Below are 57,671 nucleotides of genomic sequence, written 5' to 3' on the forward strand. Positions count from 1 at the left end.
GCTGCCTTTATGGCGGTTTTGCAGACGGACGAGGAAGAAAAAGGCGACAAGTAGGCTTTTCGTCATACCGGTTACTTACTAAAGTATATTGAATTCCTACCATTTTCCTACCTAATCCCAAGCGGTTGATAATCACCAAATAAAAGAAGTCCTGTCAAACCGACAATCTTAAAATTGCCGTAACTTGACAAGACTTCTTTTGCTTTTATTTTTAGTGATTACTAAAAGGTTAGCTTGGGATCCTGAGTCACTAATTGATCATAAATCTTTTTTAGTTTTTGAATTTCAGCAGCGTCATCTAAAATATCATCAAATAATTGTTCAATTACAGCTGTCATAGCGTCATCATCATTAAGTAACTGATTTTTTCGGTCATGGGTTTCCTGTGCTTCATATAATTCTTGGAGTAAGTTGGTTAGTCGATGACGAAAATATGACAAGTGTGGATCATGATTGGTTCCTTTTAGTAAATGGGCGAGCCGATAATCATAGTACTTTTCTAATTTTTCAGCCGTACCCAGTGAGAGATGGTCAATTGAACGGGTGTGATTCCGTAATCTTAAGATGATGGACGAGCTGACACCCGTTAACTGCTCAATTTTATAAGCACTGGCATCACTATTTATAACTGCCTTTACTTTTTCTGATAAGTTCATATTCTGACCCCCAGGATTAATTGGGATTTTACTTTCCCCCACTAAGCAGCTCCCTAATTAATGTTTACTAATTAAATGTTTTCCATTTTTTAATCTTTCTTTAATCTCAGTATATATAGCCGGAAACAACCTGTCAAAGGATATGATCAACCTTTTAACGACTGGTAAATAATATTAACTTTATTAGGAAATTAAAAAGAACTTAAAGAAATACTTGAAAAGTATGCTATAAACAATTAAACTATATAAACTAAAAGTGTGATGCTGGTTAGCCAATTCGAAGCTCCGTGATCATTTTGGTGTCAATAACTTGCCGACCATCCTGATTGGTATGTGTTTGGACCCGGTTTAACTGATGATGGCTGATAATAAATTGATCAAAGCTTGATTTTGACGGAACTTCCAAAATCGAGCGATCGTGTGATTGTTCGAAACTTAATTGATTTAAAACCAAGTTATCGGGAATGGCGGCGAAAATATTTTCAATTGCCCGTAAAGCGGCCTCACCGGTTTTCAGGAGTTCCGGTTTCAAAAACTCCCGGTTGAATAACTGAGAACCTTCAAAAAGTGTGTCACTAGTAGGTTCTTCCAAGATAGCCCGATATCGAATTTCAATTGTTTCCGGTCTGATTTTATTAATAAAACGTACTCTAAAAAAAGCCATAGTTGATAACCCCCTTACTTTTCATAATAGGTAAAAGGCGTATCTAAATCAAGTTTGAATTTCGCGATAAATTTATAGTTGCGTTTTTATGGATATTCTATTAGTATATATATTAATTCGTTTTCTTTTCGATTCGTTGTAATAACTTATGAATTCTGCAATGGTTGTGAAACAACCTCAAAATTATCACAACGGAATTTAAAATGATCATTAATTAATAAAACAATCGGCCATTAACCGGTCAGATTTATCATTTAGGAGGTGTTAGTTATTCTTAGTCGAACAAAGCAATATTTGCGAAAAAATGGTTATTTCTATAAAAAAGAATATATGCGTCCCTTATTAACACCGGATAATATCTATATTTTTCGATTTGGCCGCGACCGACTGGATAATCGGTTGATTATTCGTTATAGTCATAGATGGACTGGTAGACAGCGGATAAATGAGATCGATTTGCGTCTTCATAAGCAAAAGCATCCCCGAATATTTTATAGTGAGTCGGAATTGCTTCATTACTTGGAAGGCCATCTATTAAAGCACGAGGCAAAGGTAAGGGCTCGTGAAATCGCAAAAAAGTCGAATGATGAAGTAACGGATGGAGCATCCAAGTGAGGGATGCTTTTTTCGTATCATGAATTGGCTTAAAAAAATAAAGCGACAGGAGAGTTATTATGCAATGGACTGAAGTTTCAGTAATTACTTCAAGTGAAGCGGTGGAGGCTGTTTCAAATATTTTAATGGATTATGGCGCGTCGGGAGTCTCGATTGAGGACGCCAAAGATTTTCAGCACTTAAAACCGGGGAAATATGGCCAATACGGCGAAATTATTGATCCAAAGGACGTACCACATTTATCTAAGGGTGCCATCGTTTCCGCTTATTATCCCGATAGCAGGCATATTGCGCAGCGAACTGCAGAAATTTCAGCTAAAGTTCAGAAACTGGCTGACTTTGGGCTGCAATCAGCCCCCGCTGAAGTGAAGTTAACCCCGGTCGCTGATGAAAATTGGAAAACAGCCTGGGAAAAGTATTACCATCCGTTTTCTGTGACCAGGTATTTGACGGTGGTTCCGAGCTGGGATGATTATCAACCCAAGTCTGCACTGGAACAGATTATTCGGCTTGACCCGGGCATGGCGTTTGGCACCGGTACCCATCCAACGACGCAACTCTCCCTACAGGCTTTGGAAATGGTGTTGCGGGGTGGTGAATCGCTAATGGACGTTGGGACCGGTTCTGGCGTTTTGAGCATTGCTGCGAAGTTAATGGGCGCAGATGATGTGTTTGCCTATGACGTTGATGACATCGCGGTTGCTTCCGCAAAGAAAAATATTAATTTAAATCCACGGGCAGCCGACATTCAGATTTCCGCCAATAATCTGTTAACCGGGATTCACAAGCAGGTTGATTTGGTGGTTGCTAATATTTTAGCGGAAATTATTGTGCACTGGTGCCTCAGGCATTTGCAAATCTAAAACCGGGCGGGCATTTTCTGATGTCCGGAATTATTAAAGATAAGTACGCCTTGGTGACGGACGCGCTAAAAGCACACGGTTTAAGATTAACCAATCACTGAAAATGGCTGACTGGTACGCCATTATTGCCAAAAAACCAAGTGAAGAGGACTAATCATGCAGCACTATTTTTTAAATGAACCATTAACGAGCGGGCAGGAAATTCGGCTGCCCAAATCAATTAGCCGACATTTAAGCAGGGTGCTTCGGGCTAAACCCGGTGATCGGTTTCAAGCCGTTTCTTCAAGTCAGCAGGTTTATCTTGCTCAAATTAAGGCGGTTGATGACCGACAGGTGACGGCAGTTTTGCAGCGACCGCTTGATATTGATGTGGAATTGCCTGTCAAAGTAACCATTGTGAGTGGCCTGTCAAAGCAAAACAAACCGGAATTAATTGTCCAAAAAGCAACTGAATTGGGAGTTGATCAAGTAATCTTCCTCCCGATGGCCCGCTCAATTGTTAAGTGGGATCAAAAGAGTGTCAAAAAAATCAGTCGGCTTAATGAAGTTGCTTTGAGTGCCGCGGAGCAGTCGCATCGAAACCGGGTCCCCAATGTTCAGTACATGAATCGGCTTTCGGAGCTGACGAAGCAAAGTTTCGATGTTAAACTTGTGGCGTATGAGGAATCTGCCAAGGAAGGGGAGGCCACTGAACTGGTTAAATCATTGGCTAAATTGACCACTGGCGAATCAATCGTAGCGGTATTTGGCCCAGAAGGCGGTATTTCGCCCGAAGAGATTGCAATGTTGACCACTCAGGATTATCTCCCGGTAGGCTTGGGCCGAGAATATTACGGACCGAAACTGCGCCAATGTACTTTTTGACAGCTGTTTCAGTTATGACCGAACTTTTCAAAGGCTGATTTTGATTGGAAACAATGATAAACTATTATTATTAGACATCACGATTTTAAATGGCCTTGATCATTTGGGATTTGTCGATAATTCACAGTGTCGCTTAAAGCGTATTTTTATAACAGAGAAGAGTTGATAAAATGGCTACTAAAATTTGGACTGCCGATGATGTAATAAAACAGGTTTCCGAGTATATGAATGACGACCATGTCAAAATGGTTGAAAAAGCTTATCAGTTTGCCAAAATTGCTCATAAAGATCAAATGCGTCAATCTGGTGAGCCTTATATTACTCATCCGATCCAGGTGGCCGGAATCTTAGCTGATTTGCATATGGACCCGGAAACCGTTTCTTCAGGGTTTCTGCATGATGTTGTCGAAGACACGGGTGCCGAATTAAGCGATGTTCAGGAATTGTTTGGCAGCGACGTCGCGCTGATTGTTGACGGGGTTACCAAGCTTTCCAAAATTAAGTATAAGTCGAGTGAAGAACGATTAGCAGAAAATCACCGTAAATTATTATTGGCAATGTGTAAAGATATCCGGGTAATGATCGTGAAGCTTGCGGATCGGCTGCATAATATGCGAACGTTAAAATCATTGCGGCCGGACAAGCAGCGGCGAATTTCAAAGGAAACTCTGGAAATTTATGCACCGATCGCGGATCGTCTGGGTATTGGAACCATTAAGTGGGAACTTGAAGATATTTCGTTACGCTACCTGAATCCCCAACAGTATTACCGGATTGTACACTTAATGAATTCAAGGCGTGATCAACGGGTTGATTATATCCAAAAAGCGATTAACGAGGTTAAAGCTGCAATTGCTGACTTGGATATTAAAAGTGAAATTTATGGTCGACCCAAGCATATTTATTCCGTCTACAAAAAAATGGTGGATAAGCATAAGCAATTCAGTCAGATTTACGACCTGTTGGCAATTCGTGTGATTGTCCAATCAATCAAGGACTGTTACGCAGTTTTAGGCGCGATTCATACGGAATGGAAGCCGATGCCTGGGCGATTTAAAGATTACATCGCTATGCCAAAAGCCAACATGTATCAATCGCTGCACACCACGGTTATTGGCCCGGAAGGCAAACCGCTTGAAGTTCAGATTCGAACTGAGGAAATGCACCGGGTTGCCGAATTTGGTATTGCGGCTCACTGGGCGTATAAAGAAGGCATTACCGGCGGTGTTAAGGGATCGCAAGATAATAATAAGTTAAACTGGTTCAAACAAATTATCGAGCTTCAAGAGGATACTGACGATGCTGCTGATTTTATGGACAGTGTTAAAGGTGAACTGTTCGGCGATCACGTTTATGTATTTACGCCCAAGGGGGATGTTTTTGAATTGCCAAAGGGTGCCGGACCGTTGGATATGGCCTATATAATTCATACCGAAGTTGGCAATCATACGACCGGTGCTAAGGTTAACGGCAAGATTGTGCCATTGGATCATCAAGTAAAAACTGGTGATATTGTTGATATTATTACGTCAACCAGTTCCTCGGGGCCGAGTCGTGACTGGATTAAAATGGTCCATACCAGACGGGCCCGAAATAAGATCAAGCAGTATTTTCGATTGGAAGATCGGGAGGAAAATATTGTTAATGGGCGAAATATCATTACGCATAAACTGCGTGAAGAGGGCTTTGATCCCCACAAGATATTAACACCCGAAAAATTAAATCAAGCTGCTGCCAACATGCATTATCATCGGGCTGACGATCTGCTGGCTGCTATCGGGTTTGGTGACGTTCAACCAACCGGTGTTGTGAACCGATTAACAGAAGATGTCCGAGCCCGGTTAAAGCGGGAACGCCAAGACCAGGCGGAAAAAGAAGTCCTTGAAGAACATCAAACTATTTCAGAAAGTACCGAGCAACCCGGCAGCACAAGAAAGCACGAAAATCTTCAAACGGAATTGTCATTGAAGGCGTCGACAATTTACTGGTTCGATTAAGTCATTGCTGTACGCCGGTTCCCGGTGACAAAATTGTTGGCTACATTACAAAGGGCCGCGGGGTTTCCGTTCATCGGGTAGATTGTCCCAATATTGCCAAAGCCGAAAAGGATGGCCAGCGGCTGATCCAAGTTTCCTGGGCCAATGATCCAGAAGAACGGACCATTTATTCAGCTAACTTAACTGTTCAGGGTTATAATCGGACCGGCCTGTTGACTAACATTTTAAATGCTGTGAATAATGTGACTAAAAACGTTTCTTCGGTTAACGGTCAGGTTGATCACAACAAAATGGTAACAATTTCGCTTTCAATCGGTGTTCGCAGTCTGGAACAACTAAATCGATTGATTTCAACACTTAAAAATATTCCGGATGTTTATCTGGTAAAACGAAAATTTAGATAAGGAGTTTGAACGAATAGTGAGAGTTGTTTTACAGCGGGTCAAACGCGCGTCGGTAGCCATCAATGGGAAGGTTCACGGCCAAATTAGCAGAGGATTTATGCTGTTGGTTGGGGTCAGTGATAAAGATGGCGACGATCAAATCAATTATTTGACGCACAAAATCAGTAAGCTGCGGGTCTTTGAAGACGCTGATGATAAGTTAAATCTGGATATCCATGCAGTTGATGGCGCAATTTTGTCAATTTCACAGTTTACGCTCTATGCCGATACTAAAAAAGGTAATCGGCCAAGCTTTACCCAAGCGGGAGAGCCGACCCATGCCAAGCAGGTTTACGAAGCATTTAATGAGCGCTTGCGGCAAACCGGCCTTGACGTTCAAACCGGGGTCTTCGGCGCTGATATGCTGGTTGATCTTCAAAACGATGGCCCGGTAACCATTATTTTTGATACTGACCACCGTTAAGATCGATTCGAAACATGAATTTATAGAAAATAAAGACTGAGGCTGATGAGTTTTGCTTCGGTCTTTTTTAAGGGGCGAATAAAAGATGATTAACCAACTTTTTTGGGACTTTGACGGCACGCTGTTCGATACCTATCCCATGATGATTGCGGCTTTTAAACGGGCTTTGTTGAAGATGGCTATTGATGAAGTTGCCATTGATGAACATGATATTTACGTCACAATGCGCCAACACGACGTTGGCACGGCCATTCAGAAAGCGGCGGCCTTTTATGGTATTGATGAACAGACGCTGCGCCGATTAAATAAAAAATACCAGGTTGAAATGGTTGAAGCGGCCAAGCCGTTTGATGGCGTTGCTGAGGTACTGGCCTTTGTTAAAAAGATGTCCGGCAGTCATTATTTATTAACTCATCGGGATAACCAAGCCAAACGGCTCTTGCAAAAATTTGATCTGCTAAAGTATTTCTCCGATTTTGTGACTTCGGACCAAGAATTCCCCAGAAAGCCGAATCCGGCCTCCATTAACTGGCTGATTGAAAAAATCATGTTGATCGTTCGTCAGCCATTATGATCGGCGACCGGAAGTTGGATGTTCAAGCTGGCAACCATGCCAATGTTGCTTCCTGTTTATTTGATCCGGACGGGTTGATCGTTGAAACCGGCAATCCGGATATCAAGATAACTGAAGTTAAAGAATTAATTCCCTGGTTGTCGAAACGATAATCGGCGATTGGAAAAGACCGGAAAGCGAGGCGTTAAGCCCCGCTTTCCGGTCTTTTCATTAATACTGTGTTAAAATTTGGTCAACCATCGGCCCGTACGTTTCACCAAACAGATTTAAATGAGCGAGCAGGTAATTGAGCTGGTACCATGGAAGGCGTTGATCCAATCCCGGCTTTAACGGATAAACAGCATTGTAGCCGTCATAGAAATCCTTATAGAATCCGCCAAAGACAGTTGTCATAGCAATGTCGAGTTCCCGGTCGCCATAAAAAACATCCGGGTCGATTAGCATTGGTTTTCCGGAAGCTTCAAACATGAAGTTGCCGGCCCAAAGATCGCCATGCAGTAAGCTTGGTTGAACGCTGTGATCGGCGTAATATTGGTTAAATTGTTCACAAAGCGCTTGAAAATGTTTTTCACGCCAATCATTCCAGCGACCATTTTGAGCCGCTAATTTGACGAGCGGTTTGAGCCGCTGATTAATATAAAACACGCGCCAATCAGTTTGCCAAGTGTTTATTTTGGGGAGTTTACCGGCTGTGAAGTCGTGATCCAAGCCAAATTTAGGTGTATGCTGCTGATGAACATTGGCCACCATTTTGCCCAGCTCATATTGGCTGCCCTGACCCACGTCGACCCAGTTTTGAATCAGGTACCCATCACCATTGATTTCACCGCTGGCGATGACTTGGGGGGTGTTAGCGGCTTGGCCGAGCAAATGCAGCCCCTCAACTTCATGGTCGAAAAAGACTTTCCCCCGATTGGTTGGACCTTCATGAAGTAATGATTGTTCGTCGTTCTTAATGAATAGGAATCGTTGATATCGCCACCTGAGACCGGCTGAATTTCCTCAACTTTTTCAATTGGAAGTTGTGCTAACCATTTTTGATCAACTGCCATTTATGACTCCTCCTAAATTAATGTGTTTTAAAGTAGGCTTGTAGGCCGGCAACCACGTCGTCGGCAACCTTATTTTGATAAGCAGAACTTTGAATCATCCTAAAGTCCCTGTCAGTATTAATATAACCCCCTTCGATCAAAATTGCAGGGATGGCATTGTCTCTAATAACCAAATAATTGCCAAAGTTCGTGCCCCGATTGGTTAATGGCAAGTCCGTCATTTTTTGATTAACTGCTTGAGCGAGTTTTTTTGAATCTCCGGCGTGATAATAGTAACAGGTAAAGCCGGATGCCGTGTTGGCGACGTCTGATGAGTCAAAATGAAAACTGATGAAGGCGTTCGCCGAATTGGTTGTTGCGACTTGAGGCCGCTTATAAAGCGGGACGGTTGTATCTGAGTGCCGCGTCATGATGACTTTAGCGCCCCTGGCACGCAATTTTTTGGCAACCAGGTTGGCAAAAATCAACGTGTAGGTTTTCTCTTCCCGGCCGTTGGCAGACAGTGCCCCGGAGTCGCTGCCACCGTGTCCGGGATCCAAAACGACAGTTGCCTCGGAAAGTTGGGTGACATCCTTAATATGACCATTGGTGACCAGCCACGAAGCTACCCAGCCAATCGTTCGGTGCTTATAAATAACTTTAATCCAGTTTCCCTGCCGGCTGATTACCTGTAGCTGTTCGCCGTGTTTGGCTTTGGCTTTAACAGAATAAGTAACGGCAGGGCCACTTCTGATATTTAATTGATTGACTTTTACTGTGACCGAGTTGGCGTATAAAGCAATAAACAATAGGGCAAAGGTGACAATAATTGTTAAAGTTGCGATGATCCAACCGGTATTTTCAGAAATTTTTTTCATTCGCAGATTCTTCCTAATTTTTCAAGTACTTTTATTATAAATTAACGGCTGACTGAGGCTAATGATAAATGGTTAAGCCTTAATTAAATTTTCCAACGACTTGGTTAAGTTCGTCTTATTTTAAAATTGACTGACGGGGTGTGAATTTTGACTTGACTTTTTGGGCTTCCTCCACTAGTGTTATAAGCAGTTAAATAATTAACCGATTAAAAAGATTAGTAATTGAATTGGTTTAAACCAGAGAACGTTTGCATGCTGAAAGAACGTAATCGATTCATTGAAGTGACACTTTTTGTAAAAACGGTAATAGCTGCTAATGCTATTCGCGCGAGCGTTATCCGAGAGTTATTTAAAAGGTGGTACCGTGCAATGCACCCTTGTCTTCGGACAGGGGTCTTTTTTTTCGGAATTTAATTGGGAGGAAACATTAATGAGATATCAACGACCTAAAGGAACGGCTGATATTTTACCTGAAGAAGCCAAGAAGTGGACTTACGTTGAAGAAACAGCCCGAATGCTCTTTAATGATTATCGTTACCAGGAAATCAGAACGCCGATGTTTGAGAACTTTGACGTTTTTTCCAGAACTTCAGGTGATACGTCTGATGTTGTCACAAAGGAAATGTATGATTTCAAGGATAAAGGGGACCGACACATCAGCCTGCGCCCGGAAGGCACTGCCGGCGTTGTCAGGGCCTTTGTTGAAAACAAGCTTTATGGTCCGGAACATCAACGACCGGTTAAAGTTTTCTATATGGGTTCAATGTTTCGATATGAACGGCCTCAATCCGGTCGTCAGCGGGAATTTCATCAAATCGGTGTTGAAGCCTTTGGCAGTGATGAGCCCGAATTGGATGTTGAAGTAATCGCAATGGGTATGGATTTACTGCGGCATTTCGGTTTGAAAGATATTCGACTGGAAATCAACAGCTTGGGTGATGCCGCTTCCAGAGATGCCTATCGCCAGGCATTGATTGATTACCTGGATCCGCACTTCGACGAGTTGAGTAAGGATTCCCAAGTTCGGCTCCACAAGAATCCATTACGGGTTTTGGACAGCAAGGACAAGAAAGATAAAGAGATTGTTAAAGGCGCCCCTTCAATTTTGGATTATTTAAACGATGATTCAAAAAAGCACTTTGAACGGGTAAAAGCGCTGCTGGATACACTGCAGATTCCATACGTGATTGATCCGGATATGGTTCGTGGCTTGGATTATTATACCCACACGATTTTTGAAATTATGGTGGACTCCAAAGCGCTTGGAGAGGGCTATACAACCATTTGCGCGGGTGGCCGCTATAATGGGCTGGTTGAACAGCTGGGCGGCCCTGAGATGCCTGGAATCGGCTTTGGCCTTGGAATGGAACGGCTGATGCTCCTGATGGAAGCGCAGGGCGTTAAATTCCCTGTCTTAGATCAATTGGATGCGTACGTTGTCGGTATTGGTGAACAAACCAGTGTTGAAACGTTAAAAATTGTCCAGGCTTTGCGGGCCAATGGTTTTGCGGCCGATCGGGACTATTTGGATCGAAAACCCAAGGCGCAGTTTAAAACGGCCAACAAGCTGAATGCCCAGTATACAATTACAATTGGTGAAAGCGAGTTGAAATCCCAGACGGCCAACGTGAAATCAATGGCTTCCGGTAAGGAAATCAACGTTCCGATTGATAAAATTGTGCATGATTTTGACAGCATTATTACTTCAAATTTTAATGACTAAGGAGAGTTAGAGAATGAAGAGAACAACATATGCCGGCTTGGTTGATGATAAACTGATCGGCAAAGAAGTCGTTTTAAAAGGATGGGTCCAAAAGCGCCGTGACCTCGGTGGCTTGATTTTTATTGAGTTGCGCGATCGGGAAGGCATTGTGCAATTGGTCTTTAGTGAAGAGTTTGGTAAGGATGCATTGGCGGTTGCTGACAAATTACGTGGTGAATACGTTGTGGAAGCCAAGGGAACAGTCGTTGCCCGAGCACCCAAAGAAATTAATCCCAAGATGAAAACCGGTAAGATCGAAGTCGATATTACCGAGGCTAAGATTTTGGCAGTTTCCAAGACGCCGCCGTTTTACATTGAAGATGGGATTAATGTTTCCGAAGATTTAAAGCTGAAATACCGTTACCTCGATCTTCGCCGGCCTGAAATGCAATATAATATTCTGCTGCGAAATCGGATTATTCAATCAATTCATAGTTTCTTTGACAAGGAAGGCTTTATTGATATTGAAACGCCGACATTAACAAAATCAACACCGGAGGGTGCTCGGGATTACTTGGTACCGTCCCGGGTTTATCCAGGGTCATTTTATGCGTTACCGCAATCACCGCAACAATTTAAACAGATGTTGATGGGGGCCGGCTTTGATAAGTATTATCAAATTGCCCGCTGCTATCGGGATGAGGATTTGCGTGGTGACCGTCAGCCTGAATTTACCCAGATTGATATGGAAATGTCGTTTGCCGATCAGGAAGAGATTATGGACGTTACCGAAGCTTTATTGCCAAGGTAATGAAGGACGCTTTGGGTAAGGATGTTAAGTTACCATTTAAGCGAATGGATTGGGATGAATCAATGGCCCGCTTTGGAACTGATCAGCCGGATGTTCGTTTCGGTATGGAACTAAAAGATTTGTCTGACATTATGAAGGACGTTGATTTTAAAGTCTTTGCCGGTGCGGTTAAGAATGGTGGTCAGGTTAAAGCGATTGCCGTACCAGGTGGGGCTGACAAGTACTCCCGAAAAGACCTTGACCAATTTGCCGGCTATGTTGAACGATTTGGCGCAAAAGGCTTGGCATGGCTGAAAGTCACTGAAGACGGGTTTAACGGTCCAATTGCCAAGTTCTTTAAAGATGCCGATCTGCGGCAAAAGATCTTGGAAAAAGCCGAAGCCAAGCCTGGCGACTTACTATTATTTGCTGCTGACAACAGTCGGGTAGTAGCAGATACGCTGGCTTATCTGCGAGTTGAAATTGCCAAACAACAAAATATGATTGACGAATCCAAATTTGCCTTTTTGTGGATTGTTAATTGGCCATTGTTCCATTGGGATGTTGATTTGAAGCGTTACGTAGCTGCCCATCACCCATTCACAATGCCAAATGAAGAAGATGTTCATTATCTGATGAATGATGATGAAGATCCGCACAAAGCTTACGCGCAAAGTTATGATATTATTTTAAATGGTCTTGAATTGGGCGGTGGTTCGATTCGTATTCATACGCGAGAACTGCAGGAAAGAATGTTCAAAGCACTTGGATTTACCAAGGAACGGGCTGAAGCCCAATTTGGGTACTTCCTGACAGCGTTGGATTATGGTTTTCCGCCTCATGGTGGCCTGGCAATTGGCCTGGACCGATTTGTTCGGTTATTGGCTGATCGGGAGAATATTCGTGACGTAATTGCCTTCCCTAAGAATTCCAAGGCAGTTGAACCATTAACCAGTGCACCATCACCGGTAGCTAATAAGCAGCTGGATGACCTGGGGATTTTTGTTGCTGAACAGGATCAGAAGAAATAGTTAAAGGATAGTTTATAATAAAGCAAGACTGAAGATAGCTGTTGATTCCTGTCTTTAGTCTTGCTTTTTTGATGACGTGTTAAATAACCGTTTTGTCAGATTGTGATTAGCGTTACAATTAATCTGAATGATTTTTACGATGAAAAATGAAAGGATTTTATATATGGATGACGTTTCAAAATTAATGCGTCGGCATACTTACGTAACTAAAACATCCACCTCGTTTATTTATGGGATTTTGGTTTCAATCGCGGTTAATTTCTTCTGGACACCGGGACACATTTATTCCTCAGGGATAACCGGCTTGGCTCAATTATTAAACACGATCAGTTCAAGGACCTTCCCGATGACGATTTCTACCGGGTTGGGATTGTTTTTGTTGAACGTCCCGTTATTTTTATTGGCTTGGCGGGGAATTGGCCGAGAATTTACAATTTTTACGATTATTACTGTTTTTCTTTCCAGTTTCATGATTCAATTACTCAAGCCGATTCCGTTGACGCATGATCCAATTATCTGTGCGATTTTTGGTGGTGCCGTAAATGGCTTTGGGACTGGAACGGCACTCAAAAACGGCATTTCCACCGGTGGCTTGGATATTTTAGGGCTGGTTATCCGGGAGCGGACCGGCCGGTCAATCGGCTCAGTTAATATCGCCTTCAACGCCTGATCGTCATTGCGGCCGGTTTTGCTTATGGGTGGCCATATGCGCTGTATTCCGTCATTGGATTGATTGTTAACGCAAAGGTCATGGATATGACCTATACCAAACAGCAGCGAATGCAGGTAATGATTATTACCAATCGGCCCAACACGGTTATTGACAGCGTTCAAAATCACCTAAGACGGGGAATTACGATTGTTCACAATGCTGAAGGCGCTTATCAGCATGATGCTAAAACAATTCTGTTTACCGTTATTTCACGATATGAAATGAGTGAGTTGGAAGAGGCTCTGCTGGAATCGGATCCCAATGCTTTCGCCAGCATTTCGGATTCGGTTAAGATTCTTGGCCGCTTCTACGAACCAAAACCATAATCGTTTTCTAAATCTAAAGATTCTTTAAGAAGGCATTTCTGGAAAAAGTTTATGTTATAATACTCCAGTGTGTTTATTAAAAACTGAAATACGGTGAAGAATTTGAAAGTAGTTTATCTATGGCTGATTCGTTTTCTTTCGATATTGAATATCTGGAAACCCAAAAACAAGATTATCTATCTCATGAGTTTTGATAATAATCTGGATTTTATTAAACAGTTGGCACAGAAGATGCCGGCCCGGTTTCACTTTATTGTTTTATATCGACCAGAAACTGAAGCGGCCGCGACGGAATTAGCTGCATTTGGCATTGAGACCCATCAATTTACGGATGGGATGAAGTTTGTTTTTGATTTTGTCCCGCTGATTATGGGGGCTCGGCTTCTCTTTTGTGATAATTATTACGCCTTTTTGGGTGGTTTAATTCATGCCAAAGCGACGCGAATTGTCCAAATTTGGCACGCCAACGGGGCAATTAAGAAATTCGGCTGGGAAGACCCGACAACTGCGCAACGAAGTAAATCTGACAAGAAACGATTTCAGGATGTTTATGATCATTTTGATGATTATGTTGTTGCGTCAAAGGCAATGGGCAGGGTTTTTCAAAACAGTTACCATGAGTCGGCTGAAAAGATTCAATTGCTGGGTTATCCCCGCTCTGATCAGTATCTGGATAAAACATGGCAGGCAAATGCCCGGGAACGGATTTACCGGGTAGCGCCCGAACTAAAAAGCCATCGGGTTATTTTATACGCGCCAACCTATCGACCGGATAAAAGCTTTAAACTACCGGCGGGGCTGGGAAACGCATTATCTGCCGATCCCAATGCCGTTGTGGTGGTTAAATTGCACCCTGTTTTAAGAGATCGGGAAACGGCAATGCGCAAGATTGGAAATCCACGAATTAAGTTTTACCATGAATTGGCTACCAGTGAATTATTAACGGTGGCCGATACGTTGGTAACCGATTATTCTTCGGTGGCTTTCGATTTTAGTTTATTGCCGAATGCAAAATCCCTAATTTTTTTCATGTTCGACTTAAAACAGTATCAATTAAATCCGGGTGTCCAGGATGATTTTCTCGATTGGCTTCCCAGTAAACCGGTTACCAGTGTTGATCAGCTCAAAGCTGAAATTTTGGCTCATCAGCCAACTAATTTCCGGCAGTTCAATCAGCATTGGAATACTTATAATGATGGGCAGGCAACCCAGCGGTGTCTGCGGCACTATTTAGACTTGTTAAAACGACGTTAATTAGTTATTCAATAAACTTGAATCATTTTATTAGTGGTTCATTGTAAGGAGTGCGGCAACTTGAAAGAGGTTTTTACATTAATCAAGGAACAATTCCAAAATATCGGAATTGTTTTTCGAATCTCACAATATGAGGATAAAGCCGAGTACCAAAGCCATTATTTGGGCTTGGTTTGGGAGTACCTGTACCCGTTAATTCAAATCGGGATTTATTGGCTGGTTTTTGGGATTGGCTTAAAGCATGGTAATTCCACGCACGGAGTCGATTATCTGCCATGGATGGTAATTGGGATTACACCGTGGTTCTTTATGAATCGGGCTACTTTGGATGCTTCCAAAAGTATCTACCAACGGGTTGGAATGGTGTCCAAAATGAAGTTCCCCGTTAGTATTTTACCGACGATTAAGCTGGTTAGTAATTTAAGCTCTTTTTGGACGATGTTGGTATTTTCAATCGTTGTCAGCTTTATCTATGGCGTTCGGCCATCGATTTATTGGGTTCAATGGCTTTATTACTTTATCTGCATGATCGCCTGGATGCTGGCATTTGGGATTTTTAATTCGACGATTTCGCTGTTGGTCCGGGATTGGCGCATTATGCTTCAATCATTAATGCGGATGTTGTTTTATATGTCCGGCGTACTCTTTAATTTTGAAACAAATTCGTTTCCGGCACCGTTTGTTCACATCCTGCAGTTAAACCCGTTTTTCTACGTTGTTTCCGGTTTTCGGAATTCAATGTTGGGCACAATGTGGTTTTGGCAGGAGCCAACCCTAAACGTTGTCTTTTGGGGAATTGTTCTATTTTTCTTCCTGGTTGGTTCGCATTTGCATTATAAATTCCGTTCCAGGTTTGTTGATTTAATTTAGGTTGGAAGGTGAGCTATTTGAAACGGCATCTTATTACGGTTATCAAATTAATAGCTCGCTGCATACTCATCGTGATGAACGATGGGTTTATTTGTATGCGGGTAAAGAAACCACTCATTTTATTTGAAAGCTTCAATGGCAAAGACATCAGTGACAATCCATTTGCTATCTACAAACAATTGATTAAGCAAGCACCCGAGATAAAACGGCACTGTTACTTCAGTGTTAAACCGGCTGCTTATTCACGGCTGGCAGCGGCGTTCCCTGAGATTCAGCTAATCAAGCGGTTTACCCCTACCTGGGTTTGGTACAGTGCCCGGGCTTCCTTTTGGGTTATGAATTCCAGAATGCCAAAATGGTGGCGAAAAAATAAGGGAACCGTTTATATCCAAACTTGGCACGGTACCCCGTTAAAAAAGCTGGGCGTGGATATTGCTCACGTTGAAATTCCAGGTAGTTCAACCAGCCAATATCATCAACAATTTATCGATGAGGCTGATCGCTGGGATTATTTAATTGCGCCAAATCAATATTCAAAAGACATTTTTAAATCAGCCTTTGAATTTCATCATCGGTTCTTAGACATTGGTTACCCTCGAAATGATATTTTATACCAGCAAAACGATGTGCCCAATATTCAGGCATTGAAAAAAAGAATTTTGGGCAGGCTGCCCCGAAAAGTTATCATGTACGCGCCAACCTGGCGAGACGATGACTACCGCAGCCAGGGAAGCTACAAATTTGAGTTGCCGTTTGAACTGAAACGTTTTTTCAACAAATTGGATCAAAATACGATTTTAATTATTCGGCCCCACTATTTGGTGAAAGATCATATCGATATTACCGGTTTCGAAGATCGGGTTAAAATTTGTGCGGACGAAGATATCAATCAGCTGTACCTGATTACGGATTTACTGATTACCGACTATTCTTCGGTCATGTTTGATTTTGCTAATTTGAAACGACCGATGCTGTTTTTCCCATATGATTTGGCGCATTATCGAGATGAGCTTCGCGGCTTTTATTTCGATTATCAGCCGGGGAATTTACCAGGGCCGCTGGTAACGGATCCCGAATCATTTTATAATCAGCTTGGGATTTTTAATGAAACCGGTAACTTTAACCATTTTCAGAAAAATTTAACTGATTTTAACAATAAATTTTGTGCTTGGGAAAAGGGGACGGCTTCTCAAGAAGTCAGTGACCTTATTTTAAAGGGAGGAAAAGGATAATTGACTAAACAGCCATTTTTAATTGGATCACATGTAAGCATGAACGGTAAGGCTATGTTTTTGGGGTCTGCCGAGGAAGCTGCCGGCTTTGGTGAAAATGTGTTCATGGTTTATACCGGGGCACCTCAAAATACAGTTCGAAAGCCGATTGAAAAATTAAATGCTGAAGCGGGAAAAGCATATATGGCCGCACATGGCTTAAAAGAAGTTGTCGTTCATGCGCCATATATTATTAACTTGGGCAACACATTGAAACCCCAAAATTTTGGCTTTGGCGTGCAGTTTCTTCGAGCTGAGATTGAGCGGGCGGAAGCAATCGGTGCCAAACAAATCGTTTTGCACCCCGGAGCCCACGTTGGCGCAGGCCCGGAAAAAGCCATTGCCCAGATTGCCAAGGGACTTAATGAGGTTATCCAACCAGATCAAAAAGCTCAGATTGCTTTGGAAACCATGGCTGGTAAGGGCACCGAAGTGGGGGTTACCTTTGAACAATTGGCTGAAATTATCGATAAAGTGTCCCATAACGAGAAACTATCGGTAACTTTCGATACTTGTCATACAAACGACGCCGGCTATGATGTTAAAAATGACTTCGACGGTGTTTTAAACGAATTTGACCACATTATTGGTATCGATCGGCTAAAAGTCGTTCATTTAAACGATTCTAAAAACCCGTTGGGCAGCCATAAGGACCGCCATCAAATTATTGGTTTGGGAACAATTGGCTTTGAGGCATTAAATTACATTGCTCATCATGAACAGCTGGCTTCGGTTCCCAAAATTATGGAAACGCCGATTTTAAAAGATCCTGAGAATAAACGAATCAAGTATAATCCACATGGTTATGAAGTTCGGATGCTGACCGAGCAACAATTTAATCCACATATCATCGAAGATATAAAGGCAGCCAAACCATTCAAATAAATCAGGCTTAAAGTTGGACGAAGGGCGGTTAATTGTTAGCGCATAAGCAAATTGCCTTTTGGCGCACGTTTTTACTTGGGAATAATCGTGATTAAAAAAAGGAAGTTGGGACAACAGTTAAAAATCCGTACTATCGAGTTTCTATTTCAAAGTGAAAATCCCGTAAAATCAGTAGTTTTGTAAACTGATTTTAGGGATTCGTTTAAAAAATAATGTTTTTTTGGACTTATGTTCCAGCCGCTTTTGGGGATTATTAGTTTTTTGAATCGCCAGACTGTTGGTGTGATGTGTTAATGATTGACGCAAAAGTCGTTAATCTTCAAAGGTTGTCGTATCCAAATTTAAACTTTCCAAAATAATGGTAGCAGTCTCCTCAATGGATTTATTGGCAACGTTAATTGTTAAACAGCCGATTTTTCGATATAGTTTTTTGGCATAATCTAATTCAACCCGGATATTTTTGGTGTCGGAGTATGGGGTGTCAGCATTTAACCCATACGACAGCATGCGCTGTTTTCGGATTTTGCTTAATTTTTCCGGTGTATTTAACAGGCCGAAAATACGATCTTTTTTGACTTGGTTTAACTCTTCGGGGATGTGTAAATCGGGACCGATGGGTAAGTTGGCGACGCGTTGATTTTGGTTGGCCAAGTAAAGGGACAATGGTGTTTTCGAAGTTCTGGAAACACCAAGCAACACAATGTCGGCCCCTAACAGTCCCTTTGGATTTTTACCGTCATCGTTTTCAACAGCAAACTCAATGGCTGAAATGCGTTCAAAATAATTTTCGTTTAGGTCATGAATCAGCCCGGGAACGTGGGCTGGCGATTCCCCGGTTGCCCTGATAAAAGTTTCATTGGCGTTTGAATGCAGTCAAAATCATAGATGCCGTTTTCTTTGCAGAAGGTGACCACCATTTGGCTTAAGTCGGTGCTGACCAGCGTATGGAAAATCATGCTTGTTTGGTTAGTGCCAGGTTTAAAATGCCTTTTAAAATAGATGACGTTTGAATAAAGGGAAATCGTCTGATTTCAGCTTTGATATTCGGAAATTGTGAGGCGGTCGTTTGCGCCAGTGTCTGGGCAGTCGCACCGCTTGAATCAGAGATGATAAAGATATTTTGTGTTTTCATTATGATATTTCTCCCATCAGCTTTTTCATTTTTTAAAGGATCATCAATTAAATTTTAACATGATGACTTGTTTTTAACTTAAATCATTGACGATATTTCGATTAATATGTATAATTTAATGCGAACCGTTTTAGTACAACATAAATGTGTGCTTTTAAACAGTTACATTTAAGCTCGGAGGGAGGGAATTTCATATGGCAAAGACAGTCGTTCGTAAAAACGAGTCTCTTGATGATGCTCTTCGACGCTTTAAACGTACAGTTTCAAAAAGCGGTACACTGCAAGAATATCGTAAACGGGAATTTTATGAAAAACCAAGTGTAAAACGTAAATTAAAGTCCGAAGCAGCACGTAAGCGGAACAATAAAAAGAAACGTCGTTATTAATAATGACAGCCTTTTGAAGATCGGAGCTAATGTTTCATTAGTCTCTGGTCTTTTTTATGTTAAAATTTAGACATACATTGAAAAGAGGTTTAACAGATGAGTGTTTATGATCAGTTGAATTCAGATTTAAAGGATGCCATGAAGGCACGGGATAAAGTGAGACTAGGTGTGATTCGGGGACTGAAATCCCAAATCATGAATGCTGAAGTTGATAATGGTAATCAAAAGTTGACCGATGACCAGATTAATTCGGTTGTGATGAAGGAAATCAAACAGCAAAAAGAATCGCTGGCGGAGTTTCAAAAAGCCAATCGGGATGATTTGGCGAAGGATCAGGCTGCCAAGTTAAAGATTGCCGAAGAATACGCGCCTAAGCAGTTATCAGAAGCCGAGGTTGAAAAAGTTGTGACGGATACGATTGATCAGCTTCACGCTGAATCAATGGCCGATTTTGGCAAAGTAATGGGTGCCATTATGCCAAAGGTCAAGGGTCAAGCTGACGGCAGTATCATTAATAAATTGGTTAAAAAACAGCTCCAAAGCTAATTCAAGCTAAAAAGGTTAAATTAACTTCAAGAAATGGAACGACTGCCTTCAATCACTTTAGTAAAGCCTTATTTTGTGATAGTATCTGATTAATATAAATATTAAAAAGGAGCTAATTAATTGGCTGAAACTCAACAGATTACAAAAGAATTTATCGTATCTGATCCTAATCAGCTGTTACTAATCGTTGGAACTCAGAACGAATTTATTACGATTCTCGAAGAGGGGATGGGTGTTTCCATCAATGTTTTCGGCAATTCATTGCGGGTTAGCGGTGATGAAGAGACTGTCGGGACAACATTGACGATTTTGGATAACATCCTGACATTAGTCCAAAAGGGAATCAATATTAACAGCAGTGATTTTATCAGTGCGATTAACATGTCCCAAAACGGGACCTTGGAATATTTTCAAGATCTTTATAATCAGGTCTTGATTAAGGATGCCAAAGGAAAAGCAGTCCGGGTTAAAACTTTTGGTCAACGGCAATATATTCAGGCGATTCGCCGCCATGACGTTGTTTTTGGTGTGGGACCGGCTGGAACTGGGAAAACCTATTTAGCCGTTGTGATGGCAATTGCTGCGCTTAAAAAGGGAACGGTTGATAAGATTGTACTCACTAGGCCGGCAGTCGAAGCTGGGGAAAGCCTGGGCTTTTTACCGGGAGACTTAAAGGAAAAGGTTGATCCCTACCTACGACCGATTTATGATGCACTGCACGCGATTTTAGGCGCGGAGCACACTGAGCGGCTAATGGACCGCGGTGTCATTGAAATTGCGCCTTTGGCGTATATGAGAGGGCGGACACTTGATAATTCGTTTGTGATCCTTGATGAAGCCCAAAATACAACGAATATGCAGATGAAAATGTTTCTGACCAGGCTGGGATTTGGGTCGAAAATGATTGTTAACGGCGATATTTCGCAAATCGATCTCCCAAAACACGCGACCAGCGGCCTGGTAAAAGCACAGGAGATTCTACGGGGAATCGACCAAATTGAATTTGTTACGTTTAGCGCGAAGGATGTTGTTCGTCACCCTGTAGTTGCTAAGATTATTACGGCCTACGAAAAAAACGGTCAATAATTAATGAAATTAATGAATGAGGATTGTGGCTTATGGATTTAGAAATTTACGATAAAACAGCCAAAGGAATCTCTGAAAAGGACGAAAAATTAATTCGGGATATTTTGAATTTTGCCGGCTCATATATTCATTTGGCCGAAAATACAGAGATGTCGGTAACGCTTGTTAATAATGACGAAATTCATAAAATCAATCGTGAGTACCGGGGCGTTGACCGGGCGACGGACGTTATCAGTTTTGCGATTGAAGATCAAAGCGACGATGATGACTTTCCAATTGTTATGGACGAGGCGTTGCAGGAAGAAATTCCTGAAAATATCGGTGACATTTTTGTTTCAGTTGATAAAGTTGCCGAACAAGCCGATTATTTGGGCCATTCGTTTCAAAGAGAACTTGGTTTTCTGGTTGTCCATGGCTTTCTTCACCTTAACGGGTATGACCATATGAAAAAAACGGATGCCGACGTGATGTTCCCATTACAAAAAGAAATCTTGAATGCCTATGGTCTTAAAAGATAAGCGGCAGATAGATAAAAACAGGCATTTCTTTCAATCGGTTGGTCATGCGCTTGAAGGAATCAAGAAACTGATTTTGGAAGAACGAAACTTTCGCTTTGATCTGATTATTACGCTGATCGTCCTTTGTGTTGGCTTATTGATGCGAATTGCAATTTATGACTGGCTGTGGCTGTTTGCGGCATTCTTTTCCGTTATTGGTTCAGAGGTTCTTAATTCAATTGTTGAAAATGTGGTTGACCTGATAGTTGGCCATCATTTTGACTTGATGGCAAAACGGGCTAAGGATATTGCCGCCGGCGGTGTTCTTTTATCTGCTATTTTCGCAGTTATTATTGGCGCTTTGATATTTATTCCAAAATTCATTGAATTAATCAATAAGTGAGGTAGAACATGGATAATCCAAATTATCGTTCCGGCTTTGTGGCCATTGTCGGTCGTCCCAATGTTGGTAAATCAACTTTTTTAAATCGGGTAGTGGGACAGAAAATTGCATTATGAGTGATAAAGCTCAGACAACCCGTAATAAAATTCAGGGGGTCTATACGACGGATGATGCGCAAATCATTTTTATTGACACCCCTGGAATCCATAAACCCAAGAATAAACTCGGGGATTTTATGATGGATTCCGCGCTGTCGGCTTTAAAAGAAGTTGACGCGGTCTTGTTAATGGTCAATGCTTCAGAACGTCGGGGAGCCGGTGACAATTTTATTATTGATCGCCTAAAGGACGTTCACAAACCGATTTATTTACTGATTAATAAAATCGACACAATTACGCCCGATGATGTTATGGCCATTATTGAGCAGTATAAAAACGCCTTGCCGTTTAAAGAAGTTTTTCCAATTTCAGCTTTGCAAGGTAATAATGTTCCGGAATTATTGACCTCGTTAATTAAAGAATTACCAAATGGGCCACAATATTATCCTAAGGATCAGATGACCGATCATCCGGAGCGATTTGTGGTTTCGGAATTGATCCGCGAAAAGGTTCTGCAGATGACGCGTCAGGAGATTCCTCATTCAACGGCGGTTTACGTTGAAAGCATTAAGAATCAGGATGATGTTTTACACATTCAGGCAACCATTATTGTTGAACGGGATGGTCAAAAGGCTATTGTAATTGGCAAGGGTGGTTCAATGCTTAAAAAAATTGGCACTTTGGCCCGTAAGGACATTGAAAATATGATGGGCAACAAAGTCTTCCTGGAACTGTGGGTCAAGGTTGAAGCCCATTGGCGGGACAAGGCAAATTTATTGAACTCGTATGGCTATAAAAAGAAGAACTATTAGTAATTTACGACAAATTGAATTGGTCTTTATTGCCAACGATCCTTTTGAAAGAGGTGAATGCCTTTGGCCAAAGCAAAGCCGGCAGAATTTCACGGTGTCTTGCTGTATTCAAAGGCCTATCGTGAACGTGATTTATTAATCAAATTCCTAACCAGGGAATTTGGTAAGAAGATGTTTTTGGTTCACGGGGCAAAGCGACCTAAATTCCGGTTGCGGGCTGCTATTTTGCCCTTTACTTACGGCACATATTTTGGTGATCTGAAGGCTGATGGCCTGAGTTATCTCAATAATTATAAAAATATTGATCATTTTCAGGGAATCACTGCCGATATAACCAAGAACGCCTATGCCACCTATACAATGTCGTTAATCGATTTGGCTTTCCAAGACAGTCTACCGATTCCCAAATGGTATGACCAATTGATGATTGGCTTAAAGCTGATTGATACGGGCTTTGATGAAGAGATTATTACCAACATCTTTGAAATTCAATTATTGGCAGCTTTTGGCGTTGCCCCCAACTGGGTGGATTGTTCGATTTGTCATCGGCGGGATTTGCCGTTTGATTATTCGGAAGCTTATGGCGGTTTAATTTGTCAAAACCATTTTGATCGGGATCCCTATCGACTGCATCTTGATCAAAAGACAATTTATTTTCTACGGCTTTTTTCGGTGGTTGATTTAACCAAGTTGAAAACAATTAAGGTAAGCGACCAAACAAAAAAATCGCTTCGAAAAGTCATTGATCAACTATACAGCAATTCAGTTGGCGTGATTCCAAAGAGCAAACGATTTATTGACCAGCTGGGTAAATTTAAAATTTAGCAGGATCCGGCGTTGACATTCCAGAATATGTCAACTAAGATTATTTTGAGTTAAATATTTTCGGTAATGAGAAAAGAAGTTAATGAATTAATTCGATCAACGAGATTGGGATAGTGTGAGCCAATTCGAATTTTGTCATTAAATGGCGCTTTTTGAACCGAAGCAATTAAGTGCTGGTGTTAAAGCCAGAAGTAGGGTGGAACCGCGAAATTATCGTCCCTATGTTTAAGTGGCCGGGTGAACGTGTCACTAAGCATAGGGCTTTTTTGTGTGAAAATTTAGGAGGAATTCAGATGACTGAAAAATTATCAGTTCAAGAAATAATTCTGCGACTGCAGCAGTATTGGGCTGCTCAAGGCTGCATGCTGATGCAGGCTTATGATACCGAGAAAGGAGCCGGGACGATGAGCCCTATACCTTTTTACGGGCAATTGGTCCGGAGCCTTGGAACGCCGCTTACGTTGAACCATCAAGACGGCCGGCAGATGGTCGGTATGGCGAAAACCCCAATCGACTTTATCAACATCATCAATTTCAAGTAATTATGAAACCGTCTCCCGAAAATATTCAGGAGTTATACCTCAATAGTTTAAAAGAACTTGGAATTAACCCGTTGGAGCATGATATCCGGTTTGTTGAAGACAATTGGGAAAACCCATCAATGGGTTGTGCCGGTGTTGGCTGGGAAGTTTGGCTTGACGGCATGGAAATTACCCAGTTTACTTATTTTCAAATTGTTGGTGGCCTCGAAATGAACCCGGTAGCCTCGGAAATCACTTATGGACTGGAACGACTTTCATCTTACATTCAAAATGTGAACTCGGTTTTTGATTTGGAATGGTCCGATGACGTCCTTTACGGTGATATTTTTAAAGAACCTGAATATGAACATTCCAAATATAGTTTTGAGCAAAGTGATCAGGAAATGCTGCTGACCTTATTTAACGATTATGAACGGGAAGCCAAGCGGCTGTTAAAACAAAATCTGGTTCATCCGGCATATGATTATATTTTGAAATGCAGTCATACATTTAATTTATTGGACGCCCGTGGGGCCGTTTCAGTTACTGAACGAGCCGGTTACCTCTCCAGGATTCGCAACTTGGCTCGCAGCGTAGCCAAAGAATTTGTAGCTGCCCGCAAACGACTGGGATTCCCATTGATAAAGGACGAAAAGAAGCGGCAGGCACTGCTTAAAGACGAGGGGGAGGAAAAATAATGGCAAATAATTTCTTATTGGAAATTGGGCTTGAAGAAATCCCGGCCCATGTTGTGACACCCAGCATTCAGCAGCTAAAAAAACGGGCTGGCGATTATTTAAAAGAACAGCGGATTACATTTGACCAGATCAAAACGTTTAGTACGCCAAGGCGATTGGCTTTGTATATTACCGGGCTGGCAGACAAACAGCCGGATGTTGATAAGTCGGTAAAGGGTCCTGCCAAAAAAATTGCACAAGATGCGGATGGTAATTGGACGAAAGCCGCAATTGGTTTTTCCCGCGGTCAGGGTGCAACAACCGATGACATTACTTTTAAGCAGGTTAAGGGTGTTGATTACGTCTTTGTTGAGAAGCACATTGCCGGTAAACCGGTTGATGAAATTTTAACCGGAATGAAGGCTGTTATCACAGCAATGACTTTCCCTACTATGATGAAGTGGCTGATTACTCATTTGAATATGTTCGGCCGATTAAGTGGTTGGTAGCATTATTAAACGATCAGGTCATTCCGTTTCAAATTCTGGATGTCTCGACCGATCGGATCACTTCCGGTCACCGCTTTTTGGGAAAAGATATTGAATTAGCCAATGCGGACGAATATGAGGAACAATTGACCCGGCAGTTTGTGATTGCCGACGCCCAGAAACGAAAGGAATTAATCGTCAAACAGATTCATCAGATTGCGGCCGATAATGACTGGACGGTAAATCTGGATCCGGATTTGCTGGAAGAGGTAAACAATTTGGTTGAATGGCCAACGGCTTTTGCCGGGAAATTTGATGAAAAATATCTTAAAATTCCCGATGAGGTCTTGATTACATCAATGAAAGATCATCAGCGCTTCTTCTACGTTACCAGCAATGATGGGACATTACTGCCGCACTTCATTTCCGTTCGAAATGGTAACGACTATGATATTCAAAACGTGATTGCCGGAAATGAAAAGGTGCTGACAGCCCGGCTTGAAGACGCAATGTTCTTCTATGAAGAGGATCAAAAGAAGACAATTGCCGACTATGTTGCCCGATTGAAAAAGGTTAGTTTCCATGACAAAATTTCGACTATGTATGAGAAAATGCAACGGGTTCAGGTTATCTCCCATTATCTCGGCCAATTATTCGATTTGTCTGAGCAGGAGCTTAAGGACGAACAGCGGGCAGCTGAGATTTATAAGTTTGATTTGGTAACCGGGATGGTTGGCGAATTTGCGGAACTTCAGGGCGTCATGGGTGAAAAATATGCGCTGCTGAATGGGGAGTCACCGGCAGTTGCTCGGGCAATTTCCGAACATTATCAACCAATTTCTGCGAATGGTGAGCTGCCAAAAACAAATGTCGGTGCGTTATTAGCCGTTTCAGACAAGCTGGACAGCATTTTGACTTTCTTTGCTGCCGGTATGGTCCCCAGCGGTTCTAATGATCCATATGCTTTACGGCGTCAGGCAACTGGAATTGTCCGAATTGTGGCGGATAAAAAATGGCAGTTTGATTTAATCGATGCACTGACTCAAATTATTAAGCTGCAAACCGAAAATAAGGTAGCACCAAAGCTTGATCAACAGAGTCAAATTCCAGCGGTTGGTGACTTTATCAAGGATCGCATTAAACAGTATCTTGATGATTTGGGAATTCGTTATGATATTTCCGATGCGGTAACTTCAGGTTCTCAAACCGATATTTTATTTAGTATTGCAAGTGGTCAGGTTTTGCAAAACCATAAAGACGATGACGACTTTAAAGAGATTATCGAATCCTTAACTCGGGTTCTCAGGATTTCTCAAAAGGGGCAGTTTGCTGCTGATGACTTAAAAGTGGATCCGACATTATTTGAAAATGAAACTGAAAAACATTTAAATCAAAAAGTAGCTGCCGTTTCAGTCGGCTATGATCAAGCATCGGCTGAAGAAGCTTTTAAACGGTTATCCGAACTAAAAGATCCCATCAATGCATATTTTGATGCGACGATGGTAATGGCAAAAGATGAAAAATTAAGGGCCAACCACCTGCGCCAATTAACGCTCATTTCACACTTGATTTTACATTTGGGTGACTTGGACAAATTAGTTGTGAAAGGCTAATTCGGCTGATTTTAAATAAATGTATTTATTTGTACAACTTTTGTAACTGTGATATTATATGTTATGTATCGCCAACAGATAAAAGTCGCACTTTTGGTGCGACTTTTTGCGGGTATTAAACGCCGGTTTGAAAGATGGGAGGCGGATAGTTGTTGAAAATCCCAGAGGATATTGTTGAGCAGGTTCGTTCACAAACCGACATTGTCGATGTTGTTTCTCAATATGTTCAACTGAAACAGTCAGGCAAGAACCTCTTTGGTCTTTGTCCGTTTCATGAGGAGCGGACCCCGTCTTTTTCAGTTAATGAAGAAAAGCAGATCTTTTACTGCTTTAGCTGTGGCCGGGGCGGTAATGTTTTTAAATTTATAATGGAAATTGAAAATCTTTCATTTCCGGAAGCGGTTAAAAAAGTTGCTGAAATGGAACACTTGGATATTGATGCCAAGTATTTTGCGGATACAACGCCGGTAACTCGGGAAACTTCCGAGCAGAAACAATTGATTGAGCTGCACGAACAGACAGTTAAGTTGTATCATCACATCCTGGTAAATACCAAGATGGGCCGGACAGCGCTTGATTATCTGCATAAGCGTGGCGTTAACGATGAGACAATTAACGTTTATCAACTTGGATACGCGCCACAAACCAGATTATTGAAACCCTTTTTCGATGAACGAAAAGTTGATTATCAAGTTTTAAGAAAGTCCGGTCTTTTTTCCGAAAACCAGGAAGGCCAGCTTCGGGATCGGTTTGTTGATCGGGTGATGTACCCGATTCGAAATGCCAGTGGTCAAACGGTTGCTTTTTCAGGGCGGCTATTAACCAAAAATCCTGATCTGCCCAAGTATTTAAACAGCCCGGAAACCGAATTGTTTAATAAACGGAAAATCTTGTTTAATTTGGATTTGGCTCGGCCAAATATCCGTCGCCACCAGCCGGCTCTTCTATTTGAAGGTTTCATGGATGTTATTTCTGCATATCAAGGCGGTATTAAATCCGGAATTGCTTCAATGGGAACCAGCTTAACGGAGCAACAAATATACGACATTCAACGGATTACACGTGAAGTTGTTGTCTGCTATGATGGTGATACGCCGGGACAAAAGGCGATTAAGCGGGCAATTGACGCGTTTAAACAAACCAATCATCAATTAGACTTAAAAGTGGTTTCGATTCCGGACGGCATGGACCCGGACGAATTCATTCGTCATCGGGGAGCCGACAAATTCAAGGCGCTGCTGCAGCATGCCGAATCACCGATTGAATTTGACTTGAATTATTTGAAGCAACAGGCTAATCTTGAGTCGGAGGAAGGGCAGGCAGCTTATATTTCAGAAGCGTTAAAGTTGATTAGTACGGTTCGATCGGACATTTCAAAAGACCTGTATCTGAATCGACTCGCTGACGAATTTGCAATCGATAAGCAGGTTCTAAAGCAGCAGTTGCAGCCACTAATCCGAAAGAAGGTTACCAAGCACAATCAACCGGCACAGCGGCCTGAAACGCTGCAGCCGGCCGCTCAGGCTACTCAAAAGCGTGATAAAGTGGTGGTTGCTCAGATGCAGCTGCTTAACCGGATGCTGCATAATCATGATGTGTGGCTTAAAGTAACGGGAATTTCGGGCTTTTCATTTGTCGATGAACAGTTTCAGATGTTATATTTATTGGCTGAAGGGTACTTTGCCAAGTTTGACCAGTATAATGTGGCGACCTTTAGTAATTTGATTACGGAGGATTCGCTCCAGAGCCTGCTGATGAATGTTGAGATGATGAATTTACCTGAAGTACCCTCGCCAATGGAAATTGATAATGATTTGGATGTCATTATGAATCGGGCACCCGTAGAGACAAAAATCAAGAAAAAACGGGCAGAATTACAACAAGCAGCTAAAATTGGTGATGTTGACAGGCAGCGTCAGTTAATGATTGAATTATTAAAGCTTGAACAGCAAAAGAGAACAACGGAACAAGTATAACTTCGGGAGGCATTTTGATGGCTAACAAGAAAACAAATAATGAAAAGGTTGTTAAGAAAGCAACGGCGACCAAAACCAAAGCTAATGCAACCAAAAAGACCCAAAAGCCTTATAAGAAGGTATTTGACCAGATTGTAAAAACCAACAAACCGATTGGTCATATCACTTATGATGAACTCCAGAAGAAAATTGAGAAACCATATTCTTTAGATAAAAAGGAAATGGAAGAGTTACTTGAAAACATTGAGGATTCCGGAATTAGTGTGGTTGACGCAAACGGAGAACCGGATCCGCGGGCGATTGATGCCGCTAAAAAGGTCACTAAAAAGGAACTATCCGATGTTTCGGCACCAACCGGTGTAAAGATTAACGACCCGGTTCGGATGTATCTGAAAGAGATTGGTCGGGTTTCCCTTTTAAGCGCAACTGAAGAAATCAGCCTTGCCAAGCGGATTGAAGCTGGTGATGAAGAGGCCAAGCAAGAGTTGGCTGAAGCCAATTTACGACTGGTTGTTTCAATCGCCAAGCGGTATGTTGGCCGGGGAATGCAATTCCTTGATTTGATTCAGGAAGGAAACATGGGGTTGATGAAAGCTGTTGAGAAGTTTGATTACCGCAAGGGATTCAAGTTCTCAACCTACGCAACCTGGTGGATTCGTCAGGCAATCACGCGGGCAATTGCTGACCAAGCCCGAACTATTCGAATTCCGGTTCATATGGTTGAAACGATTAATAAGCTGATTCGAATTCAGCGTCAACTACTTCAGGATTTAGGCCGTGAGCCCCTTCCAGAAGAAATTGGTGCCGAAATGGATATGCCAACTGAGAAAGTCCGAGAAATTTTGAAGATCGCCCAGGAACCGGTTTCATTGGAAACGCCAATTGGTGAAGAGGACGATTCGCATCTTGGCGATTTTATCGAAGATCAGGATGCTACATCTCCTGCAGATCATGCGGCTTATGAATTACTGAAGGAACAACTTGAAAGTGTTCTGGATACTTTAACCGATCGGGAAGAAAATGTTTTGCGGTTACGATTCGGCTTGGATGATGGTCGGACCAGAACTTTGGAAGAGGTTGGCAAAGTGTTCGGGGTTACTCGAGAACGGATTCGTCAAATCGAAGCCAAGGCACTTAGAAAATTGCGCCATCCTTCCCGCAGCAAACAGTTGAAAGATTTCTTAGAATAACTTAGCAGCAGCCAATTTAATGATGGCTACTTTTAGAGTGGGACGAAAGGCAGTTGCACTCGGTAATAATCGTGATTAAACAAAGCGGGACTGAACAAAATTACTTTTGTTTCAGTCCCGCTTTTACATACTGCCAAACGTTGGTAATGCACGCTGTTTTTTTTCAATTGGATAAATTATAATAAAGGTAATAATGAATTAAGGAGATAAAAATGAACGGCAAACACCTTTCTAAACGTTTAGAAACTGTTAGTGAGCATGTTGAGCCCGGCAGCCGATTGGCTGATATCGGCTCCGATCATGCCTATCTACCGATCCATCTCGCGAAAAATAAGCAAATTAGTTATGGCGTCGTTGGCGAAGTTGCCAAGGGGCCAATTGCCAATGCAATTAACGAAATTACCAAGGAAAATTTACTTGATTTGCTTCACCCAAGGTTGGCAGACGGCCTGGCAGCAATTAAAAATGATGACCGGATTGATACCATTACAATCGCCGGTATGGGTGGGATTTTAATTAGTCGAATTTTAGAGCAGGGCAAAGAAAAACTTACCGGCAGAGAACGGTTGATTTTACAGCCTAATGTCGGTGAAGATGTTGTTCGAACTTGGCTGATGCAGCATCAGTATCGAATTAAGACTGAGCAGATTTTAGAGGAAGATCACCATATTTATGAGATTATTACAGCAGTTAAATCACAGCAGCCAGTCCATTACACCGCACAACAGCTTAAGTTTGGCCCGTATCTGCTACAGGAAAAATCCCCCGTTTTTATTGCCAAGTGGTTGGAGGAACGCCGTCAACTGCAACGGGTTGTCATGAATATGAAACGAGCTGTTCATGAAGATCGCTTGAAGATTCAAAAAATTGAACAGCAAATTGAAGAAATTAATGAGGTGGTCAATCGTGAAGGGTAAGGAATTAGTTCAAAGATTTGAAAAGTTCGCGCCAAAAAAACTTGCGATGGCAAAGGACCCGATTGGTCTTCAGATCGGCTCGTTGGATAACGATGTCCATAAAGTTATGACGACGCTGGACGTTCGACCGGAAGTCGTTGATGAAGCCATTGAGAAGCAGGTTGATTTTATTTTTGCCCATCATCCGGTGATGTTTCATCCCGCCCGCAATCTGGATTATTCGGATCCCCAGAATGCCATGTATGCGAAAATAATTGCCCACGGCATCACCGTTTACGCTGCCCATACTAATTTGGATAGTGCAGACGGTGGCATGAATGATTGGTTGGCAGATGCGCTTAGTCTGACCAATGTTCGGGGATTGGTCCCGGCATATTCAGAGGCCGTCTTTCGGTTAACGGTGACTGTTCCCAAGGTTTATGCGACCGCCGTTAGAATGTCACTGGTTGATGCCGGCGCGGAAATTAATGATGGTCAATATACCGGCTATACCTATGAAATGGACGGAACGGTTTATTACGTACCACAGCCGGGAGCGGATCCAACAATCGGAGTTGCCGGTGAGCCGACCGAACTTGAAGATTCACGACTGGAATTTGAGGTTCCCGAAAAAAATTTGGATCGGGTATTAAAAACGTTAAAGGATGTTCACCCGCTTCAACAGCCGCTGTATAATATTATTCGCCTGGAAGATAAAAAACATCGATACACGATGGGGCGGGTTGGTGAACTCAGTGAACCTATGCGCTTGGAATCATTTGCTAAACGCTGCAAATCGGTTTTTCATATATCAGGTCTTCGAGTAATTGCCAGTGATTTATATCGGACTGTTAAGACGGTGGCGGTTTTGGGAGGCGACGGCGGTAAATTTTATAAGCTCGCGCAGCAAGCCGGCGCCGATGTTTATATTACCGGTGACGTTTATTATCATACCGGCCATGATATGTTGGCAGCCGATATGCCGGTGATTGATCCGGGGCATCATATTGAAAGTATTTGTATTCCCAAATTGGCATCTTTATTCAAACAATGGTCGACTGAAAATCATTGGGATATTTCGGTGGTCGAATCCGAAATCAACACGGATCCTTTTACATTTCTATAAAAGTAACGATTAGAAAGGCGGATTTAAATATGGCAAAGTATCCAGAATTAATTTCAAATTTTCTTGAGTTCGTAAAAATAAACAGTCGTTCAGACCCACAGTCAAAGTCAATTCCTTCTTCGAAACGGGAGACCAGCTTCTTAAATATGTTAAAAGAGCGCTTGACGGCTATGGGATTGGAGAATGTGCATACCAATCCCCAAAGTGCCTACGTTTTTGCGACGCTACCGGCAAATACTGATAAAAAGGTACCTGCGGTTGGGTTTATTTCCCATATCGACACGGCAGATTTCAACGCGGAAAATGTTAAACCGCAAATTGTTGAGAACTACGATGGTCATTCCGTCATTCCATTGGATAAGGCTGGCGAATACACGCTGGATCCAAAAGTGTTCCCAAGTTTGAAAAAATACCAGGGCCAAACATTGATTACAACAGACGGGACCACACTGCTGGGCGCTGATGACAAGGCCGGGGTTGCCGAAATTCTCGCAGCAGTTGCTTACCTGCAGGCCAATCCGGATATCGAACACGGACCGATTAAGGTTGCATTTGGCCCCGATGAAGAAATTGGGACGGGAGCCGATCATTTTGATGTTAAAGATTTCGGTGCGGATTTCGCCTACACGGTCGATGGCGGTCCTCTGGGTGATTTAAATTACGAAACGTTTAACGCGGCTGAAGCCCGGGTTTCAATCAAGGGAACCGATGTCCATCCTGCCGAAGCCAAGGGCGTCATGGTCAATGCTATTCAATTCGGAATGGACTTCCATGCTGCTCTGCCGGAATATGACCGGCCCGAAAAGACATCGGGTCGACAGGGCTTCTACCACATTTATGATTTTCAGGGCAGCGTTGATCATACTGAACTGGCTTACATTATCCGGGATCATGATCGGGACCGCTTTGAGGCTCGTAAGCGCTTGTTTACAGGGATTGCCGATCAAATGAATAAAGAATTCGGTGAAAAAAGGATTCAAGTTGAATTGAAAGACCAGTATTATAACATGGGTGAAATCATTTCAAAAGATCCATCCGTTGTTGAAATTGCCAAACAGGCGATGAAAAATGTTGATGTTGAGCCCCATATTTTCCCGGTTCGGGTGGTACTGACGGTTCCAAGATTTCATATATGGGCCTGCCAACACCTAATTTGTTTGCCGGTGGCGAAAATATGCACGGCCGGTTTGAATATGTTTCTGAGCAAACAATGGTAAAGGCAACGGATGTGATTGTCGAAATTGCCAAGCTTTACACGCAGCAATAAAATAATTGGTCAAAAAAGGTCAAATTATTGTTAATGGGTTATAAAATTTGATACCATATTTGTAGAGAGTGGCGCAAAGGCGGTTATACGGCAGAAAGTTGCCTTTTGGCGCCCGTTTCCACTCGGTAACAATCGTGATTAAATAAAATGGGACTGGACAAAATTACTTTTGTCTCAGTCCCTTCAAATTAATCAGGTCCAAAAACATTGAAAACAAAAGGGTGATCATTTGAATCCAGATAATTTAACGGAGGCAGTTACGCAGGCGATTTCTCAAGCGCAGCAAATTGCCGTTACCAGAAAACAACAAAATATTACAGTAGCCCATTTATTTAAGTTCCTGGTTCAACCAGGCGAATTGGCCCGTCAGATATATTCTGAACTGGGATTAAATTTGAAAAGCCTGAATGATGAGTTGGACGCCGAAATCGATCAGATTGCCACGGTTGAAGGGAGTAATGTCAATTACGGCCAGTCATTGTCGTCAAATCTGTACGAATTACTTCAAAACGCGGAACAGGTTAAAAATGAATTCGGCGATGCTACATTGCTGTTGATACACTTACGATTGCTGTTATGCAGCTTCGGGGTGATAATTTTACCGATTACCTGACCAACCAGGGGATTACGGAGCAAAAGGTCAGAAACGTGGTTGAAAAGATTCGCGGCGGCCAAAAAGTTACTTCCAAAAATCAGGAAGACAACTATCAATCACTTGAAAAGTATGGAACAGATTTGGTGAAAGCGGCTCGCGAAAATAAGTTGGGTCCAATTATCGGCCGGGATGAAGAAATCTTGGACGTTATTCGAATCCTTTCCCGAAAGACGAAAAACAATCCAGTCCTAATTGGGGCTCCCGGTGTTGGGAAAACAGCCGTTGTTGAAGGCTTGGCATTGCGGATTGCCTCAAACGACGTGCCTGAGAACCTGAAAAATAAAACGATCTTTCAATTGGATATGGCTCGCTGATTGCGGGTGCCAAGTATCGGGGTGAATTTGAAGAACGGCTTCAAGCGGTTTTAAAAGAAGTTAAAAAAGCCGAGGGCCAAATTATCATGTTCATTGACGAAATCCATAATATTGTTGGTGCCGGTAAGGCTGAAGGGTCAATGGATGCCGGCAATATTTTAAAACCGATGCTGGCCCGTGGTGAACTGCATCTGATCGGAGCAACAACGATTGATGAGTATCGAAAATATATGGAAAAGGACAAAGCACTTGAACGCCGTTTTCAGCGGGTGATGGTTCATGAGCCGTCTGTTGAGGACACGATCACAATTTTGCGGGGACTTTCTGAAGGCCTTGAAATTCACCATGGCGTCCGAATCCACGATAATGCCCTGGTAGCGGCAGCCAAGCTCTCTGATCGTTACATTACCGACCGTAATCTGCCTGATAAGGCGATTGATTTAGTAGATGAGGCTTCGGCTGAGATTCGGGTTGAAATGAATTCAAGCCCGACTATCCTGGACCAGTCCAACCGCCAATTAATGAGATTGGAAGTTGAGGAAGCCGCTTTAAAACAGGAGACGGATGAAGCTTCCAAGAAACGGTTAAAAGAGGTTCAATCCCAACTGGCCAATATCAAGGAAAAAGTCAACGCATTAAATGCCCGTTGGAAGCAGGAAAAAGATGCGATTCAAAAAATTAGTGACAAGAAAAAACAGCTTGATCAGGCTAGAAACGACTTGAAACAAGCTGAAAATAATTATGATCTTAATAAGGCTGCTGTTCTTCAGCATGGCACCATTCCACAATTGGCAGCCGAACTGAAGCAACTGGAAGCAACCGATCAGCATGCTGATTGGCTGGTAAGTGAATCCGTCACAGCAGATGAGATTGCCAAGGTAGTAAGCCGGGAGACCGGTATTCCGGTTACCAAGCTGGTTGAAGGAGAACGGCAAAAACTGCTTCATTTAGCCGACAATCTTCATAAGCGGGTAATTGGTCAAAACGAAGCCGTTACGGCAGTCTCAGACGCTGTTATTCGCTCCAGAGCCGGCCTGCAGGATCCAAGTCGACCGCTTGGCTCATTTCTGTTTCTCGGCCCGACCGGTGTTGGTAAAACCGAGCTGGCAAAGGCATTGGCAGAAGACTTATTTGATTCTGAAAATCACATGGTTCGGATTGACATGTCTGAGTACATGGAGAAGGAATCGGTTTCCAGATTGGTTGGGGCAGCCCCGGGGTACGTTGGGTATGAAGAGGGCGGTCAATTAACCGAAGCAGTCCGCCGCAATCCTTACACGATCGTGTTGTTTGATGAAATTGAAAAAGCCCATCCGGATGTTTTTAATATTTTACTGCAGGTCTTGGATGATGGCCGACTGACTGATAGTCAAGGTCGAACAATTGATTTTAAAAACACAATTTTAATCATGACTTCCAACTTGGGTTCCGACATCCTCCTGGAAGGAACTGATGCCAACGGCGTGATTTCAGACGCTGCCAAAAAGCAGGTGGATCAGCTGTTGAAAGCTTCATTCAAGCCGGAATTTCTAAATCGGATCGATGACGTTATTATGTTTAAACCACTCTCCCGTTCCGATATTGCCAAAATTGTTCAAAAATTGATTGACCAGCTTTCTGTTCGAACCAGAGCCCAGGATATCAGCTTATCAATCTCGGATCAGGCTAAACAGTGGATCGCCAAGAACGGTTATGAGCCGCAGTATGGTGCTCGACCGCTTCAGCGTTACGTTACAAACGTTGTTGAAACGCCGCTGGCTAAAATGATTATTGGTGATCAAATCAAACCGCACAGTATTGTGCATATTAATTTGGAAAATGATCAGCTGTCGTTTGTTTCCGAACAGGTTGCCGCTGCCCAGGTATAAGGCAGGTTTTTTCTAATATAAGCCCAGACAAAAACAAGACCGGGATAATTGCTTATCCCAGCCTTGTTTTTTATTGATTGTCGTGCATTATTTGGAATATGAATCTTTGCTGATTAAGTAAATTCCGTTGGTAGCGATAAAACCGACAACGGCTGCGGTAATACCGATTTGCCATGGGTTATACGGCAAAACTTCAAGTTGGTTTGCAATGTAGCCGATAATTTCACCAAAAATCAAAGCCCAAAAAATAACGACAAGGTTTGAAGCAAAAAGTTTCATAGTCTAAGGCCTCCTGACAATCAATCGTATTTTAGCATATTTTTTCAAAAAAATCACTGACGAAAAAATAGATCATCCTTGATTTTAGAACCCAGGCCCGTTTATTTGGTATAATTTGAAAGGAAAGAAGGGAATCTAATTGACGTACGTACCACTACAAGTGATCAGTTCATATAGTTTGCTGCAAAGTCCTATTCGGATTTCAAAGCTGGTCTTGGAAGCCAAAAAGCGGGGGTATCAAGCCCTGGCACTCACCGATGTCAATGTCATGTACGGGACTGTTGCGTTTTACGATGCCTGCGTGGCTGCCGACATTCAGCCGATTATTGGACTGACGTTGACGCTTCCCGGCTTTATCCTGACTGATAAGTCGTATCCGCTGGTATTATTGGCCAAAGATCAGACCGGGTATCAAAATTTGTTAAAAATAACAACTTTGAGAAATACCGGTGAGGCTGAATTTACTGCTGAACAGTTGAAGGGAAAATTGGATAGTTTATACGTTATCCTACCACCGCTGGCAGAAGTTAACGATTTACTACTTCGGGGACGAGCGCCTGAGGTTGCTGATCTGATTACCGATTTAACTGCCTTGGGGGTAACGGTTGCTGACCTGAAACTCGGTGCTGATTATCATGCATCAACGGCGCTGATTGATATGTTGGGGAAGGTGGCCGCAGATAATCAGATCCAGGTAGTTGCGGACGCACCGGTCGATTATCTTAATCCGGAAGATTATTTTCCAATGCAGGTATTAAAAGCAATTGAATCGGGAACTAAAATACCAAATATAACGGACTTGAGTCGACAGGTCGGCCCTTATTTTCTACAATCCCGTGAGCAGGTAGAAAAAGCGTATCATCAATTAGATTTATCGGCAGCCTTGCAGGCGACTGCCGATATTGTAAAGAATTGTCATGTAGTAATTGAAAAAAAGCAGCCCAAGCTGCCTCGATTTGAAACGCCGGACCAAATGCCGGCTGGGCAATATCTTCGACAACTTTGCGAAACCGGATTGGCGGAACGTTTGGCGACTAATCGAATTACTGATGCCGAACCGTATCAGCACCGACTGGAAAGAGAGTTGGGCGTGATTCACAAAATGGGGTTTGATGACTATTTCTTAATTGTTTGGGATGTCATTAATTATGCCCACCAAGTTAATATTGTCACTGGTCCGGGAAGAGGTTCCGCAGCTGGTTCACTGGTGGCATACACGCTGTTCATTACCGATGTGGATCCCATTAAGTATAACCTGTTGTTTGAACGTTTCCTGAATCCTGAACGGGTTCAGATGCCTGATATTGATTTGGATATCCCCGATGATAAGCGTGACACGATTATTCAGTACGTTCATCAAAAATATGGTCATGACCGGGTTGCCCAAATTATAACGTTTGGGACCCTTGCCGCCAAACAGGCTACCAGAGACGTTGGGCGGGTCTTTGGTCTTAATCCGACTCAACAGGATGTTTGGAGTAAGGCGATTCCAAGTGCGCTTCATATTACGTTGGCTGATGCCTATCGAAATTCGCAGCAATTAAAAAATCTGGTTGCTGATAGTGAACTTAACAGGATTCTATTTGAAACGGCCCAGGTCTTGGAAGGCCTGCCGAGACATTATTCGACACATGCGGCGGGGCTGGTATTAAGTGATAATCAACTGGTTAACCTGGTACCATTACAAGATGGCAATGATGGACTGTTAATGACCCAGTACGCCAAAGATTATGTTGAATCTGTTGGACTGTTAAAAATTGATTTTTTGGGACTTCGAAACTTAACAATTTTAGCTGATGCCCTTAAAGAGATCGAAACGGTTACCGGCAAAAAGCTGGCGGTGTCTCAAATACCGTTAGATGATGCCAAAACGTTGGCATTATTTGCCAACGGTGAAACAACCGGCGTATTTCAGTTTGAATCTGCCGGCATTCGCAGTGTTTTACGGCGGCTTCACCCAACCCGTTTTGAAGACATTGCATTGGTAAACGCGCTGTATCGGCCCGGACCAATGGAAAATATTGATGAGGTAGTGAAGCGAAAGGCCCATCAGGAAGCACTGACGTTTCCCGATGATTCTCTTGTTGATATCCTAAAAGCAACTTATGGTGTCATTGTTTACCAGGAGCAGGTTATGCTGGTTGCCGCCAAGATGGCCGGCTTTTCACTCGGGCAGGCCGATATCCTCAGACGAGCAATGAGTAAGAAGAAACTCAAAGTTATGGATCGAATGAAAAGTCAGTTTCTGGCAGGCGCTGAAAAAAACGGGCATTCAAAAGCAGTGGCGGAAAAGGTATTTGACTATATTGAAAAATTTGCCAATTATGGCTTTAATAAATCCCACGCTGTCGCTTACAGTAAAATGGCTTATGAACTGGCTTATTTAAAGGTCCACTTTCCGGGTGAATTTCACGTCGCCCTGCTGAATTCGGTTCAAAACAGTTCAGTTAAGATGCGTGAATACCTGCTTGATGCCAAATCAATGGGCGTTCAGGTTATTTCACCGAATATTAATAAAAGTCGAGCTGATTTTTCGTTTCAAGATCAACAAATAGTTTTTGGTTTAGCCTCAATCAAAGGTGTTCGGCACGATATGGTAACTGATCTTTTAGTTGAACGTCATCAAAACGGTCCTTATAAATCATTCCCCAATCTGTTAAGCCGGCTGCCGGATAAGTATCGTAAGCCGGCACTAATTGAAGCACTGATTTACGCTGGTGCCCTGGATGATTTTCCCTACAACCGATCCGAATTAATTGCCGCGACACCCGAATTTATCAGTTCCATTGAGTTAAGCGGCAACTCAATGAGCCTTTTTAAGGCACTGGAACCAACTATTTCAAGAAGACCGGAATTGCCACTGATGCAGCGACTTGAAAAAGAAAAGGCGTATCTTGGCACCTACCTGTCGGGTCATCCGGTTGAACGGTTTGTGGCACTGAGGAAACGACTGGCTGCCAGGCCGACTAACCAATTAGTAGCCGGGATGAACGCAGTTACGTGATTTTGTATATTACAAAAGTAAAGGTTATTCGAACGAAGACTGGTAAGCAGATGGCGTTTCTGGACGGTAATGACGAGGTTGGGGAAATGTCGGTTACGGTTTTCCCACAACTGTTTGTTAAAATACAGTCGTGGCTTCATAAAGATCTGGTAGTGGTTATTCGCGGGAAAGTTGAAAAGAATCAGCGTCTTCAAGTAGTTGCCGATGTCGTTTCACCGGCCGAGAATTTAGCAAGAAAAGTAACTAATGTTAAAAAGCAGCCACATTGGTATTTAAGGATTGATCCTGATCATAATAAAAATCAAGTTTTTCACAAATTAACTGAATTGGCGGCTGAACATCGTGGCCCAATTTCGATTGTGGTTCACGAGAGTATTTCCGAGAAAACCTGGATTCTCGGGCACCAATTTAACCTTGCGTCTGGAGAGCCGGTTAAAGATAAATTGATCACAATTTTTGGTCAAAATAATGTTGTTTATAAGTAATTTTTAGATTTATTATTTCGTTTTCGTAAAGGCTTACATTGTCGTTACAACGATTGTTTTAACGACTGGTGACAGCTTAACAAAATCGTTATTACTTAAAATAGGCGGGGACATCGGCCGGAAAAAGTGATAAAATACGGTTTGGAATCAAAAAGGGAAACCCGATGTTTAATTGGTCTATATCCGGTTAATAATTGTGGTGTCCAAAAAACCGAAGGAGAGATTTTACTTATGAAGAAAACTAAGATCGTAAGTACATTGGGACCAGCCAGTACCGATGTTGATACCATCGTTAAATTAATTGAAGCTGGGGCTAATGTTTTCCGATTTAACTTTTCACACGGTGACCATCCAGAACACTTGGATCGTTTAAACAAGGTTCACGAAGCTGAAAAGAAAACAGGCAAAACTGTTGGAATCATGCTTGATACTAAAGGTGCTGAAATTCGTACCACTGTTCAAAAAGATGGCAAAATCGCATACCACACCGGTGATGTTTTCCGTATTTCAATGGATGACAGCCTTGAAGGTGTTAAGGATAAAATTGCCGTAACATACAAGGGTCTTTATGATGATGTTCATGAAGGTGGCCATGTTCTTTTTGATGATGGTTTATTGGACACTGTTGTTACCAAAAAAGATGATGCTGCCAAAGAACTGATTGTAACAGTTCAAAATGACGGTGTCCTTGGTTCACGTAAAGGTGTCAACGCACCTGGCGTTTCCATTAACCTTCCCGGAATTACCGAAAAAGATTCAGATGATATTCGTTTTGGTTTGGATCATGATATTGATTTCATCTCAGCTTCATTTGTTCGTAAGCCGCAAGATGTTTTGGATATTCGGGCACTTTTGGAAGAAAAACACATGGAACACGTTCAAATCTTCCCTAAGATTGAATCACAAGAAGGTATCAACAACTTTGATGACATTATCAAAGTTTCGGATGGTTTAATGGTTGCTCGTGGTGACATGGGTGTTGAAATTCCAGCCGAAAATGTACCTTTGGTTCAAAAAACTTTGATCAAAAAGTGCAACCAACTGGGTAAACCGGTTATTACAGCAACTCAAATGCTTGATTCAATGCAGGAAAACCCACGGCCAACTCGTGCCGAAGCCTCAGATGTTGCCAACGCTGTCTTTGATGGTACTGATGCAACGATGCTTTCAGGTGAAAGTGCCAACGGTGATTATCCGGTTCAATCAGTTCAAACAATGGCTCGAATTGATGTTAAGGCTGAAAACGCCTTTAATGAATTTGGAACACCACGGCCAACTTTTGATGCCAGCGATGTAACTGAATCAATTGGTGATTCAGTTGCCCGGGTTGCTAAAGAATTAGGTATTCACACCATTGTTGCTGCAACGCGATCAGGTTACACTGCTCGGATGATTTCCAAGTATCATCCGGATGCTGACATTTTAGCATTAACTTTTGATGAACGGACACGTCGTGGCTTGATGGTTAACTGGGGCGTTCACCCAATCTTGGTTGACGAAGTTAAAAGTAGTGACGAAATCTTTGAATTGGCTGCTAAGAAAGCATTGGAAAGCGGCTTGGCTAAGGAAGGCGATCTGATTATCGTGACCGCCGGTGTTCCGGTTGGCGAAAGTGGTACAACCAACTTGATGCGGATTCAATTGATTGGTTCAAAGCTGGTTCAAGGCCAAGGTGTTGGTGACAAGACCGTTATTGGTAAAGCAGTTGTTGCTAAAGACGCAGCCGATGCCAAAAACAAGGTAACCGAAGGCAGCATTTTGATTGCAAAATCAACTGACAAGGATTATCTGCCGGCAATCGAAAAAGCCAGCGCTGTGGTTGTTGAAAGTGGTGGTTTGACATCTCACGCTGCCGTAGTTGGGATTTCAATGGGAATTCCAGTTATTGTTGGCGCAACTGGTGCAACTTCCAAGATCTCTGATGGTGAATTGATTACAATTGATTCACATCGTGGGGTTATCTATCACGGAGCTTCCAGCTCACTTTAAACAGATATTTAAAATTTATAATGAATAAATGACAAAAGAGGTCAGGCAGATACTTGCTTGGCCTCTTTTATCATAATCGTTAAAATCAAGTCACTGAGTTTTGGCATTCCCGTTTATTAACCGTTTCCCGATGGTCGAATTTTATTTGGAAAACGTGTAGAATAAGGAAAGAAGCTTTAAGAACGGAGACTAACATGGATAAAAATTTAATGGCTCAAGTATTAACAGGGACCTTAATCGATGAAAACGATCACGACTACTTTGTACAAATCGAAGGTGAGACGTTTCAACTTGATAAGGCCGAAATTAAGAAACCTTTTAAGATGGGTGCCAGTTTTACCGGCTTTACCTATGAAAATGAACAGCATAAGATGCAAATTACTCGGCAAATTCCAAAGATTAGAAGAGATCACTATGATTTTGGAACGGTCGTCAAGGGAAAGTTCGGCTTGGGCGTCTTTGTTGACATCGGCCTGCCAAATAAGGATATTGTTGTTTCAGTAGATGATTTACCGACCGTTAGTCAGCTTTGGCCTCGGGAAGGTGATCAATTGTTAATCTCACTAACCGTTGATAACAAAGCTCGAATTTGGGGGCATTTAGCCGATGAAGAAATTTTTGAAGCCATCGCTCGACCGGTTAACGGCCGGCTGCAAAATAAAGATATTAAAGCCCGGGCATACCGGTTGAAGATGGCCGGCACCCGTTTATTGACTGCAGATTATCACTTGGCTTTTTTGCACCCAAGTGAGCGGCTGACAGAACCAAGATTGGGTGAAGAAGTTGAAGCCCGAGTTATTGGTATGCTGCGGGACGGCTCGATTAATCTTTCAACTCGACCGAGAGCTTATCAGGAAATCGGTGAGGACGCAGAAATGATTCTGGCCGCCCTTGAGCATACAGCGTCTAAAAAACTTGATTTTAGTGATAAGAGTGCGCCGGCAGATATTAAGGACTATTTTGGTATCAGTAAGGGTGCTTTTAAACGGGCATTGGGCCACTTGTTAAAAGAAAACCTGATTACCCAGGAAAACAATCAGATTATATTAAAGAAACGGGAAGATTAATAATGAAAAATCAACTCGCCGACTATTTACATTTTCTCCGGGTTGAACGGGGACTGTCCGAGAATACGATCAAAAGCTATCGCCAAGATTTAACCGAAGCCATTCAATTTTTCCAAAAGACAACCCAATCATTTTCACAAGTTGATCAATTTCTGATTTTAAATTATTTGGAACAGATGCAAAGGGAGAAAAAATCCCGCCGGACAGTGATCCGAACCGTTTCCAGCTTGCGGAATTTTTTTCGGTATCTGGCTCAATTCAATGTCATTACCAGCGATCCAATGCTTAAGGTCGATTCTCCCAAACAAGCGAAAACGTTACCGGACGTTTTAACCGTACCGGAAGTGACAAAATTATTAGCCATGCCCAATGTTTCAAAAGCGTTGGGCGTTCGTGACCGGGCCATTTTGGAAACCCTTTATGCTACGGGATTGAGAGTGAGCGAATTGGTCAACCTGCGTTTAACGGATTTACATTTACCAATGAAACTAATTCAAACAATTGGTAAGGGGGATCGGGAACGCATTATTCCAATCGGCGATGTGGCAATCGATTGGCTGACACGGTATTTAAAAACGACCCGGATTGAATTATTGAAAAAACGCACCAACACGGACGTTGTTTTTTTAAATGCGCATGGTCGACAGTTGACCAGGCAGGCGATTTGGCAGATGATAAAGAAATACGTCGGTCTGGCAGGTATCAAGCGTCACGTAACCCCCCATACACTCCGACACTCCTTTGCAACGCATTTGCTGGAAAATGGCGCGGATTTGCGGATTGTTCAAGAATTACTTGGTCACGCTGATATTTCGACAACTCAAATTTACACCCATATTTCCCACAAGCATTTAACCGAAGTTTATCAAAAATTCCATCCGCGAGCCCAATAGCGAGGTGATTGAAATGCTCTATCAATACCGAAAAGATTATCAAAAAATAACCATGGGCCTGTTTTCGTTGGTTTCAGACCTTCAAAACATAGATTTGGTTTCCCAAGAAATGGCGTGGTATGCCGATAAAAGCAATCGGATGATTTATTTGTGGAAAGATGGTCATCATAATTGGTCTGGCCTAATTGGCATTGAGGTGCAAAACGCACAGCTATTGATTCACCGATTGATTCTGGCGCCACCCAGCCGTAATCAGGAAAATTATAATCAGTTATTGGATGAATTGCAGTCACTGTATCCAAAGGCCAAAATTATCGGTGGCTTTGAAACCAAGAAAATTTGTACCAGATGGGAGCAGACAAAAGTACATGGGAACGAAAGCTGACCGGCAGCCTCAGCTGCACTTAAATGATTTTGACGGACCTTTGGAAGTATTACTTCACCTGATCCAGGAATCTAAAATGGATATTTATGATATTCCAATTGCCAAGATTACCCAGCAGTATATGGATTATATTTATGATGCCCAACAGCTTAATCTGGATATTATTGGCGATTATTTTGTGATGGCTGCCAAATTAATGCTGATTAAATCTAAGCTGCTCTTACCCACGGAAACGGTTGAAGCGGTTGATGAAACCGAAGACCCGCGTGAAGATCTGGTTAATCAATTGTTGAACTATAAACGATACAAATTGATTGCCGGCAAACTAAAGGCTTGTGAGACTCGGCGGCGATTAAGTTTTACCCGCTCAGAATTAACTGTTGCGCCTTCAAAAGAGGAACTGATCACACCGTCACCGTTTGATAAAGGTGATATCATGGCCAGTTATGTGGATGCACTTAAGCATTTTCACTATAACCAACCATTGTCAACGACCGTTCATGAGTGGCAATTTACGATTGAAAGTCAAACAAAATTAGTCCGCCGGCTGTTGGATCATCATCAAGCCAGAATCTCTTTTGATAAAGTGATTCAAGATCCGGGCAAACCTGAAGAAATCGTCACGGATTTTTTAGCAATCTTGGAAATGGCAAAATATGATGAAGTTCGATTAGAACAAAAAAACCAGCAGGCAGCAATTGAAATTTGGAAGGGGCCTGCATATGGGAATTAGTAATTTGGCAAAAATTGAAGCACTGCTGTACGCGGCCGGGGATGAAGGTATCAGTCTGGGTCAAATTGCGCAAAGAACCAGGTTGGAACTGTCGGCTTGCCGGCAGCTGGTCGAAAAGCTCACCCAAATGCTTAGTCAAAACCCGGATTCGGGATTAAAAGTTTTAGTCAGTCAAAACGTTTATCGCCTAGGGACCAAAGAAGCCTTGTCGGAACTGGTTCAGGATTATGTTAATGACGCCAAGCCAAGAGTGCTTTCACAAGCTGCGCTGGAAACAATTGCGATTGTGATGTATAATCAGCCGATTACCCGAATTGAAGTCGACGAGATTCGGGGCGTTAACAGTTCTGCCATTCTTCATCGACTTTTAAATCAAGGCTTGTTGAAGGTGACGGGTGTTAAGCAGGAGGTTGGAAATCCTAAGCAATATGGTGTTACCAACTTTTGCTTGGATTATTTTGGTTTACAATCGCTAACCGATCTACCGCCGCTTCCCAAAAATGAAACGTTAGATGATAATACCAGCGATTCACTATTAACGCGATTCAACGAACAAATTGATCAGAGAAAACAGGAGACTAGAAATGAGTGAACGGTTACAAAAAGTAATGGCCCATGCCGGCGTCGCATCCAGACGAAAAGCTGAAAAGCTGATTGCCGAAGGGCATGTTAAAGTAAACGGCAAAGTTGTTAAGGAATTAGGAACAAAGGTATCCGACAGCGATGAGGTCAAGGTAGATGAAGTTCCGATTTCAAAAGAGGTACCGGTGTACTATCTATTATATAAGCCACGGGGTGTTATTACGGCGGTTACGGATGATAAACATCGAAAGACCGTTATTGATCTGCTGGCTGGTGTTACGGAACGGATTTATCCCGTTGGCCGATTGGATTATGATACGTCAGGTTTATTGTTATTGACGAATGACGGTGATTTGGATAATCATCTGACGCACCCCAAATATGAGGTTGATAAAACATACGTGGCCAAGGTTAAGGGTAATATTACCAACGATGATATGAAAAAGCTGCGTACCGGCATCGTGATTGACGGGCGAAAAACAGCCAGTGCCAAAGCTACTGTTATTCGTGGCAATCACAGCAGTACCATTGTTTCATTAACTATCCACGAGGGCCGGAATCATCAAGTTAAGAAAATGTTTTCAGCTCTTGGCCATCCGGTTGAAAAGTTAAGTCGGCAAAGTTATGGCTTCTTAAATTTGGACGGCTTGCAGCCGGGTGATTACCGTAGATTGAAGCCTCATGAAATTGAAGAGCTGAAAAAAATGGTGCAAAACGAAAATCGTTGACATTTCGGGCAAATTTGTTATATTTAAGGTAATAAAAATAACTTGGTTTATCTTCAGGGCAGGGTGTAATTCCCGACCGGCGGTGATAGTCCGCGACACGTGATTTTTTCACGCTGAGCTGGTGAAATTCCAGTGCCGACAGTAAAGTCTGGTATGTAGAAGATTAAATTTTACTACACGTAAAGGTCCTGACAGTTTTTTGTCAGGATCTTTTTTGAAGATTAACCATTGGAAAAGGGAGTTCTTTTCAATGGAACATAGTGGTCGTAATCAGTTGTTAACAGCCAGATTGGTGGAAATGTCGGTGTTGGCCGGCTGCTCCTATGTCTTAATGTTTTTTTCGTTACCGATTATTCCGATCGCGCCGTATATGAAGATTGATTTATCGGATATGCCGATATTAATTGGAACGGTTCTTTTCGGAGCAACCAGTGGTATTACCATTGCCGGGCTTAAATCAATTTTATATTGGGTCACCACGTCAGGCGCGTCCATTCCTGGGCTGATCGGGGTTGGGTCGTCTTTTCTCGCGTCGGTAACGTTGATTTTGGCCTTTTATTGGGGCAATCAATGGTTCTCTTCAGCAAAGACGGCTGTTAGAACCGTTTTAATTATTGCGCTCATGACAATCAGCCTGACGATTATCATGTCCTTCTCCAATTGGGTAGCGGTTATTCCTTTGTATATGAATATCCTTGGGATGAAGATTAATATGCCGCTGTCATCATTAATTTTGTATGCAGTGGTGCCGTTTAACCTGATTAAAGGAATCGTTGTCGGCGGCTTGTTCTTCCTGATTAAGGGAAGTGTTTTACCGAGATTAAGACTTAAATAATAAAATCACTTGTTTGTAACGTATATAAATAATGCAGCTTATTGTAAAATGAAAATAGCTGTATTCTCAAAAGTCTCCGGTTGGGAATTCCCAACGTTTTTTGTTGACTTGGATAGGTGGTTAAGATGGACTTAGCACAAATACTGCTTCTTTTTGGCACATCAACCCAGTGGCGGCGCGCTAAAGCACTTAAGAATATTTTGACTGGCCGCCGAACGGTTTCAAATTTATATTTGGCACTTCAATATGGCTTATTGCCGTACTTTGGCGCGCTGCACGGGCTTTTAACGGGCGAAGTTCCCCAGGCCGTTGGCGACTTAAACCAAGCTGGATTGATCGAAACGGATTCCGAATGGCAGATCCGGCTAACTAAAAGTGGTGACCAAAAACGAAATGCACTGCTGCGCTCGTTGCCCAGCCTAAGTTGGCTGGCCGAGGCAGCCGACGCTGACGTTTGCCGGTTTGAAAAGCGGTTTAACTTTGCAGTCCAGGTTGTCTCCGAGTATAGCTACGCTAATAACCGCTACTATCCGCAAAATATTGGGGTCTTTGACAGCCAGCTTATTAAAAAATGGTTTATTCAAAACAAACACCGTCATCTGCCAAATGATTTAAAAGCATTATTAACCCGCTTTTTAACGGCAGTTAATCAGGAAACGTTTGCCGAGATCTTCGCTCAGGGACTTTCCGGTCATCAGGTTTCGGGACAAACCGACACGCAGATAGCTGAAAAATATGACCTATCAGAAACAATTGTGTCATTGATCCGATTGATGCTGTACGCGCATCTGCTACATGAATTGACAGTGACGGCAGAAACTGAAGTGCAGCCGCTGATTCAAGGCCTCTCAAAGCCGGCTATTGCAACCAGTGCCCAAAAGACGTTTTCTTTGTTTTGCCGGTTTCCAGAACTAACGCTTCATGAAATTGCTCAAAAAAGGCAGTTGAAGCTGACAACGGTTTATGAGCATTTACTGGAAGCGGCTATTGTGCTGCCGGTTGATGAAGTGCCGTTTCACCGGCTGCTGGAGCCTTCAAGGGCGCGCCAATTAACTGAGGCTGCTTTTGAAAAACGTGGCGAATGGTCTTTTCAGACGGCCAATCAGAAAATTCCGGACTTAACATTTTTTGAATACCGGTTGTTTCAAATTAAGCAGTTGAAGGTGGCAACGCCAATTGACTAAGGTGATAAAATGATAGATCTAAAAGGACAATTGAATAGATACTTTGGCTTTAAAAATTTTCGCCCGGGACAGCAGCAGGTTATGACGGCGCTGCTGAAGCATCGTGATGTTTTGGCAGTGCTGCCGACCGGTGGCGGTAAGACGCTTTTATATCAACTATATGCAGCAATCACCCATCAGCGGGTGATCATTGTCTCACCACTGATATCATTAATGCAGGATCAGGTTGGTCGACTTCAGTATTTAGGGTCAAAGCACGTGGTGGCTTTGACGTCGGGACTGGATTTTAAAGAGCGGCAGTTTGTTCTTAAACACTTGGAACAGTACCAATTTATTTATGTTTCACCGGAAATGCTGGCTAATCCGCAGGTGATTACGCGGCTTCAAAAGCTGGCCATTGGGCTGTTGGTGATTGATGAAGCGCACTGTATTTCGGAATGGGGACCAGATTTTCGACCGGACTATCTTAAACTGGCTGGGGTTCGTAAAGCTTTAAAAAAGCCATTGACGTTAATGATGACGGCCACGGCTACCGTTAAGACCCGACTGGATATTTTGCGTCGGCTGGAAATGCGGCCCAACCAAGTTGAACAGGTTGAATTACCCGTTAATCGGAAAAATATTTTTTGAGTGCCAAAATTCTTTCAAACCAGTCGGACAAAAATGATTGCTTAATCAGCCTGGTCAATGGCCTGAACGGCGCTGGAATTATTTATTTTTCCAGTCGGAACACGGCAGAATCGGTTGCGGCAATGCTTGCGCAGAAAACGACCAAACGCACGGCGGCTTATCATGGCGGCATGGAAAATCGGGCCCGCTTTCAAATCCAACAGCAGTTTATGCAGGGGGAAATTGACGTTGTCTGTGCGACCAGTGCTTTTGGCATGGGAATTGATAAAAATAATGTTCGGTATGTCATTCATTATCATCTGCCGGGAAATATTCAAAGCTATATGCAGGAAATCGGTCGAGCAGGTCGGGATGGCAAACCGGCACTGGCGATCCTGCTGTATGAGCCAAATGATCGCTATCTGCAGGCTAATTTGATTGAAAATACTTACCCGGAAGATCAGTTGATTGCGTATTTGTATAATCATCCGGAGAAGATGGCCCACAATGATCAGTTTCGAGTGGTTGAATTTTACCATGAGGCGGGTTTCTTGGTTGATAAAGCAAGTTCGCTGCTGCATCAGGCCAGGCAACGGCGGATTAATGAGCTTGAGGAAATGACCCGTTATATTTTTACGTCCGGTTGTCGACGACAGTTTCTACTGCGCTGTTTTGATGAATCACTTGATGCTGGTTCGGTTAATTATCAATTCTGCTGTGATTTCCATAGTGATTTTTGGCCGCGTTGGCAGGCTTTTAACGCGCGCTATTTAAAATCAGCGGCATCAAAGCCCAAAAAAGCGGAAACCGACTGGCGTGAAACGCTTCAAAAACTATTTTTATCAAAAAATTAAGGAACCGCCACGGTGATTGATGCTAAAATATAAATGTCTATTCTGTAAGCAAGGAGGGGTCTATATGAATACAAATGGGGGACAAAAGCGTCCTGAAAAAGACCAGCCATGGAATCAGACTTTCTCGGAAGACCGTGACGAACATGGTAATCTGTCACGGGTGAAGCTTCGTCGTCAGAGTCATAATCATAATATGATTACGGCAGTTTTGGTAACGCTGATCATCGTGATTGCATTAGTATCTTTGATTTATGGGCTTACCAAACAAAGTGCTGCCGGTAACGGCACCAATAACCATCAGACAACTGTTGCAACGTCACAGCAGGCACATTCAAAAAAAAATCCTCAGTTTCCGGCAGTTCGGCGGTTAAAAAATCGCAATCCGCTGCTGAGCTGACTAAGAAGAAGGCGTCCGTCGAGAAATCATCGGTGACACCTTCTTCAACTTCTGAAAGGGGTAAAAAAACGTCGACTGGCAGTCAGCGGTCAAAAGCAGCGGCTGCAACAACCACTGCCGGCCCATCAAAACGCTCGTCAACTGCCACCGGTACTTCAAGTCGGCAACCGAATACGACCAACCCCACCTCGTCCTCCGGCGGTCATAGGTACGCGACCGTTCAAGCCGGTCAGGGGATTTACCGAGTTGCCGTTAATAACGGCTTAACAATGGCCCAGCTGATGGAAATGAATGGCTTGTCGTCTGATTCTCAGATTCATCCCGGCCAAAAGCTCAGAGTCAAATGAATCTTTTAACAATAACGATTTACCGTTGTCTGCACATTAACACTGGACTTATTGATTAAATTTATTAGAATTAAGTGCGGGTATTCGGTAAAGGTATCGATAACCAGTGAACTAAATTCAAAACAGGTTAGGAATGTCAAGATGCATAAAAATGGATTACAAGTAGCAATCGATGGACCGGCTTCTGCCGGTAAAAGTACGGTCGCCAAACTCGTGGCCAAAAAATTTAATTATATTTATTGTGATACCGGTGCAATGTATCGGGCAATTACTTTAAAGGCAATTCAAAATGGGGTCGCTTTGGACGATGAAAAAGCGATTGCCGAAATTGTTAAGAATTCAAAAATTTCCTTTACACCGGATGAAAATGGTCAAAGAGTTTTTATCGACGGCCATGAAATCACTCAGGAAATTCGCTCGGAAGACGTTACCAATTCAGTTTCTGCCGTTGCTGCGATTGCAGCTGTCAGAAAACAGCTGAGCGGCCAACAGCAGGAAATCGCCAAGGATGGCGGTATTGTGATGGATGGCCGGGATATCGGGACTGCCGTACTGCCGAATGCCGAAGTAAAGATCTTTTTGGTGGCCAGCGTTGAAGAGCGGGCCAAACGCAGATATAAGGAAAACATTCAAAAGGGAATCAATACACCGCTTGATGAGCTGCAGCTTGAAATTGAAGCGCGTGATTATAAAGATTCCCATCGAAAAATTTCACCGCTTACCAAGGCCGATGACGCGACGGAAATTGATACAACGGCACTTTCAATTGAATCAGTTGTATCGGAGATCGCAAAAGTGATCAATTCGAAATTGAATCTTAACTAATTGGTCAATTAACTGGTAATATGAGTGAATTTAAGATAAAATTATGAATAGAGTTGTTTCAAGGAGGAATTGTTTGATGAGTGAAAATGCAAATAACGATAAAAACGATCTATTGAACGCTTTGAATAGCGTTAGTGAAGTAAAGGTAGGTGACGTTGTCACCGGTGAAGTCCTTGCTAAAGACGATGAGCAGCAATTGATCGTTGGGATTGAAGATACAGGTGTTGAAGGAGTCGTTCCTCAACGTGAACTGTCTTCTTCTCAAAATTTTGATGATATCAAGCAAGGCGACAAGCTTCAGTTGGTAGTTACATCAAGAATTGGCAGTGACAAAGAAGGCGGCAGTTTTCTGCTTTCATCACGCCGTTTGGAAGCACGTAAGGTTTGGGATGAATTAGCTGAGAAGTCAGAAAATGGTGAAACAATTACCGCTAAGGTATCCCAGGCTGTAAAGGGTGGCTTGGTTGTTGACGCAGGTGTGCGTGGCTTCATTCCCGCTTCAATGATCTCGGATCATTATGTTGAAGATTTGAATCAATTCAAGGGTCAGGAACTTGAGTTGAAGATTATCGAAATTGATCCGGTTGCCAACCGGTTGATCCTTTCACACAAAGCAATTGTTCAAGCACAAAAAGCCGAAGAACGTGAAAAATTAATGGAAACCCTTCACGAGGGTGACATTGTTGAAGGAACTGTGGCTCGGTTAACTAACTTTGGTGCTTTTGTTGATCTGGGCGGCATGGACGGTTTGGTTCATGTTTCTCAAATTGCCTACGAGCGGGTTGACAAGCCTTCAGATGTTCTTAAAGTCGGCCAAAAAGTTAAAGTCAAGGTCTTATCAGTTGATTTTGACCGTAACCGTATTTCACTTTCCATCAAACAAACTCTTCCAGAACCTTGGGACGGAATCGAAGAAAAAGCACCTGCTGGCAGCGTTCTTGAAGGAACCGTTAAGCGATTAGTTGATTTTGGTGCCTTCGTTGAAGTATTTCCTGGTGTTGAAGGTCTTGTTCATATTTCACAAATTTCACATGAACATATCGCAACCCCTGGGGATGTTTTGAAGGTTGGTGAAAAGATTAAGGTTAAGGTTCTCGAGGTTGATCCTGAACGGAAGCGTTTGGCACTTTCAATCAAAGCTTTGAGTGATAAGCCAAAAGAATCTTCACCAAAGAGTTCAAATCGACGACCATCATCAAACAACAATAATAACGCTCGTAATAATAATGCACCGGAAGAAGAAACCGGCTTTACATTAGGGGATCTTGTTGGTGATGAATTAAAGAAGAATTCTCAAGACAACAATAATAACTAAAAACAGTTGAACTGTTTGTGAGGGAGGTCGAGACAAAGCGTCATCGTTTGTCTCAGACCTCTTTCTTTATGGTTTTTAAATGTAATTAATTAAAAATGAAAAAGGAGGTTTTTATATGGCAATGCCAACAGTTGCCTTCATTGGGCGGCCCAATGTCGGCAAATCGACAATTTTTAACCGAATTGCCGGCGATCGAATTTCAATCGTTGAAGATACACCAGGGGTTACCCGTGATCGAATCTATACGCACGCTGAATGGCTGGCAAATGAATTTGCAATGATCGATACCGGTGGTATTCAGATTAATGACGCACCCTTCAGTACGCAGATTAAGAATCAGGCTGAAATTGCAATTGAAGAAGCGGACGTAATCGTCTTTGTCGTAAGTGCTAAAGAGGGCTTAACCAATGAGGATGAACAAGTTGCCAAGATCCTTTATCGAAGTAATAAGCCCGTTATTCTAGCAGTAAATAAAGCGGACAACCCTGAATCTCGGGAAGATATTTATGATTTTTACGCACTTGGCTTTGGGGATCCAATGCCAATTTCAGGCGTTCACGGAACCGGCTTTGGGGATTTACTTGATAAAGTCGTTGACGCATTTCCAAAGGAGTCCGGTCAAGCCCCGAATGATGATATTCGATTCAGCATTATTGGACGACCCAACGTGGGAAAGTCTTCCCTGGTCAACGCAATTCTTGGCGAGGATCGGGTAATTGTGTCAAATATTGCCGGCACTACCCGGGACGCGGTAGACACCCGTTTTGAAACTGATCACATTAAATTCACGATGGTCGATACTGCCGGGATTCGAAAGCGCGGAAAAGTTTATGAAAATACGGAACGTTACAGTGTCATGCGGGCTATGAAAGCCATTGATCAAAGTGATGTCATTTTATTTGTAATCAATGCTGAAGAGGGTATCCGGGAACAGGATAAGAAAGTGGCCGGATACGCACATGAAGCCGGCAAAGCAATTATAACCGTTGTCAATAAGTGGGATACGTTGAAGAAAACCAACCATACCCAACAGGATTTTGAAACACTGATTCGAAATGAATTTCAGTATATGACCTATTCGCCGATTATTTTTGTTTCAGCAAAAACCAAGCAGCGCGTTGGTCAGCTGCCGGCACTAATTAAACGGTTTATGACAATCACGAAAAACGGGTTCAGTCATCCGCACTGAATGATGTTATTATGGATGCCGTTGCAATTCATCCAACACCGACCGTTAATGGAAAGCGGCTAAGAATTTATTATGCGACCCAAGTTGTTTCAGGGCCACCGACGTTTGTTGTCTTTGTCAATAATCCGGATTTAATGCATTTTTCTTATGTTCGATTTTTGGAAAATCAAATTCGGGATCATTTTGACTTTAACGGGACACCAATTCGGATTATTAAGCGCAGCCGAAAGTAATTCTCACTGAATTCTTACCATGTGAAGGACCAAAATCCTTATTTTTAAAGGGATCCGAACGATTTTAATCTGCTTAATCACAAATCCGCGAACAGCAACACAATTCCGAATTAAAAAGTCTTCAAAACCCTCAAAGTTCGCGAATACTAAAGATTTTTGAAAACCTGGCAGCTTTATTATTTCTCAAAATGTCCTGAAATTATTAAAACTGGCTGATTTGAAGCAGAAATTGGATAAAAACATTGCAATGACGGCATTCTTCTGCTATATTTGAAAAAGAAATGATGCTTAAACCGCGTCGTTTTAGCAATTCTGATTCCAACGAATCAAGTTTGTGATGTTTTACATACCTATCTTTAAGGGAGGTGAATCCACTCATGGCAAACAAAGCAGAATTAGTAACGAACGTCGCCACAGAAACTGGTTTAACTAAGAAAGATGCTACAGCAGCTGTGGATGCAGTATTTGATACAATCCAAGCTAGCTTGGCAAAGGGCGAAAAGGTTCAATTGATTGGCTTCGGTAACTTCGAAGTTCGTCAACGCGCAGCTCGTAAGGGTCGCAACCCACAAACAGGTCAAGAAATTAAGATTCCTGCAAGCAAGGTACCAGCATTTAAACCTGGTAAGGCGCTTAAGGATGCTGTTAAATAGTATTCATCTGTTAAGCCAGCACGGCAATTGTCGGACTGGCTTTTTTGTTACCTAATGGAGGAATTTTATGAGTTACTCACAAACTGCACTGGATCAGCTTGAACACGGTCAATTAGATGCATTTGAAAAGTCATATCAGCAGGCGTTAGCCAATGATTCCGATGACCTGTTGTATTCATTGGCCGAAGAACTGTATTCGTTGGGATTTTCCAATTATGCCAAAACAATTTATACGCGCTTGACGAAAAAGTACCCGGATGACGACACGATCAAGATTAATTTAGCTGAATTAGCAATTGATGCCGACGATGATGACTTGGCTTTGAATTATTTGTCGCAAGTTTCACGACAATCGGACGAATATGTTCGTTCACTGATGGTTTCAGCCGATTTATACCAAACCCAAGGCCTCTTTGACGTAAGTGAACAAAAGCTCTTAGAGGCTCAGAGAATTGCTCCTGACGAGCCGGTGATTTTGTTTGCTTTGGCGGAATTTTATTTCAATACCCGTAACTATCGAAAAGCGATTAATCTGTATTTGAATTTGATTAAAGCGGGAACCTTGGAGATGTCGGCGGTTAACTTGGTTGAAAGGCTGGGCGTTTCCTACGCCGAGATTGGTAAATTTGAGCAGGCAATTGGTTATCTGGAACAGATAAAGCCCGTTCACATGAACAGTGACGTTAAGTTTGAACTGGCGTTTACGTATTTTAATTTAAAAGACTATTCAAAAGCGGTGAAAGCCTTTATCGATCTTCGAGATTCAGATCCCCAGTACAGCTCCCTTTACCCTTATTTGGCAGATGCCTATGTTGAGCTGAAACAAACCGATAACGCATTGAAAACGATTCAAGAGGGCATTTCAATTGATCAATTTAACGAAAAAATCTGGCAAAAAGCCGGGCAGATTGCCACAATGGCCGGTGAGGACGAACTGGCATTAACCTACTTTAAAAAGGGCCACGAAATTGCACCAGAGGATATGGAAATCCTAAGCCTATTATCTGACTGGTACGTTACCCACACACAATTTGAAAACAATTTAAAGCTACTTGAACCGCTAAGTACGGACCATGTTTTTGATGCCCACTTGGCCTATAATTTGGCACGGTCGTATCAGGAAACCGATGACTTCAAAAAAGCCGCTCACCAATATGAGCTGGCTGGTCGGGAGTTGCGTGACAATCCGGATTTCTTGAAGCACGCAGCCCTTTTTTATCGTGAAAATGGTCGGATAAAAGAGGAACGGGCCTATCTTAAACAATATCTGGAGCTGGTTCCCAATGATTTGGAGATGGCCTCGATGTACGATGAGGATGAAGATTATTAAAAGTTGCAAGCGGGTAGCAAAAGACGGTTAACTTCCAATGCATAACCGAATTATTCGAATATTCCGGACTTAAATATTTGGATAATTTGATTACGAGGCGGAAAGTTGTCTTTTGGTACCCGTTTCTGTTTGGTAATAGTCGTGATTACGAAAAACGGGGCTGGACAAAATTACCTTTGTCGCAGTCCCGTTTGTACATAGAATGATTTATAAAAGTTTAAATTTTTTAGGTCGTTTGTACGTAAATCCTTCACCAATGGCCTCGTTGACGTCCATGACAGAAATAAAAGCTTCCTGATCAATTGATTCCACCAACTTTTTCAGGGTGTGCAATTCACTTGGTGAGACAACGCAGTAAACAATTTCCTTATCTTTGTGGGAGTAACCGCCTTCTGCCTTTAAGAAGGTAGTTCCCCGGTTAAGCTGTTCCATAATGCTTCCGAAATAGCGCCTGACTGGTTACTGATAATTAAAATTCCCCGGGCAGCGTAAGCTCCTGCTGGGTAAAGTTAACAATCATCGAAAAGATCCAAACATAAATCAAGGTATAGGCCATTTGCCTGATATCCAGATAAATCAGTGAAGATAAAAGCACAAGAACGTCGATTGTTAGCAGGGTTTTACCCATTTGGACCCCTTTGAACCGTTCAAACAGGCGGGCAACAATATCGACGCCGCCGGTTGTGCCGCCAAACCGGTAAACAATTCCACAACCAAAGCCGCCAAACAGACCGGCACCGATTGCTGAAAGCAACAGATCATGCTGCAGATTGATTTCAATGGGCACCCGCTGCCAGATCCAAAGAAAAATTGACAGCATCGCCGTACCATAAAGTGTGTAAAACATGTCCTTTTTTCCCAGGTAACGATAACCGATGACGAATAAAGGAATATTAATCAAGATGGTTGAATAGGCGGGATCCATACCGAAAAGCGCCCTTAAAATCAGCGTGATTCCGGTTAATCCGCCATCCGCAAGGTGATTATAAATATTGAAAAAGACGATTCCAAATGAGTAAATTGCTGAGCCAAGTGCAATAACAATCAAGTCAACAGCCGAAATATCGAGTTGGAACCGGTTGGTTTTTGATTTCATTTTTTCCCTCCAGTGGTGAAAGACCAAATAAATTGCATTAAGATTATTTTTTAAATTCGAGCATAATCACAACCCCTTATCTTAGCAAGAGAATCTGTCAAAAGGCAATCTTTTGGATTAACTTTTTTCATGTTTGATTATCTGTTAGAATTGTTTAGTGAATAAATACGAGATGGATGGCGATATTGTGCGAATAGAGAACATGCCCAGTGAGTTTGAGAAGGCCCTGCCGATTCTTCGAAAAATCGAGTCAGCCGGCTATGAGGCCTATTTTGTTGGCGGGTCGGTGCGTGACACCATTTTAAAACGGCCGATTCATGATGTTGATATTGCGACAAGTGCTTATCCAAGCGAGGTTAAGGGATTATTTAAAAGAACAGTGGATACCGGCATTGAACACGGCACTGTGATGATTTTGGATCACGGTACCGGT

Annotated in this window: 43 protein-coding genes, 14 pseudogenes and 1 riboswitch (1 of these 58 running past the window's edge); of the genes and pseudogenes, 50 read left to right on the forward strand and 7 right to left on the reverse strand. The window is 42.5% G+C overall.

The features are described from left to right. Nucleotides 1–221: 221 nt before the first annotated feature. Nucleotides 222–656: a hypothetical protein gene (locus JCM14108_RS00940; RefSeq protein WP_035177544.1), complete on the reverse strand. Its 435-nt coding sequence runs from the start codon at nt 654–656 to the stop codon at nt 222–224. A 268-nt stretch (nt 657–924) separates the two neighbouring features. Next, nucleotides 925–1,320: a hypothetical protein gene (locus JCM14108_RS00945; protein WP_035177547.1), complete on the reverse strand. Its 396-nt coding sequence runs from the start codon at nt 1,318–1,320 to the stop codon at nt 925–927. 261 nt (nt 1,321–1,581) lie between these two features. On the opposite strand from JCM14108_RS00945, the gene JCM14108_RS00950 reads away from it, so the two are divergent. The 7 genes and pseudogenes from JCM14108_RS00950 to JCM14108_RS14945 all read left to right on the forward strand — a co-directional run bounded on the left by JCM14108_RS00950 (nt 1,582) and on the right by JCM14108_RS14945 (nt 7,252). Next, entirely contained in the window at nt 1,582–1,935 is a 354-nt protein-coding gene (locus JCM14108_RS00950; protein ID WP_035177550.1) for a hypothetical protein, read from the forward strand. A 59-nt stretch (nt 1,936–1,994) separates the two neighbouring features. Further along, nucleotides 1,995–2,952: pseudogene (gene prmA / locus JCM14108_RS00955) on the forward strand (50S ribosomal protein L11 methyltransferase). 2 nt (nt 2,953–2,954) lie between these two features. After that, nucleotides 2,955–3,700: pseudogene (locus JCM14108_RS00960) on the forward strand (RsmE family RNA methyltransferase). A 132-nt stretch (nt 3,701–3,832) separates the two neighbouring features. Further along, nucleotides 3,833–6,063 (forward strand): annotated as a pseudogene (locus JCM14108_RS00965) (RelA/SpoT family protein). A 16-nt stretch (nt 6,064–6,079) separates the two neighbouring features. After that, nucleotides 6,080–6,526, forward strand: coding sequence for a D-aminoacyl-tRNA deacylase (dtd, locus tag JCM14108_RS00970; protein ID WP_035177553.1), 447 nt, complete (start codon nt 6,080–6,082; stop codon nt 6,524–6,526). Between the two features lie 85 nt (nt 6,527–6,611). Further along, nucleotides 6,612–7,100 carry an HAD hydrolase-like protein gene (locus tag JCM14108_RS00975; protein WP_237745664.1) on the forward strand — a complete coding sequence of 163 codons (489 nt, stop codon included), beginning with the start codon at nt 6,612–6,614 and terminating at the stop codon, nt 7,098–7,100. Continuing rightward, the gene (locus JCM14108_RS14945; protein WP_439645785.1) at nt 7,097–7,252 is read left to right on the forward strand and encodes an HAD family hydrolase; all 156 of its coding nucleotides are present in this window, start codon (nt 7,097–7,099) and stop codon (nt 7,250–7,252) included. The genes JCM14108_RS00975 and JCM14108_RS14945 overlap by 4 nt, the downstream gene beginning before the upstream one ends. Before the next feature lie 58 nt (nt 7,253–7,310). On the opposite strand, the pseudogene JCM14108_RS00980 reads toward JCM14108_RS14945, so the two are convergent. Both JCM14108_RS00980 and JCM14108_RS00985 read right to left on the reverse strand, forming a co-directional pair. Then, nucleotides 7,311–8,152 (reverse strand): annotated as a pseudogene (locus tag JCM14108_RS00980) (fructosamine kinase family protein). Between the two features lie 17 nt (nt 8,153–8,169). After that, nucleotides 8,170–9,009, reverse strand: coding sequence for an N-acetylmuramoyl-L-alanine amidase family protein (locus JCM14108_RS00985; protein WP_035177556.1), 840 nt, complete (start codon nt 9,007–9,009; stop codon nt 8,170–8,172). A 430-nt stretch (nt 9,010–9,439) separates the two neighbouring features. Here JCM14108_RS00985 and hisS point away from each other — a divergent pair, with 430 nt between their 5' ends. From hisS to JCM14108_RS01020, 7 genes and pseudogenes are all read left to right on the forward strand, one after another. Then, a complete protein-coding gene (gene hisS / locus JCM14108_RS00990) occupies nt 9,440–10,732 on the forward strand; it encodes a histidine--tRNA ligase (protein ID WP_035177560.1) in 1,293 nt (430 codons plus the stop codon). Between the two features lie 13 nt (nt 10,733–10,745). Beyond that, a pseudogene (aspS, locus tag JCM14108_RS00995) lies at nt 10,746–12,532 on the forward strand (aspartate--tRNA ligase). A gap of 163 nt (nt 12,533–12,695) precedes the next feature. Further along, nucleotides 12,696–13,570: pseudogene (locus tag JCM14108_RS01000) on the forward strand (YitT family protein). Nucleotides 13,571–13,663: 93 nt separating this feature from the next. Further along, complete coding sequence (locus tag JCM14108_RS01005) at nt 13,664–14,824, forward strand: CDP-glycerol glycerophosphotransferase family protein (RefSeq protein WP_035177563.1); 1,161 nt, start codon at nt 13,664–13,666, stop codon at nt 14,822–14,824. Nucleotides 14,825–14,884: 60 nt separating this feature from the next. Beyond that, the gene (locus JCM14108_RS01010; protein ID WP_035177566.1) at nt 14,885–15,694 is read left to right on the forward strand and encodes an ABC transporter permease; all 810 of its coding nucleotides are present in this window, start codon (nt 14,885–14,887) and stop codon (nt 15,692–15,694) included. Nucleotides 15,695–15,711: 17 nt separating this feature from the next. Then, the gene (locus JCM14108_RS01015) at nt 15,712–16,926 is read left to right on the forward strand and encodes a CDP-glycerol glycerophosphotransferase family protein (protein ID WP_035177569.1); all 1,215 of its coding nucleotides are present in this window, start codon (nt 15,712–15,714) and stop codon (nt 16,924–16,926) included. Between the two features lie 39 nt (nt 16,927–16,965). Beyond that, complete coding sequence (locus tag JCM14108_RS01020; protein WP_035177844.1) at nt 16,966–17,850, forward strand: deoxyribonuclease IV; 885 nt, start codon at nt 16,966–16,968, stop codon at nt 17,848–17,850. A 312-nt stretch (nt 17,851–18,162) separates the two neighbouring features. Here JCM14108_RS01020 and JCM14108_RS01025 read toward each other — a convergent pair. Beyond that, nucleotides 18,163–18,982 (reverse strand): annotated as a pseudogene (locus tag JCM14108_RS01025) (pyruvate, water dikinase regulatory protein). Between the two features lie 194 nt (nt 18,983–19,176). On the opposite strand from JCM14108_RS01025, the gene rpsU reads away from it, so the two are divergent. From rpsU to clpB, 16 genes and pseudogenes are all read left to right on the forward strand, one after another. Next, the gene (rpsU, locus tag JCM14108_RS01030; RefSeq protein WP_035177572.1) at nt 19,177–19,368 is read left to right on the forward strand and encodes a 30S ribosomal protein S21; all 192 of its coding nucleotides are present in this window, start codon (nt 19,177–19,179) and stop codon (nt 19,366–19,368) included. Nucleotides 19,369–19,464: 96 nt separating this feature from the next. Then, the gene (locus JCM14108_RS01035; RefSeq protein ID WP_035177575.1) at nt 19,465–19,914 is read left to right on the forward strand and encodes a GatB/YqeY domain-containing protein; all 450 of its coding nucleotides are present in this window, start codon (nt 19,465–19,467) and stop codon (nt 19,912–19,914) included. 120 nt (nt 19,915–20,034) lie between these two features. Then, on the forward strand, nt 20,035–21,000 hold the full coding sequence (locus tag JCM14108_RS01040) for a PhoH family protein (protein ID WP_035177579.1): 966 nt from the start codon (nt 20,035–20,037) through the stop codon (nt 20,998–21,000). Nucleotides 21,001–21,032: 32 nt separating this feature from the next. Beyond that, nucleotides 21,033–21,518: an rRNA maturation RNase YbeY gene (gene ybeY, locus JCM14108_RS01045; RefSeq protein WP_035177582.1), complete on the forward strand. Its 486-nt coding sequence runs from the start codon at nt 21,033–21,035 to the stop codon at nt 21,516–21,518. Further along, nucleotides 21,502–21,900: a diacylglycerol kinase family protein gene (locus JCM14108_RS01050; RefSeq protein ID WP_035177585.1), complete on the forward strand. Its 399-nt coding sequence runs from the start codon at nt 21,502–21,504 to the stop codon at nt 21,898–21,900. Before ybeY ends, JCM14108_RS01050 begins: the two co-directional genes overlap by 17 nt. Before the next feature lie 8 nt (nt 21,901–21,908). Further along, a complete protein-coding gene (locus JCM14108_RS16045) occupies nt 21,909–22,016 on the forward strand; it encodes a GTPase (RefSeq protein ID WP_369385508.1) in 108 nt (35 codons plus the stop codon). Beyond that, on the forward strand, nt 21,971–22,810 hold the full coding sequence (gene era / locus JCM14108_RS01055) for a GTPase Era (protein WP_369385510.1): 840 nt from the start codon (nt 21,971–21,973) through the stop codon (nt 22,808–22,810). Before JCM14108_RS16045 ends, era begins: the two co-directional genes overlap by 46 nt. Nucleotides 22,811–22,867: 57 nt before the next feature. Further along, on the forward strand, nt 22,868–23,635 hold the full coding sequence (gene recO, locus JCM14108_RS01060; RefSeq protein ID WP_035177588.1) for a DNA repair protein RecO: 768 nt from the start codon (nt 22,868–22,870) through the stop codon (nt 23,633–23,635). Nucleotides 23,636–23,928: 293 nt separating this feature from the next. Beyond that, nucleotides 23,929–24,854, forward strand: a pseudogene (glyQ, locus tag JCM14108_RS01065) (glycine--tRNA ligase subunit alpha). Next, a pseudogene (gene glyS / locus JCM14108_RS01070) lies at nt 24,854–26,934 on the forward strand (glycine--tRNA ligase subunit beta). Before glyQ ends, glyS begins: the two co-directional pseudogenes overlap by 1 nt. Before the next feature lie 152 nt (nt 26,935–27,086). Continuing rightward, on the forward strand, nt 27,087–28,910 hold the full coding sequence (gene dnaG / locus JCM14108_RS01075) for a DNA primase (RefSeq protein ID WP_081759832.1): 1,824 nt from the start codon (nt 27,087–27,089) through the stop codon (nt 28,908–28,910). A 17-nt stretch (nt 28,911–28,927) separates the two neighbouring features. Next, nucleotides 28,928–30,100: an RNA polymerase sigma factor RpoD gene (rpoD, locus tag JCM14108_RS01080; protein WP_081759824.1), complete on the forward strand. Its 1,173-nt coding sequence runs from the start codon at nt 28,928–28,930 to the stop codon at nt 30,098–30,100. A gap of 212 nt (nt 30,101–30,312) precedes the next feature. Then, nucleotides 30,313–31,017, forward strand: coding sequence for a tRNA (adenine(22)-N(1))-methyltransferase (locus tag JCM14108_RS01085; protein ID WP_035177594.1), 705 nt, complete (start codon nt 30,313–30,315; stop codon nt 31,015–31,017). Beyond that, nucleotides 31,007–32,122 carry a Nif3-like dinuclear metal center hexameric protein gene (locus tag JCM14108_RS01090; RefSeq protein ID WP_035177597.1) on the forward strand — a complete coding sequence of 372 codons (1,116 nt, stop codon included), beginning with the start codon at nt 31,007–31,009 and terminating at the stop codon, nt 32,120–32,122. Before JCM14108_RS01085 ends, JCM14108_RS01090 begins: the two co-directional genes overlap by 11 nt. A 29-nt stretch (nt 32,123–32,151) precedes the next feature. Beyond that, a pseudogene (pepT, locus tag JCM14108_RS01095) lies at nt 32,152–33,389 on the forward strand (peptidase T). A gap of 229 nt (nt 33,390–33,618) precedes the next feature. Then, nucleotides 33,619–36,226: pseudogene (gene clpB, locus JCM14108_RS01100) on the forward strand (ATP-dependent chaperone ClpB). Between the two features lie 87 nt (nt 36,227–36,313). Here the strand turns inward: clpB and JCM14108_RS01105 are convergent. Beyond that, complete coding sequence (locus tag JCM14108_RS01105; RefSeq protein WP_035177600.1) at nt 36,314–36,505, reverse strand: YjzD family protein; 192 nt, start codon at nt 36,503–36,505, stop codon at nt 36,314–36,316. 139 nt (nt 36,506–36,644) lie between these two features. Here JCM14108_RS01105 and dnaE point away from each other — a divergent pair. From dnaE to JCM14108_RS01190, 19 genes and pseudogenes are all read left to right on the forward strand, one after another. Then, nucleotides 36,645–39,994: pseudogene (gene dnaE, locus JCM14108_RS01110) on the forward strand (DNA polymerase III subunit alpha). A gap of 231 nt (nt 39,995–40,225) precedes the next feature. Then, the gene (gene pyk / locus JCM14108_RS01115; protein WP_035177603.1) at nt 40,226–41,983 is read left to right on the forward strand and encodes a pyruvate kinase; all 1,758 of its coding nucleotides are present in this window, start codon (nt 40,226–40,228) and stop codon (nt 41,981–41,983) included. Nucleotides 41,984–42,177: 194 nt separating this feature from the next. Further along, entirely contained in the window at nt 42,178–43,050 is an 873-nt protein-coding gene (locus tag JCM14108_RS01120; protein WP_035177606.1) for a CvfB family protein, read from the forward strand. A 2-nt stretch (nt 43,051–43,052) separates the two neighbouring features. Then, entirely contained in the window at nt 43,053–43,943 is an 891-nt protein-coding gene (gene xerD / locus JCM14108_RS01125) for a site-specific tyrosine recombinase XerD (protein ID WP_035177608.1), read from the forward strand. Between the two features lie 13 nt (nt 43,944–43,956). Next, complete coding sequence (locus tag JCM14108_RS01130) at nt 43,957–44,328, forward strand: hypothetical protein (protein ID WP_035177610.1); 372 nt, start codon at nt 43,957–43,959, stop codon at nt 44,326–44,328. After that, on the forward strand, nt 44,312–45,061 hold the full coding sequence (locus JCM14108_RS01135; protein WP_035177613.1) for a segregation and condensation protein A: 750 nt from the start codon (nt 44,312–44,314) through the stop codon (nt 45,059–45,061). The genes JCM14108_RS01130 and JCM14108_RS01135 overlap by 17 nt, the downstream gene beginning before the upstream one ends. Next, complete coding sequence (scpB, locus tag JCM14108_RS01140) at nt 45,051–45,653, forward strand: SMC-Scp complex subunit ScpB (RefSeq protein ID WP_035177616.1); 603 nt, start codon at nt 45,051–45,053, stop codon at nt 45,651–45,653. The genes JCM14108_RS01135 and scpB overlap by 11 nt, the downstream gene beginning before the upstream one ends. After that, nucleotides 45,646–46,371 carry a pseudouridine synthase gene (locus JCM14108_RS01145; RefSeq protein ID WP_035177621.1) on the forward strand — a complete coding sequence of 242 codons (726 nt, stop codon included), beginning with the start codon at nt 45,646–45,648 and terminating at the stop codon, nt 46,369–46,371. Before scpB ends, JCM14108_RS01145 begins: the two co-directional genes overlap by 8 nt. A 45-nt stretch (nt 46,372–46,416) precedes the next feature. Further along, nucleotides 46,417–46,539, forward strand: a riboswitch (FMN riboswitch). A gap of 82 nt (nt 46,540–46,621) precedes the next feature. After that, nucleotides 46,622–47,206, forward strand: a complete 585-nt coding sequence (locus tag JCM14108_RS01150) for an ECF transporter S component (RefSeq protein WP_035177624.1) — start codon at nt 46,622–46,624, stop codon at nt 47,204–47,206. Between the two features lie 125 nt (nt 47,207–47,331). Further along, nucleotides 47,332–48,390 carry a helix-turn-helix domain-containing protein gene (locus JCM14108_RS01155; RefSeq protein WP_035177627.1) on the forward strand — a complete coding sequence of 353 codons (1,059 nt, stop codon included), beginning with the start codon at nt 47,332–47,334 and terminating at the stop codon, nt 48,388–48,390. A 9-nt stretch (nt 48,391–48,399) separates the two neighbouring features. Further along, nucleotides 48,400–49,020: a DEAD/DEAH box helicase gene (locus tag JCM14108_RS14955; RefSeq protein WP_237745668.1), complete on the forward strand. Its 621-nt coding sequence runs from the start codon at nt 48,400–48,402 to the stop codon at nt 49,018–49,020. Then, entirely contained in the window at nt 49,017–49,853 is an 837-nt protein-coding gene (locus JCM14108_RS14960; protein WP_237745669.1) for a helicase-related protein, read from the forward strand. Before JCM14108_RS14955 ends, JCM14108_RS14960 begins: the two co-directional genes overlap by 4 nt. A gap of 64 nt (nt 49,854–49,917) precedes the next feature. Continuing rightward, nucleotides 49,918–50,250 (forward strand): peptidoglycan-binding protein, encoded by a 333-nt coding sequence (locus JCM14108_RS14965; protein WP_237745670.1) that lies wholly within the window; start codon nt 49,918–49,920, stop codon nt 50,248–50,250. A gap of 32 nt (nt 50,251–50,282) precedes the next feature. After that, on the forward strand, nt 50,283–50,597 hold the full coding sequence (locus JCM14108_RS14970; protein ID WP_237745671.1) for a LysM peptidoglycan-binding domain-containing protein: 315 nt from the start codon (nt 50,283–50,285) through the stop codon (nt 50,595–50,597). A gap of 141 nt (nt 50,598–50,738) precedes the next feature. Further along, the gene (cmk, locus tag JCM14108_RS01170; RefSeq protein WP_035177629.1) at nt 50,739–51,422 is read left to right on the forward strand and encodes a (d)CMP kinase; all 684 of its coding nucleotides are present in this window, start codon (nt 50,739–50,741) and stop codon (nt 51,420–51,422) included. 76 nt (nt 51,423–51,498) lie between these two features. Then, the gene (gene rpsA / locus JCM14108_RS01175; protein ID WP_035177632.1) at nt 51,499–52,737 is read left to right on the forward strand and encodes a 30S ribosomal protein S1; all 1,239 of its coding nucleotides are present in this window, start codon (nt 51,499–51,501) and stop codon (nt 52,735–52,737) included. A 115-nt stretch (nt 52,738–52,852) separates the two neighbouring features. Beyond that, nucleotides 52,853–54,159, forward strand: a pseudogene (der, locus tag JCM14108_RS01180) (ribosome biogenesis GTPase Der). A gap of 377 nt (nt 54,160–54,536) precedes the next feature. Further along, the gene (hbs, locus tag JCM14108_RS01185) at nt 54,537–54,812 is read left to right on the forward strand and encodes a non-specific DNA-binding protein Hbs (RefSeq protein ID WP_035177635.1); all 276 of its coding nucleotides are present in this window, start codon (nt 54,537–54,539) and stop codon (nt 54,810–54,812) included. A 67-nt stretch (nt 54,813–54,879) separates the two neighbouring features. Beyond that, nucleotides 54,880–56,142, forward strand: coding sequence for a tetratricopeptide repeat protein (locus JCM14108_RS01190; protein ID WP_035177638.1), 1,263 nt, complete (start codon nt 54,880–54,882; stop codon nt 56,140–56,142). 207 nt (nt 56,143–56,349) lie between these two features. Here the strand turns inward: JCM14108_RS01190 and JCM14108_RS01195 are convergent. Further along, nucleotides 56,350–57,238, reverse strand: a pseudogene (locus tag JCM14108_RS01195) (YitT family protein). Between the two features lie 172 nt (nt 57,239–57,410). Between JCM14108_RS01195 and JCM14108_RS01200 the strand changes: the two are divergent. Further along, nucleotides 57,411–57,671: the 5' portion of a CCA tRNA nucleotidyltransferase gene (locus JCM14108_RS01200; RefSeq protein ID WP_035177640.1), read on the forward strand. 957 nt of this gene lie beyond the right edge of the window; the window shows 261 of its 1,218 coding nt (coding positions 1–261); the start codon lies at nt 57,411–57,413; its stop codon lies off the right edge, out of view.

It is taken from the genome of Lentilactobacillus farraginis DSM 18382 = JCM 14108 (genome assembly GCF_000583655.1).
In the GTDB taxonomy this organism is placed as follows: domain Bacteria; phylum Bacillota; class Bacilli; order Lactobacillales; family Lactobacillaceae; genus Lentilactobacillus; species Lentilactobacillus farraginis.

Bases quoted from the DNA above. Each gene is read 5' to 3' on its own strand.
- cmk (WP_035177629.1), top strand. From the start codon at position 50,739: ATGCATAAAAATGGATTACAAGTAGCAATCGATGGACCGGCTTCTGCC.
- JCM14108_RS14955 (WP_237745668.1), top strand. From the start codon at position 48,400: ATGATAGATCTAAAAGGACAATTGAATAGATACTTTGGCTTTAAAAAT.
- JCM14108_RS01155 (WP_035177627.1), top strand. From the start codon at position 47,332: ATGGACTTAGCACAAATACTGCTTCTTTTTGGCACATCAACCCAGTGG.
- JCM14108_RS00945 (WP_035177547.1), bottom strand. From the start codon at position 1,320: ATGGCTTTTTTTAGAGTACGTTTTATTAATAAAATCAGACCGGAAACA.
- JCM14108_RS00975 (WP_237745664.1), top strand. From the start codon at position 6,612: ATGATTAACCAACTTTTTTGGGACTTTGACGGCACGCTGTTCGATACC.
- JCM14108_RS16045 (WP_369385508.1), top strand. From the start codon at position 21,909: ATGGATAATCCAAATTATCGTTCCGGCTTTGTGGCCATTGTCGGTCGT.
- hbs (WP_035177635.1), top strand. From the start codon at position 54,537: ATGGCAAACAAAGCAGAATTAGTAACGAACGTCGCCACAGAAACTGGT.
- JCM14108_RS00985 (WP_035177556.1), bottom strand. From the start codon at position 9,009: ATGAAAAAAATTTCTGAAAATACCGGTTGGATCATCGCAACTTTAACA.
- JCM14108_RS01135 (WP_035177613.1), top strand. From the start codon at position 44,312: ATGGGAACGAAAGCTGACCGGCAGCCTCAGCTGCACTTAAATGATTTT.
- JCM14108_RS01145 (WP_035177621.1), top strand. From the start codon at position 45,646: ATGAGTGAACGGTTACAAAAAGTAATGGCCCATGCCGGCGTCGCATCC.
- JCM14108_RS00940 (WP_035177544.1), bottom strand. From the start codon at position 656: ATGAACTTATCAGAAAAAGTAAAGGCAGTTATAAATAGTGATGCCAGT.
- hisS (WP_035177560.1), top strand. From the start codon at position 9,440: ATGAGATATCAACGACCTAAAGGAACGGCTGATATTTTACCTGAAGAA.
- JCM14108_RS01105 (WP_035177600.1), bottom strand. From the start codon at position 36,505: ATGAAACTTTTTGCTTCAAACCTTGTCGTTATTTTTTGGGCTTTGATT.
- JCM14108_RS14965 (WP_237745670.1), top strand. From the start codon at position 49,918: ATGAATACAAATGGGGGACAAAAGCGTCCTGAAAAAGACCAGCCATGG.
- JCM14108_RS01190 (WP_035177638.1), top strand. From the start codon at position 54,880: ATGAGTTACTCACAAACTGCACTGGATCAGCTTGAACACGGTCAATTA.
- JCM14108_RS01050 (WP_035177585.1), top strand. From the start codon at position 21,502: ATGGTCTTAAAAGATAAGCGGCAGATAGATAAAAACAGGCATTTCTTT.
- rpoD (WP_081759824.1), top strand. From the start codon at position 28,928: ATGGCTAACAAGAAAACAAATAATGAAAAGGTTGTTAAGAAAGCAACG.
- xerD (WP_035177608.1), top strand. From the start codon at position 43,053: ATGAAAAATCAACTCGCCGACTATTTACATTTTCTCCGGGTTGAACGG.
- scpB (WP_035177616.1), top strand. From the start codon at position 45,051: ATGGGAATTAGTAATTTGGCAAAAATTGAAGCACTGCTGTACGCGGCC.
- pyk (WP_035177603.1), top strand. From the start codon at position 40,226: ATGAAGAAAACTAAGATCGTAAGTACATTGGGACCAGCCAGTACCGAT.
- rpsU (WP_035177572.1), top strand. From the start codon at position 19,177: ATGGCAAAGACAGTCGTTCGTAAAAACGAGTCTCTTGATGATGCTCTT.
- JCM14108_RS14945 (WP_439645785.1), top strand. From the start codon at position 7,097: ATGATCGGCGACCGGAAGTTGGATGTTCAAGCTGGCAACCATGCCAAT.
- recO (WP_035177588.1), top strand. From the start codon at position 22,868: ATGCCTTTGGCCAAAGCAAAGCCGGCAGAATTTCACGGTGTCTTGCTG.
- rpsA (WP_035177632.1), top strand. From the start codon at position 51,499: ATGAGTGAAAATGCAAATAACGATAAAAACGATCTATTGAACGCTTTG.
- ybeY (WP_035177582.1), top strand. From the start codon at position 21,033: ATGGATTTAGAAATTTACGATAAAACAGCCAAAGGAATCTCTGAAAAG.
- JCM14108_RS01085 (WP_035177594.1), top strand. From the start codon at position 30,313: ATGAACGGCAAACACCTTTCTAAACGTTTAGAAACTGTTAGTGAGCAT.
- JCM14108_RS01150 (WP_035177624.1), top strand. From the start codon at position 46,622: ATGGAACATAGTGGTCGTAATCAGTTGTTAACAGCCAGATTGGTGGAA.
- JCM14108_RS01130 (WP_035177610.1), top strand. From the start codon at position 43,957: ATGCTCTATCAATACCGAAAAGATTATCAAAAAATAACCATGGGCCTG.
- JCM14108_RS01120 (WP_035177606.1), top strand. From the start codon at position 42,178: ATGGATAAAAATTTAATGGCTCAAGTATTAACAGGGACCTTAATCGAT.
- JCM14108_RS01020 (WP_035177844.1), top strand. From the start codon at position 16,966: ATGAACGGTAAGGCTATGTTTTTGGGGTCTGCCGAGGAAGCTGCCGGC.
- JCM14108_RS01035 (WP_035177575.1), top strand. From the start codon at position 19,465: ATGAGTGTTTATGATCAGTTGAATTCAGATTTAAAGGATGCCATGAAG.